We start from the raw sequence: 41,324 nt of genomic DNA, 5'->3' as shown, positions 1-41,324 counted from the left end.
ACAACATGCCAATCCATGCAGGCCTTTTCAATTATATCCTTCTGATTCTTCTGGCTATTTCGTGGGGATCCGTCAGGATCAGCCCTCCGCCGCCCGGCCCTTCTGCGGAAAGAGTCCGCGGGGGCGCTTCTGGATGAACAGGATGATGAAGACGAGCACCAGGATCTTGGCCAGCACGGCGCCGGCCCAGGGCTCGAGGACCTGGTTGATCACCCCCAGCGAGAGCCCGGCCACGAGGGTACCCCAGAGGTTTCCGACGCCGCCGAACACCACCACCATGAAGGAGTCGATGATGTAGTTCTGGCCGAGGTTGGGCCCGACGTTGGTCAGCTGGGAGAGCGCCACGCCGGCGAGTCCCGCCACGCCCGACCCCAGGGCGAAGGTCATGATGTCCACGCGGGTCGCCCGGATGCCCATGGAGCGTGCCATGGCGCGATTCTGGGTCACCGCCCGCACCTCGAGCCCCAGGCGTGTGCGGCGCATCACCAGCCAAAGGCCGGCGAACACCAGCAGCGCGAAGCCCAGCACAAAGAGGCGGTTCAAGGTCAGCGACAGGCCCTCGTTGATCATCAGCGAGCCACTCATCCACTCCGGGCTGACCACGGTGCGGTTGAGCGGCGAGATCACGGTGCGCACCAGCTGCTGGAGGATCAGGCTGACGCCGAAGGTGGCCAGCAGGGTCTCCAGCGGGCGGCCCTTGAGGAACTGGATGACCCCGCGCTCGATGGCGATGCCGGCCAACGCCGCCACCAGGAAGCCGGCGGGAATCGCCAGCAGCAGCGCCAGGCCGGGCTGGCCGGGCAGCAGCTGCTGCATCGCCCAGGTGGTGTAGGCGCCGAGCATCATCAGCTCGCCGTGGGCCATGTTGATGACCCCCATCACCCCGAAGGTGATGGCCAGGCCGATGGCCGCCAGCACCAGCACCGAGCCCAGCGACAGGCCGAAGTAGAGGGTCTCCAGGCCCCGGTTGAGCCTGAGCTTCTGCTCGATGTCGGCGAGCGCTACGTTCGCGGCCTGGGCGAGCGCAGGATCGTCGCTGCGCGCCGCCGAACTCAGGGCCGCCCGGGCCTCGCCGTTGAGGCTGCCGGCCAGCGCCTCGACCGCCGCCACCTGGCCCTGCTCGAGGCGATGGATCGCCAGCCCCTGGGCGAGCAGGCGGGCGACCTCGGCGTCCCCTTCATCCTCGAGCACGCCCTCGAGCGGCGCCACCATGGCCTCATCGACCTGCCCCAGCAGGTCGCGGGCGGCCTCGCGGCGGGCGCCGACGTCATCCACCCGCAGGTCGAGCACCGCCAGGGCACTCTGCAGCTGGCCGCGCAGCGCATTGTTGATGCCGATGCGGTCGAGCTCGCGGCGCGACATCTCGCCGAGGTCCTCGCCGGTCAGGGCATCGACCACCGGCCAGTGGCGGCCCCGGTTCTCGAGCACCACCACGAACTGGCCGGTCTCCTTGTGGCGCTGCAGCTTGCCGCCGAGCAGGGCCTCCAGCCAGCGGCGGCTGCGCGGGTCGCCGCTGTCGATGATGGCCTCGATGGCCTCGCCCTTGTCGGTATAGGAGGCGGTATCGAGGGGTTCGAGCAGGGCCTGGCCGGGATCGTCCTGCGCCTGGGCGGCCAGCGAGAGGCCGAGCAGCAGGCAGAGGCACAGCAGGCCCGACAGGCAGCGTGGGAGCATCCTCATGGGCGCGTCCTGTAAAAAGTGGAGAGATGGCGTATCTCGGTCAACCGGGCCGGCGCGTGCCAGGGCCATCGCTGCAGCCCACAGCGAGGGGCGCCGGGGACAAGCCGAAGAGGAGGTCCTACGCCAGGGATGGCGTCGGTAGCGTACAGGGAGGTATTCACAGCGCCTCCTCGCAGGCTTGTCGACGGAACAGCCCCGAGCGATATCGCTATCCGCGATAGCCCTGGCGAGCGGCCGGCCCGGTGGAACGTCGGCGAGGTTTATTCTGCGGGTGCCTCTTCCGCGGCCTGGCTGCCGCCGCAGCTGCCGCGCACCACGTTGTAGTTGCCGCACTCCATGGGCTTGCGCCAGTCGCTGATCAGGTCCTTGGAGCCTTCCAGGTAGTCGGACCAGGCATCGCCGGCCACGGTGGAGGGGGTCTCCCAGACGATGGAGAACTGGCCGTTATCCTGGATCTCGCCGATCAGCACCGGCTTGGTGATGTGGTGGTTGGGCATCATCGCCGCATAGCCACCGGTGAGATTGGGCACGCTGACGCCGATGATGGCGTCCTTGACCTCATCGACCTCGGTGGTGCCGGCCTTGCGTACCGCCTCGGCCCACATGTTGAAGCCGATGTAATGGGCCTCCATGGGATCGTTGGTCACCGCCATGTCATCGCCGGTGTACTCGATCCAGGCGTCGATGAAGTCGTAGTTGGCGTCGGTGTCGACGCTCATGAAGTAGTTCCAGGCGGCGAGATGGCCGACCAGCGGTGCGGTGTCGATGCCCGTGAGCTCCTGCTCGCCCACCGAGAAGGCCACCACCGGGATGTCGGCGGCGTCGATGCCCTGGTTGCCCAGTTCGCGATAGAAGGGCACGTTGGCGTCACCGTTGATGGTGGAGACCACCGCGGTCTTCTTGCCCTCGCTGCCGAACGCCTTGATCTCGGAGACGATGTTCTGCCAGTCGGAATGACCGAAGGGGGTGTAGTTGATCATGATGTCGGCGTCAGCCACGCCATGCGACTTGAGGTAGGCATCGAGGATCTTGTTGGTGGTGCGCGGATACACATAATCCGTGCCGGCCAGCACCCAGCGTTCCACACCGATGTTATTCATCAGGTAGTTCACGGCGGGGATCGCCTGCTGGTTGGGCGCGGCCCCGGTGTAGAAGACATTCTCCGAGGACTCCTCCCCTTCGTACTGCACCGGATAGAAGAGCAGGCCGTTGAGCTCCTCGACCACCGGCAACACGGACTTGCGTGATACCGAGGTCCAGTTGCCGAAGATCACATCGACCTCCTCCTGGGCCAGCAGTTCGCGGGCCTTCTCGGCGAACAGCGGCCAGTCCGAGGCCGGGTCCACCACCACGGCCTCCAGCTGGCGACCCAGCAGGCCGCCGTCGGCGTTCTGCTGTTCGATGAGCATCTCGACGGTGTCCTTGAGCACCGTCTCGCTGATGGCCATGGTGCCGGAGAGCGAGTGCAGGATGCCGACCTTGATCGGGTCTTCCTGGGCCATGGCGGGAACGGCCACCCCCAGGCTCAGGAGGGACGCGGCCAGCCAGCGGGGAGAACGGGAAGCGAATGACGGAATCATGGAAACTCCTTGCGAGCGATGTTGTTGTCGATGTGTCCAGCGCAGGAGGACATCGCGAACAATGCCTCTGGCATGTCATCGCAAGGGGTGTGCCACTTCGACAGGCTGCCGCGTTTTGCTCGGCAAATCAGTCTATTGGAAGAACCTCAACAAGGGACGGCATGCGCCGTCGGGCGCCTTCCGGGAGCAGGCGCCCGCCCTGCTGCTCCCTCATCGCCCGACACCATGGTGCAACGCACCACGATGATGCGCGGCGGTCGGACACGACACGGGGGCGCCGGCCTAGCCGGCGCCCCCGTGGAACGCACATAACGTGAAGGGTGGGCAGGAGACGCTTGGGTGCTCAGTCGCCCTCCGGGCCTCCCGTGCCGGTGGTGACCTTCATGCGGCGGCGCAGGAGCGGGCCGACGATGTAGGGCAGGATCAGCCCCAGGCCGGCGAACACCCACAGGCCGATGGCAAGCCCACTGTCCCACAGGATGGTCCAGTCGCCGTCGGCGATGTCCATGGCGTGGCGCAGGTTCTTCTCCATCTCCGGCCCCAGCAGCAGGCCGAGGATCACCGGCACCAGCGGGATCTCCAGCTTGCGCAGGACGTAGCCGCCCACCCCGAAGGCCACCATGAAGTAGAGATCGAAGGTGGTGTTGCTGATCGAGTAGATCCCCACGAAGGCGATCATGGTGACGACCGGCAACAGATACATCGGCGGCACCGAGAGCAGCTTGACGAAGATCCCGACCAGCGGAATGTTCAGGATCAGCAGCAGGAAGTTGCCGATCAGCAGTGCGGCGATCACCCCCCAGACGATGTCGGCGTTCTGGGTGAACATCAGCGGGCCCGGCGTGATGTTCAGCGAGATCAGCAGCGCCAGCAGCACGGCGGTGGTGCCGCTGCCCGGCACGCCCAGCGTCAGCATGGGCACCAGCGCCCCGCTGGAGGCGCCGTTGTTGCCCGCCTCTGGCCCGGCCACACCGCGCGGGTCGCCCTGTCCGAAGTAGCCCTTCTTGCCGATCACCTTCTTCTCGAGGGTGTAGCCGATGAAGCTACCCAGGGAGGCCCCTGCGCCCGGCAGCACGCCGGCGATGAAACCCAGCACCCCGCCCCGAATGCTCGACGGCAGAATGTTGCGGATGTCCTTCCATTTCAGCGTGAGCTTGTTGACGGCCATCTTTTCCTTGCCGCCACCGGCCTTTTCCTCGATGAAGAACAACAGCTCCGAGATGGCAAACAGCCCGACGATGGCGATGATGAAATCCACGCCCTCGTAGAGCTCCAGCACGCCGAAGGTGTAACGCTGCACGCCGGTGTTGTCGATGCCGACGGTGGCGATCATCAGGCCGATGGCCGCGGCCACCAAGGTCTTCATGGGGTTCTTGCCGGTGATGCCGCCCAGGGTGGCGAACGCCAGCAGGAAGAGCGCGAAGTACTCGGCCGGCCCGAAGGTCAAGGCGAAGTCGGCCAGCAGCGGCGCCAGCAGGATCAGGCCGATGGTGGCGATCAGGCTGCCGATGAAGGAGGCCACGGCGGAGATGGCCAGGGCCTCGGAGGCCTTGCCCTGCTGGGCCATAGGATAGCCGTCCAGGCAGGTCATCATGGCCGGCTCGTCACCGGGAATGTTGAGCAGGATCGAGGAAATGCGCCCGCCATACATGGCGCCGGCATAGACCGAGGTCAGCATGATCATCGCGGTTTCCGGGGCGAGCCCCAGGGTGAAGGCCAGCGGGATCAGGATCGCCACGCCATTGGCCGGACCCAGTCCCGGTAGCGCCCCGATCAGGGTGCCCAGGAAGGCGCCGAGCAAGGCGAACATCAGGTTGTGCGGTGCCAGGGCGACGCCGAACCCGTCCATCAAGAAGCCAAGCGTTTCCATCAACTCACCTCCAGGAACGACAGCAGGCCCAGCGGCAACGCCAGGTCGAGGGCGAAGTTGAACACCAGATACACCACCACACCGGATATTGCCCCGGTGGCATAGGCCTTGACCGGGCGAGACCCCATCCGCCAGCACAGGGTGCCCACGGCCAGGGTCGTGCTGATGATGAAGCCGAGCGGTTGCAGCAGCGCGGCGTAGAGGATCAGCACGACCACGGCGACGATCAGCTCGATGCCGGTGCGGCTCCAGGGCCAGGCGTTATCGGGGTCTGGCCGCACGATCATGTACAGGCTGGAAAGGGCCAGAACGGCGGCCAGCAGTCGTGGAAACGTTTCGGGACCGACGGCCTCGGTCCCGCCGAAGGGTTCGTTGAACTGAGTGGTGCCCCAGCCGTACGCGACGGCCAGGACGATCATCAGTATTCCGAAGATGCGATCATTGAAGGTCATTACTGAATCAACCCGATGTCCTTGGAGAGCTGCTCGATATCATCGATCTGGTCCTTGACGAAGGTCTCGAACTCACCGGCGCTCATGTGGAAAGGCATCAGGCCATTGTTGGTCATGACGTCCTTCCACTCCTGGCTGGCGTAGATGGTATCCATGGCGTCCACCCAGTACTGCTTCGCCTCGTCGGAGATGTCGGCCGGCATGTAGAAGCCACGCCAGTTGGGGCCGACGGCATCGATGCCTTGCTCCTTGGCGGTGGGGATATCGCTGTAATCGCCGGGCAGGCGCTCATCGGACAGTATTGCCAGTACCCGGAGGTCACCGGACTCCATGAAGCCCTGGGCCTCGGTGATGTCGCCGGTGAAGGCATCGACGTGGCCACCGATCACCTGGGTCAGAGCCTCACCGCCATTGTTATAGGAGAGGTAGGGAATGCGCGGCAGCTCGTCGACCTCGGCCGCCTGAGCGGCGATCAGGACCTTGAGGTGATCCCAGCCGCCCTTGGCGCTGCCACCGGCAAACTTGACGCTGCGCGGGTCTTCCTTGAGGGCCTCCATCAGCTCGGGCAGGTCATCGTATTCGGAGTCCACGGATACGCCGATCACGCCATAGTCCGCGCCCAGCGCACCGATCCAATTGACCATGTCGGCGGTCATGCCCGGAAACTGGCCCTGGGCCAGGCGCGTGGTGGTCGCGGTGGAAGCGGCGACCAGCAGCTGCTCATCGCCGGCCCGCTTGCTGACGGTGTGCGCATAGGCCACCCCGCCGCCGGCGCCGGCCATGTTGATGGTCTGCACGCTGCGCGGCACGATATCCAGATCTTCCATCACCTTCCCCACGCTGCGGCAGGTGAAGTCCCAGCCGCCCCCCGGATCGGCGGGTGCCAGGCACTCGACCTTGCCCTCGGGCTCGAAGGCGAAGGCGGTTGCGGCGGTGGTGGCGAGGGCAGTGATCGCTACCAGCTGGACGGGTCGCTTGAGGTTCATGGCGGGCGTTCCTCCTGACATCGGGCTTGTGAAGTCATTATGTGATGATCGGCTTGCGGAACCTGTCGGCCTTCCTTACAATTCTGTAAGGCAGAACATCGTTCCTCAGGACAGAAAGGTAGGCTTGAGCTCATGGAGCGTCAACGCCGCGGCGCCCGATTGCGACCAAAGTTCAAGGCCGCCGAGGTTCCATACCACCAAGGCGAAAGACATAACGGAGGCTCGATCCGCAGATGGCACAGGACCGCGTCGAGGCCGTGGAGCGCGCACTGACCGTGCTCGAGGCCTTCGACTCCGCGCAGGAATACTTCTCCCTGGCCGAGCTGGCCCAGGCCACCGGCTTCTACAAGAGCACGCTGCTGCGCCTGCTGGGCTCGCTGGCCCGCTTCGACTATGTGCAGCGCGATGCTCATGGCCGCTGGCACCTCGGCCATGCCCCGGTGCGCCTGGCGCGTCGGCACCTTCCCGGCCGGCATCTGGCGAGGCGTATCCAGCCCCTGCTGGCCCGCCTGGCGAGCGAGTCCGGCGAGACCGCGACCCTGCTCGAGGTGGAGGACGGCATGGCGGAGTGTCGCCTGGTGACGCTGCCCGAGACCGCCCTGCGCCATGACCTGCACCCCGGCGACCGCTGGGCGATGACGGAGGAACACGATCCGCGCCCGGCGCTGCCCGGCGGGACCATGGTGTGCCAGGCGCTGCCCGGCGACGCCCTCGAACCGCCGCGTTGGCTGGCCCTCTCGGGCCCGGCCGGGCGCCTGGATACGCGCCGCGCCAGGGCGGCGCTGGCGCATGCCGTGGCGAGACTGTCCGCCGAATCGGGAAAGGGCTCAACGGAGTCGGGGCCATGACGCTGCTGCTGGTGGAGGACGATGCCCTGCTCGCCGAGACGCTGGCCGAGACCCTGCGCCTGGAGGGCCACGAGGTCTGCCACCTCGATGACGGCAGCGCGGCGCGTGAGCGCCTGGCGGTGCCCGGGCACGGCGTGTCACTGGTGCTGCTCGACCTGAACCTGCCGGGCTGCACCGGGCTTCAGGTGCTGAAGGCCCTGCGTGACCATGACCGTGCCACCCCCGTGTTGATCCTCACCGCCCGCGGCGCCGTGGAGGACCGGGTGCGGGGCCTCGACCTGGGCGCCGACGACTACCTGGCTAAGCCCTTCGCCCTCGACGAGCTCGAGGCTCGCGTGCGCGCCCTGCTCAGGCGCCGCAGCCCCGCCGTCGAACTGACCGTGGGGCCCCTCACGTTCGACACCCGGCAGCAGCGCTTCACCCTCCAGGGCGAGCCGCTCACCCTGCCGCCCCGGGAGCAGCGCCTGCTCGCCTGCCTGATGCACCATGCCGGCACGCCGGTGGACAAGGCCCGGCTCGCCGAGGAGGCGTTTCAGGGCGACGCCATGGGCGACAACGCCATCGAGGTCTATGTGCATCGGCTGCGCAAACGGCTCGGCGATGGCGGCGTGGCCCTGCGCACGGTGCGCGGCCTGGGTTACCTCCTGGAGGCCCAGTGACGCGCGGCGACAGCCTCTCTCGCCGCCTGCTGGCCTGGCTGCTGCTGCCGCTGCTGGTACTGGGCAGCCTGATGCTGCTGCAGGCCTGGTTCGAGGCGCGACGCACCGCCGATCGCGCCTTCGACCGCCTGCTCGAGGCCGCCTCCCTGGCCATCGCCGAGCAGGTGCAGTGGCAGGACGACCGCCTGTGGCTCGACCTGCCGCCGGCGGCGCTGGAGATGCTGGCCACCGATGCCGAGGAACGGGTGTTCTATAGCCTGGTCGACCGCCGCGGCCGCATGATCACCGGCAACGCCGAGCTGCCGGGGGATGACCGCGAGGCGGTGTCGGACGACGACACCCTGCTCTACCGCGACATCGCCTGGCAGGGCCTGTCGCTGCGCCAGGGGGTGCGACGCACCCGCCTCGAGGAGTGGCAGCTGCGTGAGCCCTTCGAGGTGCGTGTCGCCCACAGTCGCGAAGGGCGCGACGCCCTGGCCGCCGAGCTGTGGCGGGCCAACCTGGCGATGATCCTGGCCATGGCGGCGCTGGCGATCGTCGCGCTGCTGCTGGCGATCCGCACCGCCCTGGCCCCGCTGACCCGCCTGCGCCGGGCGATCCGCAGCCGCGATCCGCGTACCCTCGCCCCCCTGGAGCTTCGCCTGCCGCGCGAGCTCGCCGAGCTGCGCGATACCGTCAACGAGCTGCTGGCCCGGATGCGTCGGGTGCGTGCCAACCAGGAACGCTTCATCGGCGATGCCTCGCACCAGCTGCGCACGCCGCTGGCGGGGCTGTCGGCCCGCGCCGAGCTGGCCCTGCGCCAGGACGACCCGGCCCGCTGGCGGGAGGCCCTGGTCGCCATGCAGGCCACCAGCAGCCGCACCGCGCGACTGGCGATGCAGCTGCTGTCGCTGACCCGGCTGGCCAACCCCGAATATCGCCCCGAACTCACGCCGCTGTCGCTCAACGCCCTCGCCCGGGAGGCGGTGCGCGAGCACTGGTCGGCCTGCCACCGGGCGGGGGTCGATCTCGGCGTGGAGACCGTGGCGGCCGACGTCGAGATCCCGGGCATCGACTGGCAGCTCGCCGAGGCGCTCGGCAACCTGATCGACAACGCCCGTCGCTATGGGGCACGACACGTCACGATCCGGGTCGGCGACCGGCCGCCGAGCCTCGCCGTCGAGGACGACGGCCCGGGAATCCCCCCTGCCCGTCGGCTACTGATGCTGCGCCCCTTCCACCGCGATCGCGACGACCTGGAGGGCTCCGGGTTAGGGCTCGCCATCGTCGACGGCATCGCCCGCACGCACGGCGCGCGTCTCGTGATGTCCGCAGGGCCGGGCGGCGCCGGGCTTCGCGTGACGCTGGTCTTTTCTGGAGACACGCCATGAGCCCCCGACGCACCTCGATGACCCCGTTCTCTCGCCTTGCCGGGCGCTGCCTGATCGCGTTGCTGCTGGCGCTCCCCTTCACGACCCACGCCACACAGAGTCTGCGCTACCCCGCCACGCCGAATGGCGACGCCGCCTCACCGCTGGTGATCCATGGCGCCCTGGACCTGCCCCAGGTACGGCCGCTGCTGGACGCCTTTCACCGCGACCACCCCCATATCGCCCTGCACTACCGCAACCTGACCACCCTGGTCCTGCATGAGCGCTTCCTCCAGGCGCCCGCGGAAGCCGACGTGCTGATCTCCTCGGCCATGCCCTGGCAGTACCGCCTGGCCAACGATGGCCAGGCGCAGCCGCTTGACACGCCGGCGGCCAGGCGCTGGCCGGCCTGGGCCCGCTGGCGCCGCGAACTCTTCGCCGTCACCTTCGAGCCCATCGTGATGGTGGTCAACGAGGCGATCATCGAGCGCTTCGGCGAGGTTCGCAGCCACGCCGACCTGCTGACGTTGCTGGAACGCCGGGGCGAGTCGCTGCGCGGCCGCGTGGTGACCTATGACCCGGCCATCAGCGGCGCGGGCTATACCTATGCCATCGAGGAGTCACGGCTCTCGCCGCGCTACTGGGAGCTGGTGGCGGCACTGGGCAAGGCCGAGGCCGCCCTGGCGGAGACCACCGGAGAGATGCTGGAGGGATTGATCGAGGGGCGCTATCTGGTGGGCTACAACCTGCTGGGCAGTTACGCCCAGGAACGCCTGGCCGACCACCCGCAGCTCAAGATCGTGGTGCCGGAGGACTACACGCTGGTCACCCAGCGCCTGGCCCTGATACCGCGCCAGGCGCCTCACCCCGAGGCGGCCCGGCGCTTTCTCGACTACCTGATCGGCGAGAGAGGGCAGGAGGTGCTGGCGCGAGACACGCCGCTGGGTGCCATTCACCCCTCGCTCGAGGGGCCGGGCACGGCGGCCGCACTGCGACGGCAGCGCGGCGAGGCGCTGCGCCCCATCACCCTGGGCCCCGGCCTGCTGGCGACCCTGGACGATCTCAAGCGAGAGGCGCTATTGACGCGCTGGCGACGCGAATTCACGCGCCGGGAGCGCCGCTGAGCGGTCGTTTCAGAGCGGCTCAACGGACGTAGGAGATCTCGACCGGCACGGTGCCGCGCTTGAGCATTCCGAGCGCCTTGGCGGCCCGCTTGGAGAGATCGATGATGCGCCCCTTGGCATAGGGGCCGCGATCATTGATCAGCACCTCGACCTCGCGGCCGTTGTCCTCCCGGCTCACCGTGACCCGGGTGCCGAACGGCAGCGTGGGATGAGCGGCCGTGAGGGCCTGCTGGTTGAAGGGCTCGCCGCTTGCCGTGGTGCGGCCCTGGAAGCGGTCGCTGTAGTAGGACGCCACACCCTGCTGGGTCTTGGCCTCGGTCTCGTGGGCCTGTCCCGTAGCGGCGTAGCCAACCATCAGCCACCCCGCCACGCAGCAGGTCAGAATCGATCGGGAGCGAATCCCCATGCGGTCACCTCATGACATACCGTCTTGCGCCGACTCTCGCGTCCAGCGATCAGGCGCCCTAATCAAGGGGCGGCGGCGAAGGGTGCTTGCCCTGCAGCCAACCCGAGCTGTTGGCCCGTGCCTGATCGAACCAGGCCAGCCGATCGTGCAGTGCCACGACACCGCCGACGACGATCAGCGTCGGCGGTCGGATAGTAACCACTTCGCCTGTCGGCGGCAACTTCTCCAGGGTACCGACGTGCACCCGCTGGCGTGCCGTGGTGCCCTGCTCGATCAGCGCCACGGGTGTCTCGGGCGCCAGGCCGTGGCGGCAGAGCTGCTCGCCGATCAGCGCCAGGCTGCCCAGGCCCATGTAGAACACCAGGGTCTGGCCGGGCCCCGCCAGCGTCGGCCAGTCCAGGTCGCTGCTGCCATTGCGCAGGTGACCGGTGACGAAGCGCACCGACTGCGCATGCTCGCGGTGAGTGAGCGGGATGCCGGCATAGGCCGCGCAGCCCGATGCCGCGGTGATGCCAGGCACCACCTCCACCATGATGCCCGCCTCGACCAGCGTCTCGAGCTCTTCTCCGCCACGACCGAAGATGAAGGGATCGCCGCCCTTGAGGCGAACGACCCGCTTGCCGGCCATGGCCCAGTCGATCAGGGCCTGATTGATGCCGTCCTGGGGCACGCTGTGCCGCGAGCGCTCCTTGCCGACATAGAGTCGGTAGGCCTCGGGGCTCGCCAGCGCCAGGATCTCGTCGCTGACCAGTCGGTCATGGAGGATCACCTCGGCAGCCTTCAGGCGTCGCCATGCCTTGAGGGTGAGCAGCTCCGGATCGCCCGGGCCGGCCCCGACCAGGCTGACACAGCCTTGAGGGAAGGCCGAGCCCGCCGGCAGCCCCATCGGCGCCTCGTCTCGCCCCGCCGCGTGCACGGAACCGGTTCTCATATTCCAATAACCTCAGTCATCAATGGCGATTTATTCATTATGGTAATTAACAGTCGCCACGGATACCACGACTCCCTCGGCACAAGGCTATAACCGCTGGTTTCATCGTCGAGCGTTGCCCCCTCCGCCTGAAACCAGATCGCCCCCGCGGGGCGGGGCGATCGGAACCGGCTCGGCGAAGACGCGCTCAGGAGCAGAGCATACGCCGCAGGCGGGGGCTTGCGAACTCGCCGAGCAGGGTCGCGGCCACCAGGATCGCCAGCAGCCAGGGCCAGTGCAGGCCGAATTCCACGCGGGTGATGCCCAGGGCATCGACGAAGATCATCAGGATCCCCAGCGGGCTGACGTAGCGCACCATGAACAGCCAGAGCGCATGCCAGACAGGCGACAGGCCGAGCTCTTCCCGGAAGGTGTCGCTTTTCAGCACGAACCCGGCCAGCATCACCATGCCGAGGCCACCCAGCGGCATCATCCAGCGCGAGGTCAGGTAGTCGAGCCAGTCGAAGAAGTGCTTGCCGGCCAGGGTCCAGTCGGCACCGACGTTGAAGGAGAGCATCGCCAGGGTGCTGATCAGCCACAGCACCAGGCCGGTGCCCCAGGAGGCGCTGCGCCGCGAGATGCCCTTGTTGTCGGTGAGCCACGAGACCGTGGCCTCGACCATGGAGATCGACGAGGTCAGCGCGGCCATGGAGAGCATCACGAAGAACAGGACGCCGAACAGGGTACCCATGGGGATGGCCTGGAAGGCCAGCGGCAGGCTCATGAAGATCAGGCCGGGGCCGCTGCTCGGGCTCATGCCGTTGGCGAAGATCACCGGGAAGATCGCCAGCCCCGCCATCAGCGCCACCACCGTGTCGGCCAGCGCCACGGAGAGCGTGGTACGCGCGATCGAGGTGGTCGCGGGCAGATAGCTGCCGTAGGTGAGGATGGCCCCGGAGGCCAGCGACAGGGTGAAGAAGGCGTGGCCCAGTGCGGCCAGCATGCCTTCGCTTGAGAGGCGGCCGGCATCGAAGGAGAACAGGAACTCGACCGCCGCCGGGAAGCCGCCGGAGAACACGCCATAGCCGATCAGCAGCAGCAGCATCAGCACCATGCCGGGCATCATCCAGCTGACGCTCTTCTCGATGCCGGCCTGCACGCCCTTGCCGACGATCACCATGGTCGCCACCGTGACCAGGGTGCTCCAGAACCCGAGATTCAGGGGGCTGGCGTTGTTGGCCGCGAAGATCGCCGCCATCTCATCGACGCTTGAGCCCGTAAGGCCGCCGCTCAGCATCTTCCAGAGGTAGGCGAAGGACCATCCCGCCACCACCACATAGAACGACAGGATCAGAAAGCCGCACAGCATGGCCATCCAGCCGAGCAGCGACCAGACCGAACCGCGGCCCGACTCGGCGACGAGGCGCCGCAGGGCGTCGACGGGGCTGCCACGGCCACGTCGTCCCAGGGCGATCTCGGTCATCATCACCGGCACTCCCACGGCGAGGATGCAGGCCAGGTAGACCAGCACGAAGGCGCCACCGCCGAACTCGCCGGTGATGTAGGGAAACTTCCAGATGTTGCCCAGGCCCACCGCGGAACCGGTCGCCGCCAGGATAAAGCCCCAGCGGCCGAGCCACTGGGTTCGGGGTTGTGCGTTCGTTGTCATATCACACCAGGATCACCGGAGTTCTTTCCGACACCGCGAGGCATCGCTACCAGGCGACTATTCTGACGGATTTTATCGTGATTGGGCAGACGCACGACCGATTGTGCTGCCAGTGCCCCTCAGCGCCTGACGAAAATGCGCTGCCGACGGCACACGCCGTAAGGGCCGCGCCGAGGGGCATCCGGCGGGTAAGGCGCCAACGGGACGACGCACCGCGCCGCGAGGGCATCCTGCAGGGCGGCGCGGACGCTCTCCGCCACAGGCTCCGACCCACGACTTGCCCCACGCTTCAAGCCGGCTGGTCTATGCTGGGTTCAACAGTGGCATTGGCGCGGCCCCTCACGCCGCGTTCGTCAGCCTGTTAGCCAGCACGCGCCCAGGAGGACACCATGACCAGTGACACCCGCATCGGACCGATCGCCCTGCCCGACACCCGCGCCAGACGCGTCGTCGAACGCCTGCTGAAGGGATCAGGCGTCACGCTCAACGGTGATGCTCCACAGGATATCCGCGTGCTGCATCCCGACGTCTTCTCGCGCATCCTGCACCAGGGCACCCTGGGCCTCGGCGAGACCTACATGGAGGGCTGGTGGGAGTGCGACCGCATCGATCAGATGGCCCATCGTATGCTGCTGCATGGCCTGGGACAGCATGCTCGCACGCCGTCGGAAAAACTCATGTACCGGCTGCAGTCGGGCTTTCGCAACCTGCAGAGCAGGACCCGAGCCTATATGGTCGGCGAGGTGCACTACGACCTGGGCAATGATCTCTTCGAACGCATGCTCGATGAGACCATGTGCTACTCCTGCGGCTACTGGAAGGAGGCCGATGATCTCGCCGCCGCCCAGCGGGCCAAGCTCGAACTGGCCTGTCAGAAACTCGACCTGAGACCGGGCATGAGGGTCCTCGATATCGGCTGCGGCTGGGGCAGCTTCGCCGAGCATGCGGCCCGGCATCACGGCGTGTCGGTCACCGGCATTACCATCTCCCGGGAGCAGGCGGCTCTCGCCCAGAAGCGCTGCGCCGACCTGCCGGTGGAGATACTGCTGCAGGATTATCGTGACCTCGACGGTCTCTATGACCGGGTCGTCTCCATCGGCATGTTCGAGCACGTGGGGCATCGCAATTACGCCACCTATTTCGAGACCATCCGGCGCCTGATGCCGCCGGACGGCCTCTTCCTCCTGCATACCATCGGCTCCAACCGCTCCGAGATATCGGCGGATCCCTGGATCCATCGCTACATCTTCCCCAACGGGACACTGCCCTCGGCCATGCATATCGCGCGCGCCAGCGAGAATCATCTGCTGATGGAGGATTGGCAGAACTTCGGCCCAGACTACGACCGGACGCTGATGGCGTGGCTCGCCAATGTCGACGCCCACTGGCACGAGATCGCCCCGCGCTATAACGAGCGCACCCACCGGATGTTTCGCTACTACCTGTCGGTCTGCGCCGGCGCCTTTCGCGCCCGCCATCTCCAGCTCTGGCAGGTGGTGTTCTCGCGTGGACGCGCGCGACGCTACGACGCACCGCGATGATCTCGGGCCAGACCGTCACCCCAAGATCGGGACACGGGCATATTATCCAAGCCTTATTGTCGGCAATCGCCTACACCCCAAGATGGATAGGCAATCCCCTAGCGAGGCGGCATAATGCCGACGACAAAAGCGATGCGCCACCCGATGAGCGCGTGCGACCGACCCAGCCACTCGCTGGGCAGGACCGATAACGACACTCGCTGTGCGCAGCTGGGATACAAGGACACCCGCATGCCCTCCAACGATGTCCTGCCGGATAGCATGCCTTCCAACGATGTCCTGCCGGATAGAGAGCTAGCAGATATCCCGTGGCTCCTCGAGTTGACCGAGCAGTTGCCCGGCGTGATCTTCCAGCTGCACCGTGCGCCGGATGGCCACTTGCACTTTCCCTACCTGGCCGGCCGCGGCACCGAGCTGAACGGCCTCGATTGGCACGATCTGTCACAGAATGCCCTCCCCGCCCTGGAACGCCTGGCCGAGCCAGACTACCCGCGGCTGATGGCCGTCATCGAACGCTCGGCGCGATCGGGCACCCCCATCGCCACCACCTTCCGGCTGCGTCTGCCCGGGAAACGCATGAGCTGGATCGCCGTGCGTGCCCAACCGCGCCGAGTCGACAGCGGCACGCTCTGGGTCGGCCTGATGATCGACATCAGCGAGCAGATGCTCGAGGAAGACCGCCTGCGCAGGCTCTCGGACACCGACGACCTCACCGGCCTGGCCAATCGACGCAAGCTGATAACGCGCCTCGACGAGGAGCTCTCGCTGAGTAACCGGCACGGCCTCCCGCTGTCGCTGATGATGCTGGATCTCGACCATTTCAAGTCGATCAACGATACCTGGGGTCACCTGCAGGGAGATCAGGTACTACGCGAGCTCGCCAGCCTCTCCCACGGTATCCTGCGCGAGGAGGACCTGATGGCCCGACTCGGCGGCGAGGAGTTCGCCGTGCTGCTGCCCTTGACGCCCGAGTCGCACTGCCGGCAGCTGGCGGAGCGGCTGCGCGAGCGAATCGCCGAGCATGATTTCGGCGTCGGGCACGGGCAGATCACCATCAGCATCGGCATCGCCGAACACCGCGTTGGCGACTCCCGTGAGATCCTCATGCAGCGCGTCGACGAGAGCCTGTATGCCGCCAAGGACAGCGGGCGCAATCGCGTGATGGCCGGCGTCTGCCCCCCTGAATCTCACGAGGGCGCGCCCCCCAGGTGATCGAGAAACCACCGAGCGGCGTGGGCCTCGACCCTTTCCAGGGTACCCGGCTCCTCGAAGAGGTGGCTGGCGCCAGGAACGATCAGCAATTCGCGAGGACAGCACAGTCGCGCCATGGCCTGCTCGTTGAGCCGGATGACCTGGGGGTCATGCCCGCCGACCAGCAGCAGGGTCGGCGCCCTCACCCGCGCCAGGGCCTCGCCGGCGAGGTCGGGTCGTCCGCCGCGCGACACCACCGCCCTCACCCGCGTCGGCTGATCGGCCGCCGCAATGAGCGCCGCCGCGGCCCCGGTGCTGGCGCCGAACAGGCCGATGCCGAGCCCCCGAGACTCCGGCGCCTCGGCGACCCAAGCCACCGCGCCGCTCATGCGCGACCCGATCAGCGCTATATCGAAGCGCAATGCCCGGGTACGCTCGTCGATCAGGCTCTCTTCCGGCGTCAGCAGGTCGAACAACAGCGTCGCCAATCCCTGGTCGGCCAGGTGGCGTGCCACCCGGCGATTGCGGCGGCTGAAGCGGCTGCTGCCGCTGCCGTGGGCGAACACCACGACGCCCGCCGGAGCCTCGGGCATCAGCAGGTTTCCCTCCAGGGCGACACCGCACGTCTGGATCACAAGATCATGCTCGGTCATGGACATGCTCCCTCCCACCCCCGCCATGGGTGACGGAGATACCCGAAGTATAGTGACTGCGTCGACCGGCAGGCAGGGCTATCGCCGTTGGCAACATCGCTCAAGGCTTTCCCGGCGACAGGCCTTCGAGGGGGCGCTGTGAATACCTCCCTGTACGCTACCTCCGCCTTCCCTGGCCTCCGGACCCCCTCTTCGACCTGTCCCCGGCGCCTTTCGCTTTCGAGGCCGAGCTAACTGCGATAGCCCTGGACCGGCAGGCCCATCGGCGGACGCGCGTCGCCCGAGACCGTTATACTGGACGGATCCCAGTGAACCTCCAACGACTCGGCAGGGAGAGCCCCATGATCCAGCAGACGCTCGCACAGGTCTTCGGCTACGACGACTTCCGCCCCGGGCAGCGGCCGGTGATCGAGGCGATCGTGGCCGGTCGCTCGGCGGCGGCCATCTTTCCCACCGGCTCCGGCAAGTCACTCTGCTATCAGCTGCCCGCCCTGCACCTCCCTCACCTGACCCTGGTGATCTCGCCGCTGCTGGCCCTGATGCAGGATCAGCTGGCCTTCCTGGCGCGCCACGGCATTGCCGCCGCCAGTCTCGATTCCAGCCAGAGCCGCGAGCAGGCGGCGGCGGTCATGGAGGGCGTCAAGCGCGGCGATATCCGCATCCTGATGGTCTCGGTGGAGCGCCTCAAGAACGAGCGCTTCCGGGCCTTCATCCGCCGCGTGCCGATCTCGCTGATGGTGGTGGACGAGGCGCACTGCATCTCCGAATGGGGGCATAACTTCCGGCCGGACTACCTCAAGCTGCCCGCCTACCGACGGGAGTTCGGCATTGCGCAGGTGCTGCTGCTCACCGCCACCGCCACGCCGCGGGTCATCGACGACATGCGCGGCCGCTTCGACATCGCGCCGGACGACGTCACCGGCACCGGCTTCTATCGCGCCAACCTCGACCTGCAGGTCTCCCCGGTGCCCGCCGATCAGCGCCCGCGCCGACTGGTGGAGTGGTTGCGACCGAAATTCACGCCGGAGCCGCCCCAGCCGACCATCGTCTACGTCACCCTGCAGCAGACCGCCGAGCGCCTGGCCGCCTACCTCGAGAAGGCCGGCCTGCCCGCCACGGCCTACCATGCGGGGCTCGACGCCGAGCGGCGCGACGCGATCCAGCGGGACTTCATGGCGGGGCAGACGCCCTGCATCGTCGCCACCATCGCCTTCGGCATGGGCATCGACAAGGCCGATATCCGCAACGTGGTGCACTTCGACCTGCCGAAGTCCATCGAGAACTACAGCCAGGAGATCGGCCGTGCCGGCCGCGATGGGCTGCCCTCGAACTGCCTGATGCTGGCCGGGCGCGACCACCTCGAGGTGCTGGAAAACTTCGTCTATGGCGATACGCCGGAGCATCACGGCATTCGTCGCGTGATCGACGCGCTGCGTGCCGCCGGTGACGAGTGGGAGCTGATGCTCAACGCCCTGTCGCGACACAGCAATATCCGCCCCCTGCCCCTCAAGACCCTGCTCGTGCAGCTCGAGCTGCGCGGTATCATTGCCCCTCGCTACAGCTACTTCGCCGACTATCGTTTCCGATTGTCGGACGAGCCCGAAACGCTGGTGGGCCGCTTCGAGGGCGAGCGTCGCGCCTTCGTCCAGGCGCTTCTCGACGCCTCGTCCCGAGCACGCACCTGGTACACCCTGGACTTCGCCGCCCTGGAGGCCCTGGGCGCCGAGCGCGGGCTCGATACCCGGCGCGGGCGCGTCATCACCGCCCTGGAGTACTTCGTCGAGAAGGGCTGGATGACGCTGGAGAGCAAGCAGATGACCGAGGTCTACGAGGTGCTCGACCGCGAGGCCGACCCGGCGGCGCTCACCGACGACCTGACCCGCTATTTCCGCGACAAGGAAGACGCGGAGATCGCGCGACTCGCGGCCATGCTGGCGCTCTTCGAGAGTGACGGCTGCCTCAGCCGGCGCCTGGCCGACTGGTTCGGCGATGCCCGAGCGCCCGAGCGCTGCGGCCACTGCTCGGCCTGCCGCGGCCAGGTGGCGCATCTGCCCACCGCCGCGAAGGCAGCGCCTCCGACGCCTCAGGACCTGGGGGCACTATGCGCCCCCTTCCTCGAGCGACTCGGCCAGGCCGGCGAAGGCCATCCCGCCACGCCGGATCTGCTGACGCGCTTTCTCTGCGGGATCACCACGCCACTCTTCACGCCGCTGAAGGCGCGCCAGCTGCCAGGCTTCGCCGCCCTCGAGGGGGTCCCCTATGGCGAGGTGCGCGAGCGGGTCTCCGAAGGCCTGCCGCACCTCGCCACGCTGCCGGCTTGACGAGGCCGCGCCGCTGCACGACCTTTCTCACAACCCCCTTATCGACGATCAGGAGAATCCCATGAGCCAGCTCTCCGAACAGACATGCGAAGCCTGCCGCCAGGACGCTCCCCAGGTGACCCAGGCCGAAATCGAGCAGTACGGAGCCGAGATACCCGAGTGGCAGATCGTCGAGCGCGATGGCATCATGAAGCTAGAGCGGAGCTTCACGTTCCGCAACTTCCAGCAGGCCCTCGACTTCACCAATCGCGTCGGCGAGATCGCCGAAGAGGCCGGCCATCACCCGGCCCTGCTGACCGAATGGGGCAAGGTCACCGTGACCTGGTGGTCGCACGCGATAAAGGGCCTGCACAAGAACGATTTCATTCTTGCCGCCAGAACTGACGAGGTAGCGACATAAATGTTCGAGAAAATTGAGCGGGTTCCCGGGGACGCCATCCTCGGTCTGATCGAGGCCTTCAAGAAGGACACAAACCCTCAGAAGGTCGATCTCGGCGTGGGCGTCTACAAGGACGACCAGGGCAACACCCCGGTCATGCGCGCCGTGAAGGAAGCCGAGGCCCTGCTGCTCAAGAACGAGACCACCAAGACCTATATCGGTTCGCACGGCGCGCCGGCCTACGGCCAGGCGGTGCTGCCCATGGTGCTGGGTGAGGGCTCGCCGGTGCTCGAGGCCGGCCGTGCCAGTGCCACCCAGTCCCCCGGCGGCACCGGAGCCCTGCGCCTGGCGGCGGACTTCATCGCCAAGCAGCTGCCCGGCAAGGACGTCTGGGTCAGCGACCCGACCTGGCCGAACCACCTGGGCATCTTTCCGGCCGCCGGCCTGACCCTGCACAAGTACCCCTACGTCGATTCCGAGAACCGGCTGGACTTCGACGGCATGCTGGGCGCGCTCAAGCAGATTCCGGAAGGCGACGTGGTGCTGCTGCACGCCTGTTGCCACAACCCCACCGGCTTCGATCTCTCCCAGGCCCAGTGGCAGCAGGTGCTGGAAGTCGTCCGCCAGCGCAACCTGCTGCCACTGATCGACTTCGCCTACCAGGGCTTCGGCGAGGGCCTCGACGAGGACGCCTACGGGGTGCGCCTGCTGGCCGAGAACCTCGACGAGGTGATCATCACCAGTTCCTGCTCCAAGAACTTCGGCATCTACTGCGAGCGCACCGGCTGCCTGATCCTGGTGGCGAAGAACGAGGAGCAGATGGAGAACGTTCGCTCCCAGATCGCCATCGTCGCCCGGGAGAACTACTCCAACCCGCCGGCCCACGGCGGCTCCATCGTCAGCGAGATCCTCCACTCCGCGGAACTCACCACCCTCTGGCGCGAGGAGCTCACCGAGATGCGCGATCGCATCAATACGCTGCGTCGCGACTTCGTCGAGGCCCTCAAGCCCTATGGCCTGGACCAGAAGTACGCCTGCGTGGCGGAGCAGCGCGGCATGTTCTCCTACACTGGTCTGACGCCCGATCAGGTCGATCGCCTGCGTGACGAATTCGGCATCTACATGGTGCGCTCCGGCCGCGCCAACGTGGCCGGCTTCTCGCAGGCGAACCTGCCCTACCTGGCCAAGGCGATCGCCGCGGTCAACTGAGCCGGTCGCCCCGCGACTCACGCCAGACGCCCGGGTCACTGACCCGGGCGTTTCGTTTGCGGGACCTCTTCCCATTGCGGAAAACCCGCCATGATTGCCGTAGGATGCCCGGCCCGCCGCCGGGGACACGGGGCCGCCCCGTCCGCTCCTGAGGCCGCCATACGCCAGGGCCCCACCAGTTTATGCCGGCGGGGCCCTGGCGTGTCGAGCAGGAGATGATCAGTTGACCGTGGCCTCGCCCTCGGCGGTACCGGAAACGCCGGCGCCGGACGAGCCGTTCAGGTCGCCGGCGGCCCCGGCGGTGCTGTCCCAGGCGCCCTCGGCGGCATCCCCGGCCGACTCGCGGGTCTGCTCAGCCGTGCCGGCGGCCTGACCCAGGGCGCCGCGCGCTCGATCACCGGCCGCGTCCACCCCGGCTTCGGCCCGTTCCTGGACGCCGGCACCTGCGGCGGTTGCGTCCTCGGCGGCACCCTGTCCGGCCTGGCTTGCCGTGCCGGTCTCGGCACTGCCCTGAGCGTCGGCACTCAGGCCAGCACCGACGTCCTGGCCAGCGGCCCGAGCCTGCACGCTGGTATCGCTTTGCGCCTGGATAGCGGCGCTGTCCGCCATGGCGGTCTGGGCGCCCAGGCCAGCCAGCGCGAGGGAGAACGTGATTCCGACTGTCTTCAGCTTCATGATACCTCCTGATGGGAGCCACCGAGCGCGGCTCGATGGCCTCCGGAATGATGAATCCATGTCACGCGGGCCGTTCCCTGGCCCCGTGCCCTCCATGGCCGCGATACTGCCTTGGCAGCAGCATCCGCGCCTCCGGCACCAAGGCCGGAGTAGACACCCACTCTCAAGCGAAGAACATGCCAGAAATTATAATTAATACTTAAAAACAGATGGTTATGAAAAAACACTGCATAGACGACGGGCCGCTCCACCCACTTCGACCCGATCACGCCGTCACTATTTGCCGACGCCTCACACCACTTACACAATTTCCCCTTTAATATCAATGATTTAATCTGTTGCCCGTGACGCACGCAGCAGGCACGACACCGCGCCGGCGAGCCGTCAAGCCCAATGCAAAGGCGCGTGTGGCTCAGGCGGAGTAGCGCGACACGTCCAGGCCGGCGGGATCGATGGCGGGTGCGCGGCCGGTCATCAGGTCGGCCAGCAGCTGGGCGCTGCCGCAGCTCATGGTCCAGCCCAGGGTGCCGTGGCCGGTGTTGAGCCACAGGTTGTCGACCCGGGTGGCACCGATGATCGGCGTGGAGTCCGGGGTCATCGGACGCAGGCCGGTCCAGAACTCGGCTCGGCTCACGTCGCCCCCCTCGGGGAAGACGTCGCGCACCACCATGGCGATGGTGGCCCGACGCTTCTCCAGCAGGCTCAGATCAAAGGAGGCCAGCTCCGCGGTGCCGCCCACCCGGATACGATCATCGAAGCGCGAGATCGCCACCTTGAAGGTCTCGTCCATCACCGTGGATTGGGGGGCGCCGCCGTCGTCGGTGACCGGCACGGTCAGGCTGTACCCCTTCACCGGATAGATCGGCAGCCGGATCCCCATGTCCTTGACCAAAAACGGTGAGTAGCTGCCCAGGCAGACCACGTAGGCGTCGGCGGTCAGCTCGCCTTCGCTGGTCACCACGCTCTCGATGGCCCCGGCGCTGCGCTTGAGGCGCTGGATCTCGACGTTGAAACGGAACTCGACGCCCAGTCGCTCGCGGCAGTAGTCCGCCAGCCGGTTGGTGAAGAGGTAACAGTCGCCCGTCTGATCATCGGGCAGGTGCAGCCCGCCGACGAACTTGCCCGGCACCCGGGCCAGTGCCGGCTCGACGCCTTCGATCTCATCGGCATTGAGCAGCTTGTGGCGCACGCCGCACTGCTCCAGGACCCGCATGTCCTTGGCCACCGCCTCCACCTGACTCTCATGGCGAAACAGCTGCATCAGGCCGCGCTGACGATCCTCGTAGCGGATGCCGGTCTCGTCGCGCAGGGCATCGATGCAGGCCCGGCTATGCTCGGCCACGCGCACCATGCGCTCCTTGTTGACCATGTAGCGCTCGGGGCTGCAGTTGCCCAGCATCTGGGTCATGAAGCGCGCCATGTTCGGATCCATCTTGGGCTGGATCTTGAGCGGCGCATGCTCCTGGAACATCCACTTGATGGCCTTCTGGGGAATGCCCGGGGCCGCCCAGGGTGAGGAGAAGCCGAAGGAGACCTGGCCGGCATTGCCGTAGCTGGTTTCCAGCGCCGGTGACGGCTGGCGATCCACCACCGTGACCTCGTGGCCCTGCCGAGCCAGGTAATAGGCGCTGGTGACGCCGACGACGCCGCTGCCGAGAATCAGTACCTTCATGCGTTTCCCCTTCTGCCGGGTGATGAGATCAACGAGCCCAGCAGTATAGGGATAACCATCCAGAGTATTCGCCTAAAATTAAGCGTATAAACAAAGCTTAAAAATGTTTTTTCTATTTTTCTTGGATCAATATACCTAAAAATCTATTATTTTTAGGTCTTTTTTCTATGCTGCGCTAGACGGCTGCCGGCGTGGGCTGGCCAGGATCCGTCTCAGCACCTGCCAGGCCGCCAGGCCCGCCAGCAGGTTGCCGATGGCCGCCCCCATCGCCAGGCCCATCAGCTCACCGAGCCATGCACCGAACCACAGGCACGGCAGATAGAAGACGAACAGCCGCGCCCCCGACATCAGCATGGCACGCAGCGGCCAGCCCAGGGCATTACCGGCAGAGACCACGATCATGCAGACCCCCAGCGCCGCATAGCTCGGCAGCAGGAAGCGAATCAGGATCGCCAGGTCGTCCTGTACCTCGGGATTACCGGAAAGCGCGAGGGCAACCCAGGGAGCGGCTAGCGCCATGATCACGCCCAGCGACAGCTGCCAGAGCACCACCACCCTGAGTGCGAGGCGCATCAGCCGATGCACCTGTTCCCAATCCCCCGCCCCGTAGCAGCGTCCGAGCCAGGGCGGCAGCGACATCGTCATGGCCAGCACCACCATCAGCGACAGCGTCTCCAGACGGCTGGCCAATCCCCAGGCCGCCACCTGGGGCTCACCGAGGGAGGCCAGCACCGAGATCGCCAGCATCGCCGCCAGGGGCGGCATCAGCTGGCTGATCATCGCCGGGCCGGCGATACCGACGAAGGGCAGGAGCGAGCGCCCAAGCTCCCCAACCAGCCCCTCGGCGGCGAGCCACGCCTTGTCACGCAGGCGCTGGGCCAGCAGCAGCAGGCCGATGGCGAAGGCGATCGCGGTCGCCCAGGCGGCGCCCGGCAGGCCCAGCCCCGCCCAGGGCCCGACACCGAAGATCAGCAGCGGATCCAGCACCAGGTTCAGAAGGCTCGTGATCACCATCATCTTGCCCGGCAGCCAGGTATCGCCGTGGGCCCGGAACAGGCTGTAGCCGAAGTAGAGCACCGCCCCGAGCCACGCCGCCAGCAGCTGAGGCCCCCAGTAGTCGCGAATCAGCGCGCGCGTCGCCGCATCGGCACCCAGCAGACCGAACAGCGGCGCCTGGATAGCCCACAGCAGCAGCACGAGCAACGCGATGGTCACGGTGCCGACCAGCAGCACCAGGCTGCCCAGTCGGCGGGCTCGCGATGTTTCTCGCGCGCCCAGGGCACGCGAGATCAGCGCCGCGATGGCGATGCCCATGCCCACCTGGATGCCGATGACCAGAAAGGAGAGCGGGAAGGTGAAGGACTGGGCGGCCAGCGGCGCCGTGCCCAGTCGGGCGATGAAGGCGCTGTCCACCAGCTGGAAGCCGAGCAGCGCCAGTACGCCGATCGCCATGGGCCAGGTCTGGCGCCACAGGGTGAGGCCGAGGGAGGAACGGGATGCATCGAGGGAATTCACACGGACTCCGGGGTCTATCGGGGCCTGGCATTCTACGCCATGGCGGCACCGGACTCAGCCCTACCCCCCGTGCCCCACCACCCGCCCGGCCAGGATGCGCTCGATTTCCGCGGCGGGCATGGGACGGAAGAAGTAGAACCCCTGGATCAGGTCGCAGCGCATGTCCTGGATCAATGCCAGCTGCTCGCGATTCTCGACCCCCTCGGCCACCACCTCGAGGCCCAGGCGATGGCCGATGAAGACGGCAGCCTCCATGATGGCGCGGTCCTCGGGCTGATCCGGGGCATCCCGCACGAAGGTCCGGTCGATCTTGAGCGCCGTGACCGGGAAGTGCTTGAGGTAGCTCAGTGACGAGTAGCCGGTACCGAAATCGTCGATGGCGATGCGATACCCCAGGCGATGGAGCCGGCGCAACTCCTCGAGGATCCGGTCATCGGCCTCGATCAGCACGTTCTCGGTGAGCTCGATGCCGATATGCCGCGGCCCCAGATCGTAGCGCGCCAGGCAGGCCTCGAAACGCTCGAAGACGTCGGGTCGGCCCATCTGTCGGCCGGAGAAGTTGATGTCGATGCGCTCCAGGGCCAGGCCAGCGTCCCGCCACCGCGCCCGCTGACGACAGGCGGCCTCCATGACCCAGTCCCCGAGGCGGTGGATCAGGTCGGAGCGCTCGGCGAGGGAGATGAACTCGGTCGGCGAGATCGGCGGGCCCTCCGTCGGCATCCAGCGCAGTAACGCCTCGAGGTTCTCGATGTGGCCGCTCATGGCCGACACCTGGGGCTGGTAGTGCAGCGATAGCTCGCCCTGATCGAGCGCCTGCTCGAGACGGTCGACCAGGCGATGCTGGTGCAGCAGCTCGTCGTGGAGCTGTTGATCGAAGAACCACACGCTGCCGCGGCCATCGAGCTTGGCGCGGTTCTTGGCCACGTCGGCATTGCGAATCAGCTCCCGCGCCGTATCGCCGTTGTCCGGATAGAAGCTGACGCCCAGGCAGGCCGTTACCTGGCGCCGGGACCCGTCGATCAGGAACGGGGCCCGCAGGGCCTGCTGGATCTTGTGAACCAGCTGCGGCAGCACGTCCTCGCGCTGGAGCCCCGGGAAGGCGATCACGAACTCGTCGCCGGAGAGGCGCGACATCAGGTCCGAGCCGCGCTTGGCGCGGTGCAGGCGCCGGCTCAGCTCGACCAGCAGGCGGTCGCCCTGCTCGTAGCCCAGGGCGTCGTTGATCTCCACGAAGCGGTCGATGTCCAGGTAGATCAGCACCAGGCCGCAATCCTGTCGTCCACAGCCGGCGAGGACCTCGTCGAGCTGCGACTCGAAGGTCTGGCGATTGGGCAGGTGAGTCAGGACATCGAAGCGCGTGACGAAATCCAATTCACGATGGGCCCGCTTCTGATCCGAGAGATCCACGTCGACACAGAACATCAGCGGGTCCTCGGTGTACTCCCCGAGCATCACGTGGTGCGAGAAGACCGATACCGGCTCACCGTTCTTGTGCTGGAGCTCTAGCTCATCGGCAGGAATCTCGACGCCCCGCTCCACCCAGGCGCGATGCGCCCGAATCACGGGCTCGCGCATCGGCGCGGGGATGATCAGCTCTTCGAGCAGCTGCCCCTGTGCCTCGCCGGGGGCATAGCCATAGAGCCGAGTGCTGGCTTCGTTCCAGTAGATCACTCGACGCTGACGGTCGTAGCCCTGTACCGCCACCTTCGGCAGGCTTTCCAGCAGGGCACGAAATCGCTGCTCGCTTTCCAGGTACTGGCGTCGAACGCGCTCGACATCATCAAGGGAATCAGCTCCCCAGACGGCGCACCACGTCGATCTGATCTGCTGCCACCGACGCACCAGCCATTGCCGGAAACGGGTTTCGCGACCGCTCATTCATCCCCTCATCATCGCCTGGCGATGCCACCTTGCCTGCCGGGAGCGCCTGCCCCGGGGCGACATCGATACTGCCCATCCTACCTGCTTGTTTAAGAAATATCTTAGACGGCATCACGTTTCCGACCAGCCATCGCCCTCCAACGTTTCACTGAGAATCCTAGCCCCTGAAGTGTGTCTCGTCTCGTACATTTTTTGACAGTTCGTTGCAGATCTTCTCATTTCCTTAAGGTTGCCCAGGTCTCGGGCAACCCGACGGCAATCATGCCATCCCTTCCAATGGAGAAGATCCCATGAAACTCGACACCCTCAAGTACGACTTCGATACCGCCCCCCGCCCCCTCGCCCCGGTCGCCGACTACTGGGCCCCCGAGGTCATCCGCTCACTTCGGCAGCAGGATTGGGCCCAGGCCGAGGTGCGCTCTCGGCTGGACCTCGAGGCCTGGCAGGCCCTCACCCAGGACCTGCCCCGGGATCCCTATGTCAACCGCCGCTGGAAGCGCATGTCCTGGTTGACGCTGGACGAACGCGGCGATGTCCTCGACATGGGGCCCTGCCCGATGGCACAGGGTGGCGCCTTCAACGACGCCGAGAGCATGGCGGACCGGCTTCGCTACTACGAGCCACTGACACCGGCGTTCATGGCGCGATCGGATGTGAAGGCCTTCGTTCGGGCCTGGTCGCGGCTGTGGCAGCTGCGGCCTTACGAGCCCATCCTCATGCAGATCACCGGCGTGCGCGGCGAGGGCATGGTCGATCCCCTGCAGGGTCAGGGGATTCACGCCGACGGCTGCCAGGCGCTGAGCGTCATGGTGCTCAGCCGTGACAACGTGGCCGGGGCCGAGAACCATCTCTATGCCGACAAGGGCGGCACCCGTCCCCTCGCCGACACGACCCTCGCCCCGGGGGATATCCTGCACCTGCGTGACGACCGCCTCTTCCACAGCGTGGATGCGATCACTCAGCTTGACGAAGACGCACCCTTCGAGCGCTTCGTGATCATCATCAACAGCCGCTTCGTGGATGAGTTCCAGAACCGCATCCTGCGCCGGCACTTCCCCGAGGCGCTGCTCCACACCCCCTGTTAATTCAAGGTCCTGCAACGAAACGCCCCCCTGGAGAGGACCAGGGGGGCGTTTCGTTGCAGGATCGCGCCGAGACGCGGCGCGTCTTACTGGCGGATACCCTCGAAGGTGACATAGAGCTCGAGCTCATGCATCACCTCGGGGAACTTGCTCATGTCGATGCCGTAGTCCGCCAGGACCAGGGTGGTGGAGCCCTCGAAGCCGGCACGATAGTTCCCCCAGGGATCCTCGCCCTCGCCCAGCAGGGTCACGGGCATCTCGATCTCGTTGGTCTCGCCATGCAGCGTCAGCTCGCCGCTCAGCACGCCCTCGTTATCACCGCTGGGGGTGAAGCCGGTGGACGTGAAGGTCGCGGTCGGATACTCACCCGTCGCCAGGAAGTCATCGCTCTTGATGTGCTTGTCACGCTCGGCATGGTTGCTGGTGAGGCTGGTCACATCGACCTCGAGGTTGGCGGCCGAATCCGCCAGATTCTCCGGATCATAGCGGAAGCTCCCCGAGAACTCCTCGAAGCTGCCGAGGATGTAGGAGAAGCCCAGATGGCTGATCTTGAACTGAATGAAGGCGTGCTGCCCCTCGGTATCGATGGCGTAGTCGGCGGCCTGAGCCTGGGTCAGCGGCACCAGGGCGGCGGCGGCCAGGGCGGCGGCGATGGCGGTCTTCTTGATCATGATTGCTCCTTGCGGATCGTTTCGGGGGAGATCATCGCCTCAGGGGCGACGGGAACGGCGCGGGTCGATCATCCGCTTGAGGACGTCGTTGCGATCGACCCAGTGGTGTTTCAGGGCGGCCAGGGCGTGACCGGCGGACAGCAGCATCAGCGCCAGGGCACTGTACCAGTGCACCCGGCCGGCCAGCGTGGCCTGATCGGGCAGGCCGCTGACCAGCGCCGGCACCTCGAAGGCCTCGAATACGTTGATTCCCTGGCCCTCGGCGGTAGAGATCAGGTAGCCGCTGATCAACGCCACGAGCATCAGCACATAGAGTCCGAGGTGGCCCAGGTGGGCGGCCTGGCGCTCCAGGCGACCTCCTTTCGCCTCCGGCGTGGGTTGCACGAACCGCCACCCCAGGCGGATCAGGGTGACCAGCAGCAGCAGCATGCCGACCGAGCGGTGCCACCAGGGCCCGAGGTTGTACCAGCGGTCGTAGTAGTCGAGCCCCGTCATCCACCAGCCCAGGGCGAAGAGGCCGATGAAGGCCACGGCACCGACCCAGTGCAGCAGGATGCTGATCAGCCCCCAGCCGCGACGGGTGTTGTTCCACATGCTCTCTCTGCCTCCCTGCGTATGGTGATCGACGGCCAGCATACCCTACCGTTTGATCGGCATCCGCGAATAAACCCGAACATTCCATTCAAAAAAAACCATGCCGCCGACACGACAGGCGTGGCGAGCGGCATGGCGGTCATCTAAAGCGGTACGAGGATCAGTGTCGCTCGGCCAGTACCTCGAGCAGCAGGCGAGCCGTGGACGCGCTGGAGGCCGGGTTCTGCCCGGTGACCAGCAGCCCGTCGCGGACCTGGAAGGGTGCGAAGTCCTCCTGGCTGCGCGTGTAGTGCCCGCCCTTCTCCTTGAGGGCATCTTCGAGCAGGTGCGGCACCACGCCGGTGAGGCCCACCGCCTCCTCCTCGCTGTTGGCGAAGCCGGTGACCCGGCGACCCTTGACCAGCGGCTCGCCCGCGGGGGTCTTGACGTCGAGCAGCACCGTGGGCGCGTGACAGACCGCGGCCACCGGACGCTCGGCGGCCAGGAAGGCCTCGATCAGACGGCGGGAATCGGCATCGCCGGTCAGATCCCACAGCGGCCCGTGGCCCCCGGGATAGAAAATCGCGTCGAAGTCATCGAGCTCGACCTCGGCGAGTCGCCGCGTGCTGGCGAGCTGCGCCTTGGCCTGGTCGTCCGCCTCGAAGCGCCGGGTCTCCTCGGTGAGGGCCTCCTCGGCCTGGGAGGTGGGGTCCACCGGCGGCAGGCCGCCCTTGGGCGAGGCCAGGGTGATCTCGGCGCCGGCGTCCTTGAAGACGTAGTAGGGCGCGGCGAACTCCTCGAGCCAGAAGCCGGTCTTGTGGTCGGTATCGCCCATGCGATCATGGGAGGTCAGTACCATCAGGATCTTCATCGCGGCCCTCCTTGGGCATCGGTGCATGCGTGCCTAGGTGAGATGGCGACGAGAAGCAGGAGTTCAAGATGCAGGATATCCGCAGATAGCAGCTTCGCTCGGGGGCTGATCCGCCGACAGGCCCCGAAGTGTCGGACCATCGAGGAGGCGCTGTGAACCCCTCCCTGGGCGCTACCGACGCCCTGCTTCGCTCTAGCATCCTGCTCCGCTTGCAGGACCGGTGCTGGCCATCCATGGCCAGCCCGTTCGGAGCAGTGCTCCTCACCCATGGCGTAGGACCTCCTCTTCGGCCTACCCTCGGCGCCCCTCGCCAAGATCAACTGCGATAGCCCAAATTTGCAGGCGGACAAGCCGAGATCACACCAGGGCGTCGAGCCCACGCGCCAGGTCGCCGCGGATGTCCTCGAGCGCCTCCAGCCCCACCGCCAGGCGGATCAAGCCCTCGCTGATGCCGGCGGCGGCCTTCTGATCGTCGGAGAGGCGGCCATGGGTGGTGGTCGCGGGATGCGTGATGGTGGTCTTGACGTCGCCGAGGTTGCCGGTGATCGAGACCATGCGCGTGGCATCGATCACCGACCAGGCCGCCTCGCGGCCGCCCTTCACCTCGACGCCGATCACCGCCCCGAAGCCCTGTTGCTGACGGCTGGCCAGCTCATGCTGCGGGTGGCTCGCCAGGCCGCTGTAGTGGGCCCGAGCCACCGCCGGATGGCCCTCCAGCCACTCGGCGAGGTGCCGGGCATTCTCGCAGTGGGCGCGCATGCGCAGGTTCAGGGTCTCGAGGCCCTTGGTGAAGATCCAGGCGTTGAAGGGGCTCAGGCAGGGGCCGCAGGTGCGTACCACCCCGAACACCTCCTCCAGCTCCTCGTCGCGGCCGACCACCGCCCCGCCGATCGCCCTGCCCTGCCCGTCCAGGTACTTGGTGGCGGAGTGGATCACCAGATCCGCCCCCAGTGCCAGGGGGCGCTGCAGCGCCGGGGTCAGGAAGCAGTTGTCGATGGCCAGCAGCGCCTCATGACGATGGGCAATCTCGGCCAGGGCCGCGATATCCACCACCTCGGAGAGCGGATTCGAGGGCGTCTCGGCGAACAGCAGCCGGGTCGCCGGCGTGATCGCCGCCTCCCAGGCCTCGAGGTCCGAGAGCTCCACGTAGCGGGTGGTGATGCCCAGCTTGCCGAGGTACTTGTCGAACAGGCTCACCGTGGAGCCGAACAGCGAGCGCGAGGCGACGATCTCGTCGCCCGAGGAGAGCAGCGCCAGCGCCGTGGCCATGATGGCGGCCATGCCGGAACTCGTGGCCACGCAGCGTTCTCCTCCCTCCATGGCCGCCAGACGCTCCTCGAAGGTGCGCACGGTGGGATTGGTGAAGCGCGAGTAGATGTTGCCCGGCTCCTCGCCGCTGAACTTGGCGGCCGCCTCGGCGGCGCTGCCATAGACGAAGCTCGAGGTGGGGAAGATCGGCTCGCCATGTTCCTGCTCATGGGTGCGCCGATGGCCGGCGCGGATGGCCAGGGTCTCGAGCTCCCACTCCGGCGCGGGTATCTGATCCTGCTGCATGACGGGCCCCTCAGTCGTCGATGTCGTCTTCCTGATTGTGCATCCCCACCAGCGCGTGATCGCCGGCGCTGAGCTGCTTGGCATCGTCGCTGCGCGAGGCCTCGAGTGCCGAAAGGTAGCGATCGTCGATGTCGCCGGTCACGTACTGGCCGTCGAACACGGAGCAGTCGAAGGCTTCGAGGTCCGGGTTTACCTCGCGACAGGCGGCCTTCAGGTCGTCGAGGTCCTGGTAGAAGATCCGGTCGGCACCGATCAGCTCACCTACCTCGGCTTCGCTGCGCCCGTGGGCGATCAGCTCGTTGGCCGCCGGCATGTCGATGCCGTAGACGTTGGGGTAGCGCACCGGCGGCGCGGCAGAGGCGAAGTAGACCTTGCGGGCGCCGGCCTCGCGCGCCATCTGGATGATCTGCTTGCAGGTGGTGCCGCGCACGATGGAGTCGTCCACCAGCAGCACGTTCTTGTCCTTGAACTCCACGCCGATGGCGTTGAGCTTCTGGCGCACCGACTTCTTGCGCTGGGTCTGGCCCGGCATGATGAAGGTCCGCCCGATATAGCGGTTCTTCATGAAGCCTTCGCGGTAGGTCACGCCGAGGTGCTGGGCGAGCTCCAGCGCCGAGGTCCGCGAGGTGTCGGGGATCGGGATCACCACGTCGATGTCGTGCTCGGGCCACTCGCTCTGGATCCGGTCGCCGAGCTTGCGTCCCATCTGCATGCGGGTGCCGTAGACGTAGGCGCCGTCGAGGATGGAGTCGGGGCGCGCCAGGTAGACGTGCTCGAAGATGCAAGAGGCGAGCCGCGGGGTGTCGGCGCACTGCTGGGTATGGATGGCGCCGGTCATGTCGACGAAGATCGCCTCGCCCGGGGCCAGGTCGCGATGCAGCTCGAAGCCGCCGACGTCCAGGGCCACCGACTCCGAGGCGATCATCACCTCCTGTCCCTCGCCCTCGTCGCGGGTACCGAACACCACCGGACGGATGCCGTGGGGGTCGCGGAAGGCGACCAGGCCGACGCCGTTGATGATCGCCACCGCGGCATAGCCGCCCCGGCAGCGACGATGCACGCGGCGCACCGCATCGAAGATATCGCCGGGCGCCAGGTGCAGCCCCTGCTTGCCGAGCTCATGGGCGAAGACGTTGAGCAGCACCTCGGAGTCGGAGCTGGTGTTGATGTGGCGCAGGTCGGAGGAGAACAGCTCCTGCTTGAGCTGATCCGAGTTGGTCAGGTTGCCATTGTGCGCCAGGGTGATGCCGTAGGGGGAGTTGACGTAGAACGGCTGCGACTCCGCCTCGCTGGAGGAGCCGGCGGTGGGATAGCGCACGTGGCCGATGCCCAGATTGCCCTTGAGGCGGGCCATATGGCGGGTATGGAAGACATCCCGCACCAGGCCGTTGCTCTTGCGCAACAGGAACCGGCCCTCGTCCCAGGTCATCATGCCGGCGGCATCCTGTCCGCGGTGCTGGAGCACGGTCAGGGCGTCATAGATGCCCTGATTCACCGCCTGCTTGGCCATCAGGCCCACGATACCGCACATTCTACTTTACCTCTCTTGCCGGACTTGCTTTCCGGGCTTGCTGTGAAGGGTCGGGACGGGGCGTGGCGCCGTCCCGGTGTCATCTGTCAGGGGGGCGTCGCCTCGTCGGCGTCGCTCGATTCGGCCTCGGCGGACGCGGCCGGCGCCGCGGGCGGAAAGGAGAGCCCCCGCAAGGAGGACGGCTCGGGCAGGCGCCCCTCCCAGGCCTCCAGATGGCTCAATGCCCAGTCCTGGAGCCGTTCGAAGGTCGGGCGCAGCGTCGCCTCCTGCCAGGCCTGGAGCTGCGCCAGTGGCGTCAGGCTCAGCAGCAGCGTCGCCAGGATCAGGATCGCCACGCCCTTGGCCATGCCGAAGGCGGTGCCGGCCACCCGATTCAACAGCCCCATGCCCACCCACTCCACGGCGGCATGCACCATGCGAATGACGAGGCCGCAGAGCAGGATCACCGCGAAGATCACCAGCACGAAGGCCAGCACCAGGCGGCCGTCGGCGCTGTCGATCACTCCGGACAGCAGCTCCGCCACCGGCGGAGCCAGGAGCCGCGCCGCCAGCAGCGCGATGATCCAGGCGGCGAGCCCCAGCGCCTCGCGGACCAGTCCACGCAGGAAGCCGGCAAGCCCGGTCACCACCAGCACCGCCACGAAGATCCAGTCGATCCAGGTCAGCGTCATGAGCCGCTATCCGCACGCACCAGCAGACCCTGAAGGTTATCCCGGGCCTTGAGCTCACCCATCACCCGCTCGCCCTCCCGGGAGGAGGCGAAGGGGCCGACGTAGACGGTCGTCAGCCCGTTGTCGCGGGCGCGGCGGTAGACGGGCAGGCCCTGGTCGGCAAGCTTCGCCTCGAGGCGCTCGGCGTTGGCCGCCTCGCCGAAGCTGCCCACCTGCACGGCCCACTCCCCGTCGGGGGCGGCCTCGACCGGTGAGGAGGCCCCCTGCTGCTGACCGGCCAGGCGTTCATCGGCAGCGCGGGCCAACTCGGCGATGGGGTCGGCGGCCGGTTCGTCGGCGCGCTCGGGCGGCGTCGATGCCTGCTCGGCCGCCGGCTCGGACGTCGGCTCGACGTTCCGCGCCGCTTCCGGCGTGGCGGAGGCCGCGTTCGACGACGCGGTCTCCGCCTCCGGGGCCTGATCGAGACTCTCCGGCGGTTGCGGGTCCGACAGCTCGCGGCGCTCCACCTCGACCGGCTGCTCGATGGTCATCACCGGCTGAGGCCGTTCGCCACGCTGGGCCGGTTCGTCGAACAGCATGGGCAGGAAGATCACCGCCAGGGCGATCAGGATCACGGCCCCACTGAGGCGTTCTCGCATTCCGTACTTCATCTCGCTTCCTCGCTGCGCGTGGCGTGCCCTGCCGTCGGCCCCGCCGAGGGGGCAGCGGCCTGATGCCAGGCCAGCACGGCGGCGACGGTGAAGAAGGAGCCACAGACCAGTACACGATCCTCGGGCGCGAGGCGAGCCGACAGCCAGTCGGCGGCCTCGGCCGGCGAATCACCGCGGTGCCAGAGCGTGGCGCCCTGGCGGGCCAGGTGCTCGGCCAGGTCATCCGCCGACCGGGCCCGCTCGCCCTCGAGGCTCGCCAGCACCCAGGCATCCACCGCCGGCGCCAGGGCGGCGATCACCCCGTCGGCATCCTTGTCGGCGAGCATGCCAATCAGCGCGACGGTGCGTCCCGCGCAGGGACGCGCCGCGAGCCGCTGCGCCACGTAGGCGGCCGCATGAGGATTGTGCCCGACATCCAGGCACCAGGGACCCAGCCACTGCATGCGCCCGGGCAGCCGAACGCTCGCTAGGGCGCGGCGGCAGGCCGCCGCCTCCAGCGACACCCCGGCGAGTGCCAGGGCCTGCAGGGCCGTGGCGGCATTGTCCAGCGGCAGCTCGGGATCGGGCAGGTCGACGAGGCTTTTGGACTCGGCCGGGGTCTGACCCCAAAAGCGCCAGCCCTCACCATCGCCTTCACGCCGGAAGGCCTCACCCAAGGCATAGACCGGCGCGCCGAGCGTCGTGGCCACGTCCGCCACGCTTGCCGGCAGCGTCGTGCTGCCCAGCACCGCGGGCCGGCCGGGGCGCAGGATACCGGCCTTCTCGCGCCCGATGCCCTCGATGTCGTTGCCGAGAAAGGCGGCATGATCCTGGGCCACGGTGGTGATCACCGCGACGTCCGGATCGATGATGTTGACGGCATCCAGTCGGCCGCCCAGCCCCACCTCGAGGATCGCCAGCGCCGGGGGCTGCCGGGCGATCGCCCACAGCGCCCCCAGGGTGCCCATCTCGAAGTAACTCAGGCTAATCGGCTCGCCTTTGAGCCGCGCCGTCTCGACCGCCTCGAAGCCAGCGATCAGGGTGGCGTCATCGGCCTGCCGGCCGTCCAGCCGCAGGCGCTCGTTGTAGCGCAGCAGGTGGGGCGAGGTGTAGGTCGCCGTGGTGAGGCCGTGGGCCTGGGCCAGGGCCTCGAGCATGGCCACGGTCGACCCCTTGCCGTTGGTGCCGGCGACTGTGATGACGCGAGCCGCCGGTGGCGCCTCGCAAAGCCCCATGCGGCGCGCGACCTCGGCCACGCGGTCGAGGCCGAGGTCGATACCGACCGGATGGGCCGCTTCCAGCCGGGTCAGCCAGGCCGGAAGCGTCGTGGGCAGGGCGCACTCGCTCATGGGGACGGGTCAGCGCGCCGAGTCGGAACGCTCGCCGTTCTGCTCGGCGTCGCTTTCCGCATCGTGCTCGACGCCCTCGGCGGGCGTCGTGGTCAGCACGTCCTCCTGCTCCGCCTGCTCGGCCACCTGCACCAGGTCCGGCGCTTCCGTGACGGGCTCCTCGCCGCTCACCGGCTGGTGAGTCAGCTTGCGCAGCACGCCGCCGAGGCGCGAACGAATCTCGCCGCGATGGACGATCATGTCCACGGTGCCGTGCTCGAGCAGGAACTCGCTGCGCTGGAAGCCCTCGGGCAGCTGCTCGCGCACGGTCTGCTCGATGACGCGCGGCCCCGCGAAGCCGATCAGCGCGTTGGGCTCGGCCACGTTGAGGTCCCCGAGCATCGCCAGGGACGCCGTGACACCGCCGAACACCGGATCGGTGAGCACCGAGATATAGGGCACGCCGGCCTGCTTGAGCTTCTCCAGGGCCGCCGAGGTCTTGGCCATCTGCATCAGCGAGAAGAGCGCCTCCTGCATCCGCGCCCCGCCCGAGGCGGCGAAACAGATCAGCGGGACGCCCTCCTCGAGGGCGATGGTGGCGGCGCGCACGAACTTCTCGCCCACCACGGCGCCCATGGAGCCGCCCATGAAGGTGAACTCGAACGCCACCGCGACCACCGGCAGCCCCTCGAGGGAGCCGCGCATGGCGATCAGCGCATCGTTCTCGCCGGTGGCCTTCTGGGCCGCCACCAGGCGATCCCGATACTTCTTGGAGTCGCGGAACTTGAGGCGATCCATCGGCTCGAGCTTGGACGCGATCTCCTCGCGGCCTTCCTTGTCCAGGAACCAGTCGAGCCGCTTGCGCGCGGTCAGGCGCAGGTGATGGTCGCACTTGGGGCAGACGCTATGGTGCTTTTCCAGCTCGGGGAGATAGAGGACCGCTTCACACTTGGGGCACTTGCGCCACAGGCCGTCGGGGACGCTTGCGCGGCGATCCTTGCGCTGGATGCGGCCCACCGTGGGCACGATCTTGTCTAGCCAGCTCATGTCAGAAACACTTCCGTAAAGGCTGATGCCCCCGGCGACGCCGGGAGCAGGGTCGATTCGTTGGCGAGGAGGATCAGGCGTCCAGCGCCTGGCGCATCTCTCCCAGGACCGCCTCGAGGGCGGCGGGAATCGCCTCGGGATGCTCGGCATTCTCGGCGATGCGATTGACCAGCGCCGAGCCGACGATCACGCCATCGGCGACCTTGCCCACCTCGGCGGCCGAGGCCCCGTCGCGGATCCCGAAGCCCACGCACAGCGGCAGGTCGGTCATCTCACGCAGCGGCGCCAGATGCTCGGCCACGTCGTCGGCATTGAGGGTCGCCGAACCGGTCACACCCTTCAGCGAAACATAGTAGAGATAGCCCTCACCGTGGGCGCATATTGTAGCGGCCCGGGCACGCGAAGTGGTAGGGGCGACCAGGAAGATCGACGCCAGACCGCGTGCCTTGAGCAGCGGACCGACCTCGTCGGCCTCCTCCGGCGGCATGTCGACGATCAGTACGCCGTCGACCCCGGCCTCGGCGGCCTGATCGGCGAAGGTCGCCAGGCCGATGCGCTCCACGGGATTCAGATAGCCCATCAGCACGACGGGCGTCTCGGTGTCGGTGCGGCGGAACTCGCTGACCATCTCGAAGAGGTGGCTGAGCCGCACGCCCTGCTTGAGGGCCCGCTCGCAGGCCTTCTGGATCACCGGCCCGTCGGCCATGGGGTCCGAGAACGGCACGCCCAGCTCGATGACATCGGCCCCCGCCGCCACCAGGGCGTGCATGAAGCCGACGGTGTGCTGGGGCGCCGGATCGCCGGCGGTGATGTAGGGAATCAGTGCGCGGCGGCCCTCGGCCTTGAGCGCAGCGAAGCGTTGGTCGATACGATTCATGGTATGGGCCGTCATCTAGAATTCGATCCCGTCGATCTTCGCCACCGTCATGATGTCCTTGTCACCACGTCCGGAGAGGTTGATCACGATGTTCTGGTCGGGGCGCATGGTCGGCGCCAGCACCTTGGCATAGGCCAGGGCGTGGGCGGACTCCAGCGCGGGCATGATGCCCTCGACGTGGGTCAGCTCACGGAACGCCTCGAGCACGTCGGCGTCGTTGGCGGCCACGTAGTTGACCCGCCCGACGTCCTTCCACAGCGCGTGCTCGGGGCCGACCCCCGGGTAATCCAGGCCCGCCGAGATCGAATGGGTGTCGGAGACCTGACCGCCCTCGTCGGACATCAGGTAGGTACGGTTGCCGTGCAGCACGCCGCGCGGCGCGCCCGACGCCAAGGGCGCAGCGTGGCGCCCGGTCTCGACGCCGTCGCCGCCGGCCTCGACGCCGTACATGACGACGTCATCGTCCTCGACGAAGGGGTAGAAGAGCCCCATGGCGTTGGAGCCGCCGCCGACGCAGGCGATCAGCGCATCGGGCAGCCTGCCGAACTCCTCGAACGACTGGCGGCGCGCCTCACGCCCGACGACCGCGTTGAAGTCGCGCACCAGCATCGGATAGGGGTGCGGCCCCGCCACGGTGCCGATGATGTAGAAGGTGTCGTCGACGTTGGTCACCCAGTCGCGCAGTGCCTCGTTCATGGCATCCTTGAGGGTCTGCGTGCCGGAGGTGACCGGGATGACGTTGGCCCCCAGCAGGCGCATGCGATAGACGTTGAGCTTCTGGCGCTCGACGTCCGCGGCGCCCATGTAGACGTCGCACTCGAGGCCCAGGCGCGCCGCCACGGTGGCCGTGGCCACGCCGTGCTGGCCGGCGCCGGTCTCGGCGATCACCCGGGGCTTGCCGCTCTTCTTGGCCAGCAGCGCCTGGCCGATGGTGTTGTTCACCTTGTGGGCGCCGGTGTGGTTGAGGTCCTCGCGCTTGAGCCAGATCTGTGCCCCACCCAGCTGCTTCGACCATCGCTCGGCATGATAGAGCGGTGACGGGCGGCCCACGTAATGGGCCAGGTCATAGTCGAATTCCGCCTGAAAGGCCGGATCATCACGAAGACTCAGGTAGGTCTTCTCCAGCTCATCCAGGGCGAAGCTCAGGGTCTCCGAGACGAACCGGCCGCCGTAGGCGCCGAAATGGCCGCGGGCATCCGGCAGTCGGGTCAGGTCACTGAACTTGCTCACGAAAGACACCTCACAGGGTCGCCAGAAGGGGTGTAGGGGGAACAGGTTGACGCCGAGAACTCAGCGCGAGCGCCACTCGTCGGCCCGTCGTACGGCACTCAGGAAAGCCGCCATGCGGGTGGCGTCCTTGACGCCGGGCGCGGTCTCGATGCCGCCGGAGACATCCACCGCGAAGGGGCCAACGGCCGCGATCGCCGCGTCGACATTGTCCGGCGTCAGGCCTCCGGCGAGAATAACAGGTTTTGCGAGGCTTGCGGGGATTCGCGACCAGTCGAAGGTCTCCCCCGTGCCCCCCGGCACACCGGGTCGATAGGCATCGAGCAGCAGCGCCCGGGCACCGCGATAGGTCTCGGCCGCGCCATGCAGATCGAGGCCCTCGCGCATGCGCAATGCCTTGATCCAGGGGCGCCCGGCCGCCTCGCAGGCCTCCGGGGTTTCATCACCGTGGAACTGCAGCAGGTCCAGGTGCGGTGCACAGCGGGCCACCAGGGACGCCGACGGGTCGACGAAGAGCCCCACGCGGGTGACGAAGGCCGGCACCCGCGCACTCAGCTCGGCGAGCCTCTGCTCATCGATGGCGCGTTTGCTGCCCGACCAGAGCACGAAGCCCAGGGCGTCGGCGCCAGCGGCCACGGCGGCGTCGACGTCCTGGGGGCGCGTCATGCCACAGAACTTGATGCGGGTGCGAAGCGAAATCGGCATGGGGGCAAGGGTCTCCGGCGCTAGGATGTGCAAGCACGCCACAGGCGGCGCGCATGTCGCGATGTGACGCCTGCCATCACACGGCAAGGCACACGAGTGATTCGGGGGCCGTGGCGGCTAGGCGCCCTCCGCCACGGGACGGCCACGGCGGAACGCCACCATCGGGCAGTCGGGCAGGGCTCGCTCGCCGGTCCACTCACCGAGGAAGGCCAGCAGGTTGGGCCCCAGCGGCTCACGCGGCAGGTCCCAGCTCTCATCGTAAAGGGAGTCGACGAAGTGCAGGCCGCAGGCCGGGGCGGTCACGTCCCCCAGGGCGCGATCCTTCAGCGCCATGAGCTCGCTCAGGTAGCCGTCTCCCCGCTCACCCCGCCCCACGGTCACCAGGGCACCGACGATGTTACGAATCATGTGGTGAAGGAAGGCGTTGCCCTGGACGTCGATGACCACCAGGGGGCCGTGGCGATGCACCTCGATAAAATGGAGGTGGCGCCAGGGCGTCTTCGACTGGCAGCCGGCGGCGCGAAAGCTCGAGAAGTCGTGCTCGCCGACCAGCGCCTGGGCGGCCCGGTGCATGGCATCGGCATCCAGGGGGTCGCGACACCAGGTGGCGTTGGCACGCTCCAGCACCGGCCGGCTCGGCTGGTTGAGGATCACGTAGCGGTAGCGCCGCGCCAGCGCCTTGAAGCGGGCGTGGAAGTCATCGGAAACCGGCTTCACCCAGCGCACCGCGACATCGCGCGGCAGGTTGGCATTGGCGCCAAACACCCAGGACTTCTCGGAGCGGGTGACCGGCGGATCGAAGTGGACGATCTGACGGGTCGCATGAACCCCAGAGTCGGTGCGCCCGCTGGAATGCAGGGTGATCGGCTGACCGGCCGCCACCTTCGAGAGCGCGGCCTCGACGGCGCCCTGCACCGAGGGGGAGTGCTTGAGACGCTGCCAGCCGCAGTAGCCGCTGCCGTCATACTCCACCCCCATGGCCAGGCGGCCGCTCAGAGGGTGGCGTTCATCGAGGGATCTGAAAAGGGTCATTCGGCCTCATGGCAGGTGTTGATCCAGCAGTTCGCGGGCCTCCTGCCGGGCATCCGGATCGCCGGTCTCGTCGATCAGGCTCTCGAGCAGCGCCCGAGCCTGACCGCGTTCGCCGTCATCCAGCAGGCGTCGCGCCTCGGCAAGCGTCGACGTCGGGGAGGCCGTCGCGGAAAAGTGGGCATTATCCCGCGACAGCGGCGGGAAGGCCACCTCCTCGACGTCCCACTCCTCGGGCAGATCACGATCGGCACGCGGATCCGAGGTCGCCGAGGGCGTGTCGACCGACGGCGTGAAGTCCACGCTGGGCTGCATCGGCGTCTCTTCCCGCGGCGCAGGGCTTGCCTCTAGGGAGGGGGGGCGGTAGTCGATGATATCGCGCCCGTCGTCGGTGTGAACGGTCTCCAGCGGCGTCTCGGCGTGCGACGGTGCCGGCTGCGCCTCGGAAGGCTCATGATGCTCCGTGGACGCCTGAGTCTCGGGGGCCGCCTGAGTCTCGGGGGCCGCGTCGACCTCGGCGTCGGCCGGCTCGGCAGCGGGGGGGCGATAGGCGGCCAAGGGGTCGGGCGAGCGGTCGGCGCTCGGCGCCTCACGAGCGCTCCCCTCATCGGCAGCCTGAGCGCCCTGCTCTTCGTCCGACGCGTCGGGCTCATCGAAGCGGCGTGGCTGATGCTCATCGGGAACGGGGAACACGGCCCGCTCGGGGTTGGATGAGGCGGCATGCACCGCGTGGCGCTGCATGAGCTGGGCCACCTCGGCCTGGACGTCGGGATCGCCGCCGGCGCGCAGCTGGTCGGCCTGGCGTGCCGCGGCGTTGCGATCCCCCTGCTCCAGCTGCACCCGCAGCAGCTTGAGCCTCAGGTCGTCGCGGCCGGGCTCACGGACCAGGCTCGCCTCCAGCAGCTCGCGAGCCTGATCGTAGCGCCCGTAGGCGATGAAGATATCGGCCTCGTTGATGG

General features: G+C 67.5%; 37 protein-coding genes (1 of these 37 only partly in view). 10 read left to right on the top strand and 27 right to left on the bottom strand.

Features of this window, described 5'->3' with window-relative positions:
- Positions 1–78: 78 nt before the first annotated feature.
- The 5 genes from urtB to FEI13_RS13035 all read right to left on the bottom strand — a co-directional run bounded on the left by urtB (position 79) and on the right by FEI13_RS13035 (position 6,568).
- Positions 79–1,680: an urea ABC transporter permease subunit UrtB gene (gene urtB, locus FEI13_RS13055; RefSeq protein WP_138181954.1), complete on the bottom strand. Its 1,602-nt coding sequence runs from the start codon at positions 1,678–1,680 to the stop codon at positions 79–81.
- A gap of 260 nt (positions 1,681–1,940) precedes the next feature.
- Positions 1,941–3,260 carry an urea ABC transporter substrate-binding protein gene (urtA, locus tag FEI13_RS13050; RefSeq protein WP_138181953.1) on the bottom strand — a complete coding sequence of 440 codons (1,320 nt, stop codon included), beginning with the start codon at positions 3,258–3,260 and terminating at the stop codon, positions 1,941–1,943.
- 343 nt (positions 3,261–3,603) lie between these two features.
- Positions 3,604–5,130 carry a tripartite tricarboxylate transporter permease gene (locus tag FEI13_RS13045; protein WP_138181964.1) on the bottom strand — a complete coding sequence of 509 codons (1,527 nt, stop codon included), beginning with the start codon at positions 5,128–5,130 and terminating at the stop codon, positions 3,604–3,606.
- Positions 5,130–5,582 carry a tripartite tricarboxylate transporter TctB family protein gene (locus FEI13_RS13040; protein ID WP_138181952.1) on the bottom strand — a complete coding sequence of 151 codons (453 nt, stop codon included), beginning with the start codon at positions 5,580–5,582 and terminating at the stop codon, positions 5,130–5,132. Before FEI13_RS13040 ends, FEI13_RS13045 begins: the two co-directional genes overlap by 1 nt.
- A complete protein-coding gene (locus tag FEI13_RS13035) occupies positions 5,582–6,568 on the bottom strand; it encodes a Bug family tripartite tricarboxylate transporter substrate binding protein (protein WP_138181951.1) in 987 nt (328 codons plus the stop codon). Before FEI13_RS13035 ends, FEI13_RS13040 begins: the two co-directional genes overlap by 1 nt.
- Before the next feature lie 233 nt (positions 6,569–6,801).
- On the opposite strand from FEI13_RS13035, the gene FEI13_RS13030 reads away from it, so the two are divergent.
- From FEI13_RS13030 to FEI13_RS13015, 4 genes are read left to right on the top strand one after another with little or no spacing between them, the layout of a single operon-like run.
- Positions 6,802–7,416 (top strand): helix-turn-helix domain-containing protein, encoded by a 615-nt coding sequence (locus FEI13_RS13030; RefSeq protein WP_138181950.1) that lies wholly within the window; start codon positions 6,802–6,804, stop codon positions 7,414–7,416.
- Positions 7,413–8,075: a response regulator transcription factor gene (locus tag FEI13_RS13025; RefSeq protein WP_138181949.1), complete on the top strand. Its 663-nt coding sequence runs from the start codon at positions 7,413–7,415 to the stop codon at positions 8,073–8,075. The genes FEI13_RS13030 and FEI13_RS13025 overlap by 4 nt, the downstream gene beginning before the upstream one ends.
- Complete coding sequence (locus tag FEI13_RS13020; RefSeq protein WP_138181948.1) at positions 8,072–9,445, top strand: sensor histidine kinase; 1,374 nt, start codon at positions 8,072–8,074, stop codon at positions 9,443–9,445. The genes FEI13_RS13025 and FEI13_RS13020 overlap by 4 nt, the downstream gene beginning before the upstream one ends.
- Entirely contained in the window at positions 9,442–10,548 is a 1,107-nt protein-coding gene (locus FEI13_RS13015; protein ID WP_240036518.1) for an ABC transporter substrate-binding protein, read from the top strand. Before FEI13_RS13020 ends, FEI13_RS13015 begins: the two co-directional genes overlap by 4 nt.
- Positions 10,549–10,567: 19 nt before the next feature.
- Here the strand turns inward: FEI13_RS13015 and FEI13_RS13010 are convergent, their stop codons facing one another.
- The 3 genes from FEI13_RS13010 to FEI13_RS13000 all read right to left on the bottom strand — a co-directional run bounded on the left by FEI13_RS13010 (position 10,568) and on the right by FEI13_RS13000 (position 13,533).
- A complete protein-coding gene (locus tag FEI13_RS13010) occupies positions 10,568–10,954 on the bottom strand; it encodes a septal ring lytic transglycosylase RlpA family protein (protein ID WP_138181947.1) in 387 nt (128 codons plus the stop codon).
- A 58-nt stretch (positions 10,955–11,012) separates the two neighbouring features.
- Positions 11,013–11,840, bottom strand: a complete 828-nt coding sequence (cobA, locus tag FEI13_RS13005; protein WP_138181962.1) for a uroporphyrinogen-III C-methyltransferase — start codon at positions 11,838–11,840, stop codon at positions 11,013–11,015.
- Between the two features lie 232 nt (positions 11,841–12,072).
- A complete protein-coding gene (locus FEI13_RS13000) occupies positions 12,073–13,533 on the bottom strand; it encodes a sodium-dependent transporter (protein ID WP_138181946.1) in 1,461 nt (486 codons plus the stop codon).
- 389 nt (positions 13,534–13,922) lie between these two features.
- Here FEI13_RS13000 and cfa point away from each other — a divergent pair, with 389 nt between their 5' ends.
- Positions 13,923–15,074: a cyclopropane fatty acyl phospholipid synthase gene (gene cfa / locus FEI13_RS12995; RefSeq protein ID WP_138181945.1), complete on the top strand. Its 1,152-nt coding sequence runs from the start codon at positions 13,923–13,925 to the stop codon at positions 15,072–15,074.
- A 231-nt stretch (positions 15,075–15,305) separates the two neighbouring features.
- Positions 15,306–16,286, top strand: coding sequence for a GGDEF domain-containing protein (locus tag FEI13_RS12990; protein WP_240036517.1), 981 nt, complete (start codon positions 15,306–15,308; stop codon positions 16,284–16,286).
- Here the strand turns inward: FEI13_RS12990 and FEI13_RS12985 are convergent.
- On the bottom strand, positions 16,262–16,918 hold the full coding sequence (locus tag FEI13_RS12985; protein WP_138181944.1) for a dienelactone hydrolase family protein: 657 nt from the start codon (positions 16,916–16,918) through the stop codon (positions 16,262–16,264). The genes FEI13_RS12990 and FEI13_RS12985 overlap by 25 nt on opposite strands.
- A 341-nt stretch (positions 16,919–17,259) precedes the next feature.
- On the opposite strand from FEI13_RS12985, the gene FEI13_RS12980 reads away from it, so the two are divergent.
- The 3 genes from FEI13_RS12980 to FEI13_RS12970 all read left to right on the top strand — a co-directional run bounded on the left by FEI13_RS12980 (position 17,260) and on the right by FEI13_RS12970 (position 20,827).
- Positions 17,260–19,239: a RecQ family ATP-dependent DNA helicase gene (locus FEI13_RS12980; protein WP_138181943.1), complete on the top strand. Its 1,980-nt coding sequence runs from the start codon at positions 17,260–17,262 to the stop codon at positions 19,237–19,239.
- 61 nt (positions 19,240–19,300) lie between these two features.
- Positions 19,301–19,639 (top strand): 4a-hydroxytetrahydrobiopterin dehydratase, encoded by a 339-nt coding sequence (locus tag FEI13_RS12975; RefSeq protein WP_138181942.1) that lies wholly within the window; start codon positions 19,301–19,303, stop codon positions 19,637–19,639.
- Entirely contained in the window at positions 19,640–20,827 is a 1,188-nt protein-coding gene (locus tag FEI13_RS12970) for an amino acid aminotransferase (RefSeq protein ID WP_138181941.1), read from the top strand. It begins immediately after the preceding gene.
- Between the two features lie 219 nt (positions 20,828–21,046).
- On the opposite strand, the gene FEI13_RS12965 is transcribed toward FEI13_RS12970, so the two are convergent.
- From FEI13_RS12965 to FEI13_RS12950, 4 genes are all read right to left on the bottom strand, one after another.
- Entirely contained in the window at positions 21,047–21,502 is a 456-nt protein-coding gene (locus tag FEI13_RS12965) for a hypothetical protein (RefSeq protein ID WP_138181940.1), read from the bottom strand.
- Positions 21,503–21,914: 412 nt separating this feature from the next.
- Positions 21,915–23,174, bottom strand: coding sequence for a D-amino acid dehydrogenase (locus FEI13_RS12960; RefSeq protein ID WP_138181939.1), 1,260 nt, complete (start codon positions 23,172–23,174; stop codon positions 21,915–21,917).
- Between the two features lie 165 nt (positions 23,175–23,339).
- Positions 23,340–24,626: an MATE family efflux transporter gene (locus tag FEI13_RS12955; RefSeq protein ID WP_138181960.1), complete on the bottom strand. Its 1,287-nt coding sequence runs from the start codon at positions 24,624–24,626 to the stop codon at positions 23,340–23,342.
- A 123-nt stretch (positions 24,627–24,749) separates the two neighbouring features.
- On the bottom strand, positions 24,750–26,567 hold the full coding sequence (locus tag FEI13_RS12950; protein ID WP_138181938.1) for a putative bifunctional diguanylate cyclase/phosphodiesterase: 1,818 nt from the start codon (positions 26,565–26,567) through the stop codon (positions 24,750–24,752).
- 293 nt (positions 26,568–26,860) lie between these two features.
- On the opposite strand from FEI13_RS12950, the gene FEI13_RS12945 reads away from it, so the two are divergent.
- On the top strand, positions 26,861–27,655 hold the full coding sequence (locus FEI13_RS12945) for a 2OG-Fe dioxygenase family protein (protein ID WP_138181937.1): 795 nt from the start codon (positions 26,861–26,863) through the stop codon (positions 27,653–27,655).
- Positions 27,656–27,738: 83 nt separating this feature from the next.
- On the opposite strand, the gene FEI13_RS12940 is transcribed toward FEI13_RS12945, so the two are convergent.
- The 14 genes from FEI13_RS12940 to FEI13_RS12875 form a co-directional block, all read right to left on the bottom strand.
- Entirely contained in the window at positions 27,739–28,323 is a 585-nt protein-coding gene (locus tag FEI13_RS12940) for a YceI family protein (protein ID WP_138181936.1), read from the bottom strand.
- A 39-nt stretch (positions 28,324–28,362) separates the two neighbouring features.
- The gene (locus FEI13_RS12935) at positions 28,363–28,917 is read right to left on the bottom strand and encodes a cytochrome b (protein WP_138181935.1); all 555 of its coding nucleotides are present in this window, start codon (positions 28,915–28,917) and stop codon (positions 28,363–28,365) included.
- A gap of 160 nt (positions 28,918–29,077) precedes the next feature.
- Positions 29,078–29,767, bottom strand: a complete 690-nt coding sequence (locus FEI13_RS12930) for a type 1 glutamine amidotransferase domain-containing protein (protein WP_138181934.1) — start codon at positions 29,765–29,767, stop codon at positions 29,078–29,080.
- A 357-nt stretch (positions 29,768–30,124) separates the two neighbouring features.
- Positions 30,125–31,321, bottom strand: a complete 1,197-nt coding sequence (locus tag FEI13_RS12925) for an O-succinylhomoserine sulfhydrylase (RefSeq protein ID WP_138181933.1) — start codon at positions 31,319–31,321, stop codon at positions 30,125–30,127.
- Between the two features lie 10 nt (positions 31,322–31,331).
- Positions 31,332–32,852, bottom strand: a complete 1,521-nt coding sequence (purF, locus tag FEI13_RS12920; protein ID WP_138181932.1) for an amidophosphoribosyltransferase — start codon at positions 32,850–32,852, stop codon at positions 31,332–31,334.
- An 86-nt stretch (positions 32,853–32,938) separates the two neighbouring features.
- Positions 32,939–33,523: a CvpA family protein gene (locus tag FEI13_RS12915; protein ID WP_138181931.1), complete on the bottom strand. Its 585-nt coding sequence runs from the start codon at positions 33,521–33,523 to the stop codon at positions 32,939–32,941.
- Complete coding sequence (locus FEI13_RS12910) at positions 33,520–34,173, bottom strand: SPOR domain-containing protein (RefSeq protein WP_138181930.1); 654 nt, start codon at positions 34,171–34,173, stop codon at positions 33,520–33,522. The genes FEI13_RS12915 and FEI13_RS12910 overlap by 4 nt, the downstream gene beginning before the upstream one ends.
- Complete coding sequence (gene folC, locus FEI13_RS12905; protein WP_138181929.1) at positions 34,170–35,501, bottom strand: bifunctional tetrahydrofolate synthase/dihydrofolate synthase; 1,332 nt, start codon at positions 35,499–35,501, stop codon at positions 34,170–34,172. Before folC ends, FEI13_RS12910 begins: the two co-directional genes overlap by 4 nt.
- 9 nt (positions 35,502–35,510) lie before the next feature.
- Positions 35,511–36,527, bottom strand: a complete 1,017-nt coding sequence (gene accD, locus FEI13_RS12900; protein WP_138181928.1) for an acetyl-CoA carboxylase, carboxyltransferase subunit beta — start codon at positions 36,525–36,527, stop codon at positions 35,511–35,513.
- Positions 36,528–36,600: 73 nt separating this feature from the next.
- Positions 36,601–37,404 (bottom strand): tryptophan synthase subunit alpha, encoded by an 804-nt coding sequence (gene trpA, locus FEI13_RS12895; RefSeq protein WP_138181959.1) that lies wholly within the window; start codon positions 37,402–37,404, stop codon positions 36,601–36,603.
- A gap of 15 nt (positions 37,405–37,419) precedes the next feature.
- Positions 37,420–38,634, bottom strand: a complete 1,215-nt coding sequence (trpB, locus tag FEI13_RS12890) for a tryptophan synthase subunit beta (protein WP_138181927.1) — start codon at positions 38,632–38,634, stop codon at positions 37,420–37,422.
- 60 nt (positions 38,635–38,694) lie between these two features.
- A complete protein-coding gene (locus tag FEI13_RS12885; RefSeq protein ID WP_138181926.1) occupies positions 38,695–39,336 on the bottom strand; it encodes a phosphoribosylanthranilate isomerase in 642 nt (213 codons plus the stop codon).
- A 117-nt stretch (positions 39,337–39,453) separates the two neighbouring features.
- A complete protein-coding gene (gene truA, locus FEI13_RS12880; protein ID WP_138181925.1) occupies positions 39,454–40,368 on the bottom strand; it encodes a tRNA pseudouridine(38-40) synthase TruA in 915 nt (304 codons plus the stop codon).
- A gap of 6 nt (positions 40,369–40,374) precedes the next feature.
- Positions 40,375–41,324 carry the 3' portion of a FimV/HubP family polar landmark protein gene (locus tag FEI13_RS12875; RefSeq protein WP_138181924.1) on the bottom strand. It continues 1,684 nt past the right edge of the window, so the window shows 950 of its 2,634 coding nt (coding positions 1,685–2,634); its start codon lies beyond the right edge, outside the window; the stop codon is at positions 40,375–40,377.

The sequence above is a fragment of the Halomonas urmiana genome, from assembly GCF_005780185.1.
GTDB lineage: Bacteria > Pseudomonadota > Gammaproteobacteria > Pseudomonadales > Halomonadaceae > Halomonas > Halomonas urmiana.
This window is presented reverse-complemented; position numbering and strand designations above follow the sequence as displayed.

What these genes read in the sequence shown, in the direction of transcription:
- urtB (WP_138181954.1), bottom strand. Translation starts at nt 1,680, where the DNA reads ATGAGGATGCTCCCACGCTGCCTGTCGGGCCTGCTGTGCCTCTGCCTG.
- urtA (WP_138181953.1), bottom strand. Translation starts at nt 3,260, where the DNA reads ATGATTCCGTCATTCGCTTCCCGTTCTCCCCGCTGGCTGGCCGCGTCC.
- FEI13_RS13045 (WP_138181964.1), bottom strand. Translation starts at nt 5,130, where the DNA reads ATGGAAACGCTTGGCTTCTTGATGGACGGGTTCGGCGTCGCCCTGGCA.
- FEI13_RS13040 (WP_138181952.1), bottom strand. Translation starts at nt 5,582, where the DNA reads ATGACCTTCAATGATCGCATCTTCGGAATACTGATGATCGTCCTGGCC.
- FEI13_RS13035 (WP_138181951.1), bottom strand. Translation starts at nt 6,568, where the DNA reads ATGAACCTCAAGCGACCCGTCCAGCTGGTAGCGATCACTGCCCTCGCC.
- FEI13_RS13030 (WP_138181950.1), top strand. Translation starts at nt 6,802, where the DNA reads ATGGCACAGGACCGCGTCGAGGCCGTGGAGCGCGCACTGACCGTGCTC.
- FEI13_RS13025 (WP_138181949.1), top strand. Translation starts at nt 7,413, where the DNA reads ATGACGCTGCTGCTGGTGGAGGACGATGCCCTGCTCGCCGAGACGCTG.
- FEI13_RS13015 (WP_240036518.1), top strand. Translation starts at nt 9,442, where the DNA reads ATGAGCCCCCGACGCACCTCGATGACCCCGTTCTCTCGCCTTGCCGGG.
- FEI13_RS13010 (WP_138181947.1), bottom strand. Translation starts at nt 10,954, where the DNA reads ATGGGGATTCGCTCCCGATCGATTCTGACCTGCTGCGTGGCGGGGTGG.
- cobA (WP_138181962.1), bottom strand. Translation starts at nt 11,840, where the DNA reads ATGGGGCTGCCGGCGGGCTCGGCCTTCCCTCAAGGCTGTGTCAGCCTG.
- FEI13_RS13000 (WP_138181946.1), bottom strand. Translation starts at nt 13,533, where the DNA reads ATGACAACGAACGCACAACCCCGAACCCAGTGGCTCGGCCGCTGGGGC.
- cfa (WP_138181945.1), top strand. Translation starts at nt 13,923, where the DNA reads ATGACCAGTGACACCCGCATCGGACCGATCGCCCTGCCCGACACCCGC.
- FEI13_RS12990 (WP_240036517.1), top strand. Translation starts at nt 15,306, where the DNA reads ATGCCCTCCAACGATGTCCTGCCGGATAGCATGCCTTCCAACGATGTC.
- FEI13_RS12985 (WP_138181944.1), bottom strand. Translation starts at nt 16,918, where the DNA reads ATGACCGAGCATGATCTTGTGATCCAGACGTGCGGTGTCGCCCTGGAG.
- FEI13_RS12980 (WP_138181943.1), top strand. Translation starts at nt 17,260, where the DNA reads ATGATCCAGCAGACGCTCGCACAGGTCTTCGGCTACGACGACTTCCGC.
- FEI13_RS12975 (WP_138181942.1), top strand. Translation starts at nt 19,301, where the DNA reads ATGAGCCAGCTCTCCGAACAGACATGCGAAGCCTGCCGCCAGGACGCT.
- FEI13_RS12970 (WP_138181941.1), top strand. Translation starts at nt 19,640, where the DNA reads ATGTTCGAGAAAATTGAGCGGGTTCCCGGGGACGCCATCCTCGGTCTG.
- FEI13_RS12965 (WP_138181940.1), bottom strand. Translation starts at nt 21,502, where the DNA reads ATGAAGCTGAAGACAGTCGGAATCACGTTCTCCCTCGCGCTGGCTGGC.
- FEI13_RS12960 (WP_138181939.1), bottom strand. Translation starts at nt 23,174, where the DNA reads ATGAAGGTACTGATTCTCGGCAGCGGCGTCGTCGGCGTCACCAGCGCC.
- FEI13_RS12955 (WP_138181960.1), bottom strand. Translation starts at nt 24,626, where the DNA reads ATGGCGATCGGCGTACTGGCGCTGCTCGGCTTCCAGCTGGTGGACAGC.
- FEI13_RS12950 (WP_138181938.1), bottom strand. Translation starts at nt 26,567, where the DNA reads ATGAGCGGTCGCGAAACCCGTTTCCGGCAATGGCTGGTGCGTCGGTGG.
- FEI13_RS12945 (WP_138181937.1), top strand. Translation starts at nt 26,861, where the DNA reads ATGAAACTCGACACCCTCAAGTACGACTTCGATACCGCCCCCCGCCCC.
- FEI13_RS12940 (WP_138181936.1), bottom strand. Translation starts at nt 28,323, where the DNA reads ATGATCAAGAAGACCGCCATCGCCGCCGCCCTGGCCGCCGCCGCCCTG.
- FEI13_RS12935 (WP_138181935.1), bottom strand. Translation starts at nt 28,917, where the DNA reads ATGTGGAACAACACCCGTCGCGGCTGGGGGCTGATCAGCATCCTGCTG.
- FEI13_RS12930 (WP_138181934.1), bottom strand. Translation starts at nt 29,767, where the DNA reads ATGAAGATCCTGATGGTACTGACCTCCCATGATCGCATGGGCGATACC.
- FEI13_RS12925 (WP_138181933.1), bottom strand. Translation starts at nt 31,321, where the DNA reads ATGCAGCAGGATCAGATACCCGCGCCGGAGTGGGAGCTCGAGACCCTG.
- purF (WP_138181932.1), bottom strand. Translation starts at nt 32,852, where the DNA reads ATGTGCGGTATCGTGGGCCTGATGGCCAAGCAGGCGGTGAATCAGGGC.
- FEI13_RS12915 (WP_138181931.1), bottom strand. Translation starts at nt 33,523, where the DNA reads ATGACGCTGACCTGGATCGACTGGATCTTCGTGGCGGTGCTGGTGGTG.
- FEI13_RS12910 (WP_138181930.1), bottom strand. Translation starts at nt 34,173, where the DNA reads ATGAAGTACGGAATGCGAGAACGCCTCAGTGGGGCCGTGATCCTGATC.
- folC (WP_138181929.1), bottom strand. Translation starts at nt 35,501, where the DNA reads ATGAGCGAGTGCGCCCTGCCCACGACGCTTCCGGCCTGGCTGACCCGG.
- accD (WP_138181928.1), bottom strand. Translation starts at nt 36,527, where the DNA reads ATGAGCTGGCTAGACAAGATCGTGCCCACGGTGGGCCGCATCCAGCGC.
- trpA (WP_138181959.1), bottom strand. Translation starts at nt 37,404, where the DNA reads ATGAATCGTATCGACCAACGCTTCGCTGCGCTCAAGGCCGAGGGCCGC.
- FEI13_RS12885 (WP_138181926.1), bottom strand. Translation starts at nt 39,336, where the DNA reads ATGCCGATTTCGCTTCGCACCCGCATCAAGTTCTGTGGCATGACGCGC.
- truA (WP_138181925.1), bottom strand. Translation starts at nt 40,368, where the DNA reads ATGACCCTTTTCAGATCCCTCGATGAACGCCACCCTCTGAGCGGCCGC.